Origin of the sequence: Denitromonas halophila (assembly GCF_007625155.1) — a bacterium.
In the GTDB taxonomy this organism is placed as follows: domain Bacteria; phylum Pseudomonadota; class Gammaproteobacteria; order Burkholderiales; family Rhodocyclaceae; genus Nitrogeniibacter; species Nitrogeniibacter halophilus.
Map to the genome: position 1 here is coordinate 1 of NZ_VMNK01000011.1, position 54634 is coordinate 54634.

At 62.5% G+C, this 54634-nt stretch carries 57 protein-coding genes, 3 tRNA genes and 1 riboswitch (1 of these 61 cut by a window edge); of the genes, 40 read left to right on the forward strand and 20 right to left on the reverse strand.

Features of this window, described 5'->3' with window-relative positions; genetic code table 11:
* Nucleotides 1-209: 209 nt before the first annotated feature.
* From FHP91_RS12100 to ompR, 7 genes are all read right to left on the reverse strand, one after another.
* A complete protein-coding gene (locus FHP91_RS12100; RefSeq protein WP_144309854.1) occupies nucleotides 210-995 on the reverse strand; it encodes a peptidylprolyl isomerase in 786 nt (261 codons plus the stop codon).
* A 25-nt stretch (nucleotides 996-1020) separates the two neighbouring features.
* The gene (locus FHP91_RS12105) at nucleotides 1021-1290 is read right to left on the reverse strand and encodes a BolA family protein (protein ID WP_144309855.1); all 270 of its coding nucleotides are present in this window, start codon (nucleotides 1288-1290) and stop codon (nucleotides 1021-1023) included.
* Entirely contained in the window at nucleotides 1287-1586 is a 300-nt protein-coding gene (locus FHP91_RS12110) for a YciI family protein (protein WP_144173771.1), read from the reverse strand. The genes FHP91_RS12105 and FHP91_RS12110 overlap by 4 nt, the downstream gene beginning before the upstream one ends.
* The gene (locus tag FHP91_RS12115) at nucleotides 1586-2197 is read right to left on the reverse strand and encodes a septation protein A (protein ID WP_144173095.1); all 612 of its coding nucleotides are present in this window, start codon (nucleotides 2195-2197) and stop codon (nucleotides 1586-1588) included. The genes FHP91_RS12110 and FHP91_RS12115 overlap by 1 nt, the downstream gene beginning before the upstream one ends.
* 61 nt (nucleotides 2198-2258) lie before the next feature.
* Complete coding sequence (locus FHP91_RS12120; protein WP_281281788.1) at nucleotides 2259-2975, reverse strand: MBL fold metallo-hydrolase; 717 nt, start codon at nucleotides 2973-2975, stop codon at nucleotides 2259-2261.
* 32 nt (nucleotides 2976-3007) lie between these two features.
* Nucleotides 3008-4333 carry an ATP-binding protein gene (locus FHP91_RS12125; protein WP_246116293.1) on the reverse strand — a complete coding sequence of 442 codons (1326 nt, stop codon included), beginning with the start codon at nucleotides 4331-4333 and terminating at the stop codon, nucleotides 3008-3010.
* Between the two features lie 100 nt (nucleotides 4334-4433).
* Nucleotides 4434-5177: an osmolarity response regulator transcription factor OmpR gene (gene ompR, locus FHP91_RS12130; RefSeq protein ID WP_144309856.1), complete on the reverse strand. Its 744-nt coding sequence runs from the start codon at nucleotides 5175-5177 to the stop codon at nucleotides 4434-4436.
* A gap of 197 nt (nucleotides 5178-5374) precedes the next feature.
* Between ompR and FHP91_RS12135 the strand changes: the two genes are divergently transcribed.
* From FHP91_RS12135 to FHP91_RS12165, 7 genes are all read left to right on the forward strand, one after another.
* Nucleotides 5375-5665 carry a hypothetical protein gene (locus tag FHP91_RS12135; RefSeq protein WP_144309857.1) on the forward strand — a complete coding sequence of 97 codons (291 nt, stop codon included), beginning with the start codon at nucleotides 5375-5377 and terminating at the stop codon, nucleotides 5663-5665.
* 121 nt (nucleotides 5666-5786) lie between these two features.
* A complete protein-coding gene (gene tsaB, locus FHP91_RS12140) occupies nucleotides 5787-6476 on the forward strand; it encodes a tRNA (adenosine(37)-N6)-threonylcarbamoyltransferase complex dimerization subunit type 1 TsaB (RefSeq protein WP_144309858.1) in 690 nt (229 codons plus the stop codon).
* Nucleotides 6477-6502: 26 nt separating this feature from the next.
* Complete coding sequence (rimI, locus tag FHP91_RS12145; RefSeq protein WP_246116294.1) at nucleotides 6503-6925, forward strand: ribosomal protein S18-alanine N-acetyltransferase; 423 nt, start codon at nucleotides 6503-6505, stop codon at nucleotides 6923-6925.
* Complete coding sequence (locus FHP91_RS12150; RefSeq protein ID WP_144309860.1) at nucleotides 6922-7767, forward strand: uracil-DNA glycosylase; 846 nt, start codon at nucleotides 6922-6924, stop codon at nucleotides 7765-7767. Before rimI ends, FHP91_RS12150 begins: the two co-directional genes overlap by 4 nt.
* The gene (locus FHP91_RS12155; protein ID WP_144309861.1) at nucleotides 7767-8369 is read left to right on the forward strand and encodes a LemA family protein; all 603 of its coding nucleotides are present in this window, start codon (nucleotides 7767-7769) and stop codon (nucleotides 8367-8369) included. The genes FHP91_RS12150 and FHP91_RS12155 overlap by 1 nt, the downstream gene beginning before the upstream one ends.
* The gene (locus FHP91_RS21620; protein WP_144309862.1) at nucleotides 8369-9283 is read left to right on the forward strand and encodes a TPM domain-containing protein; all 915 of its coding nucleotides are present in this window, start codon (nucleotides 8369-8371) and stop codon (nucleotides 9281-9283) included. The genes FHP91_RS12155 and FHP91_RS21620 overlap by 1 nt, the downstream gene beginning before the upstream one ends.
* Entirely contained in the window at nucleotides 9283-9780 is a 498-nt protein-coding gene (locus tag FHP91_RS12165; RefSeq protein WP_144309863.1) for a TPM domain-containing protein, read from the forward strand. The genes FHP91_RS21620 and FHP91_RS12165 overlap by 1 nt, the downstream gene beginning before the upstream one ends.
* Nucleotides 9781-9820: 40 nt before the next feature.
* Here FHP91_RS12165 and lplT read toward each other — a convergent pair whose 3' ends face one another.
* Complete coding sequence (gene lplT, locus FHP91_RS12170) at nucleotides 9821-11074, reverse strand: lysophospholipid transporter LplT (RefSeq protein WP_144309864.1); 1254 nt, start codon at nucleotides 11072-11074, stop codon at nucleotides 9821-9823.
* A gap of 165 nt (nucleotides 11075-11239) precedes the next feature.
* Here lplT and FHP91_RS12175 point away from each other — a divergent pair, with 165 nt between their 5' ends.
* The 5 genes from FHP91_RS12175 to FHP91_RS12195 all read left to right on the forward strand — a co-directional run bounded on the left by FHP91_RS12175 (nucleotide 11240) and on the right by FHP91_RS12195 (nucleotide 15032).
* Nucleotides 11240-12145: a LysR family transcriptional regulator gene (locus FHP91_RS12175; protein WP_144309865.1), complete on the forward strand. Its 906-nt coding sequence runs from the start codon at nucleotides 11240-11242 to the stop codon at nucleotides 12143-12145.
* 2 nt (nucleotides 12146-12147) lie between these two features.
* Nucleotides 12148-13521, forward strand: a complete 1374-nt coding sequence (radA, locus tag FHP91_RS12180) for a DNA repair protein RadA (RefSeq protein ID WP_144309866.1) — start codon at nucleotides 12148-12150, stop codon at nucleotides 13519-13521.
* Nucleotides 13518-14240 carry a hypothetical protein gene (locus FHP91_RS12185; protein WP_186301535.1) on the forward strand — a complete coding sequence of 241 codons (723 nt, stop codon included), beginning with the start codon at nucleotides 13518-13520 and terminating at the stop codon, nucleotides 14238-14240. Before radA ends, FHP91_RS12185 begins: the two co-directional genes overlap by 4 nt.
* Before the next feature lie 178 nt (nucleotides 14241-14418).
* Entirely contained in the window at nucleotides 14419-14703 is a 285-nt protein-coding gene (locus FHP91_RS12190; RefSeq protein WP_144309867.1) for a nucleotidyltransferase family protein, read from the forward strand.
* A complete protein-coding gene (locus FHP91_RS12195) occupies nucleotides 14664-15032 on the forward strand; it encodes a hypothetical protein (protein WP_222105201.1) in 369 nt (122 codons plus the stop codon). Before FHP91_RS12190 ends, FHP91_RS12195 begins: the two co-directional genes overlap by 40 nt.
* A gap of 109 nt (nucleotides 15033-15141) precedes the next feature.
* Here the strand turns inward: FHP91_RS12195 and FHP91_RS12200 are convergent, their stop codons facing one another.
* Nucleotides 15142-15918, reverse strand: coding sequence for a ferredoxin--NADP reductase (locus FHP91_RS12200; protein WP_144309869.1), 777 nt, complete (start codon nucleotides 15916-15918; stop codon nucleotides 15142-15144).
* A gap of 97 nt (nucleotides 15919-16015) precedes the next feature.
* On the opposite strand from FHP91_RS12200, the gene FHP91_RS12205 reads away from it, so the two are divergent.
* A complete protein-coding gene (locus FHP91_RS12205; protein WP_144309870.1) occupies nucleotides 16016-16942 on the forward strand; it encodes a LysR family transcriptional regulator in 927 nt (308 codons plus the stop codon).
* Nucleotides 16943-17031: 89 nt separating this feature from the next.
* On the forward strand, nucleotides 17032-20076 hold the full coding sequence (locus FHP91_RS12210; protein ID WP_144309871.1) for a diguanylate cyclase: 3045 nt from the start codon (nucleotides 17032-17034) through the stop codon (nucleotides 20074-20076).
* A 12-nt stretch (nucleotides 20077-20088) separates the two neighbouring features.
* Here FHP91_RS12210 and pip read toward each other — a convergent pair whose 3' ends face one another.
* Entirely contained in the window at nucleotides 20089-21045 is a 957-nt protein-coding gene (gene pip / locus FHP91_RS12215; RefSeq protein WP_144309872.1) for a prolyl aminopeptidase, read from the reverse strand.
* Between the two features lie 161 nt (nucleotides 21046-21206).
* Here pip and FHP91_RS12220 point away from each other — a divergent pair, with 161 nt between their 5' ends.
* A complete protein-coding gene (locus FHP91_RS12220; RefSeq protein WP_144309873.1) occupies nucleotides 21207-21407 on the forward strand; it encodes a hypothetical protein in 201 nt (66 codons plus the stop codon).
* 162 nt (nucleotides 21408-21569) lie between these two features.
* On the opposite strand, the gene FHP91_RS12225 is transcribed toward FHP91_RS12220, so the two are convergent.
* From FHP91_RS12225 to FHP91_RS12235, 3 genes are all read right to left on the reverse strand, one after another.
* Nucleotides 21570-22007: a glutamate-ammonia-ligase adenylyltransferase gene (locus FHP91_RS12225; protein WP_144309874.1), complete on the reverse strand. Its 438-nt coding sequence runs from the start codon at nucleotides 22005-22007 to the stop codon at nucleotides 21570-21572.
* Between the two features lie 108 nt (nucleotides 22008-22115).
* Nucleotides 22116-22847 (reverse strand): SDR family NAD(P)-dependent oxidoreductase, encoded by a 732-nt coding sequence (locus FHP91_RS12230; RefSeq protein ID WP_144309875.1) that lies wholly within the window; start codon nucleotides 22845-22847, stop codon nucleotides 22116-22118.
* A 67-nt stretch (nucleotides 22848-22914) separates the two neighbouring features.
* On the reverse strand, nucleotides 22915-23556 hold the full coding sequence (locus FHP91_RS12235; RefSeq protein WP_144309876.1) for a cation transporter: 642 nt from the start codon (nucleotides 23554-23556) through the stop codon (nucleotides 22915-22917).
* 98 nt (nucleotides 23557-23654) lie between these two features.
* Between FHP91_RS12235 and cadR the strand changes: the two genes are divergently transcribed.
* Together cadR and FHP91_RS12245 are read left to right on the forward strand one after the other, a co-directional pair.
* A complete protein-coding gene (cadR, locus tag FHP91_RS12240) occupies nucleotides 23655-24068 on the forward strand; it encodes a Cd(II)/Pb(II)-responsive transcriptional regulator (RefSeq protein ID WP_144309877.1) in 414 nt (137 codons plus the stop codon).
* A gap of 295 nt (nucleotides 24069-24363) precedes the next feature.
* Nucleotides 24364-25140 (forward strand): hypothetical protein, encoded by a 777-nt coding sequence (locus tag FHP91_RS12245; RefSeq protein WP_144309878.1) that lies wholly within the window; start codon nucleotides 24364-24366, stop codon nucleotides 25138-25140.
* A gap of 108 nt (nucleotides 25141-25248) precedes the next feature.
* Here FHP91_RS12245 and FHP91_RS12250 read toward each other — a convergent pair whose 3' ends face one another.
* Entirely contained in the window at nucleotides 25249-26109 is an 861-nt protein-coding gene (locus tag FHP91_RS12250; RefSeq protein WP_144309879.1) for a transglutaminase family protein, read from the reverse strand.
* A gap of 425 nt (nucleotides 26110-26534) precedes the next feature.
* Nucleotides 26535-26972 (reverse strand): helix-turn-helix domain-containing protein, encoded by a 438-nt coding sequence (locus FHP91_RS12255; RefSeq protein WP_144309880.1) that lies wholly within the window; start codon nucleotides 26970-26972, stop codon nucleotides 26535-26537.
* A gap of 82 nt (nucleotides 26973-27054) precedes the next feature.
* Here FHP91_RS12255 and FHP91_RS12260 point away from each other — a divergent pair, with 82 nt between their 5' ends.
* Nucleotides 27055-27543 (forward strand): DUF2938 family protein, encoded by a 489-nt coding sequence (locus tag FHP91_RS12260; RefSeq protein ID WP_144309881.1) that lies wholly within the window; start codon nucleotides 27055-27057, stop codon nucleotides 27541-27543.
* A 139-nt stretch (nucleotides 27544-27682) separates the two neighbouring features.
* On the forward strand, nucleotides 27683-27910 hold the full coding sequence (locus tag FHP91_RS12265; RefSeq protein WP_144309882.1) for a DUF2798 domain-containing protein: 228 nt from the start codon (nucleotides 27683-27685) through the stop codon (nucleotides 27908-27910).
* A gap of 71 nt (nucleotides 27911-27981) precedes the next feature.
* Here FHP91_RS12265 and katG read toward each other — a convergent pair whose 3' ends face one another.
* The 4 genes from katG to gcvT all read right to left on the reverse strand — a co-directional run bounded on the left by katG (nucleotide 27982) and on the right by gcvT (nucleotide 35060).
* Nucleotides 27982-30156 carry a catalase/peroxidase HPI gene (gene katG / locus FHP91_RS12270; RefSeq protein WP_144309883.1) on the reverse strand — a complete coding sequence of 725 codons (2175 nt, stop codon included), beginning with the start codon at nucleotides 30154-30156 and terminating at the stop codon, nucleotides 27982-27984.
* A 398-nt stretch (nucleotides 30157-30554) separates the two neighbouring features.
* Nucleotides 30555-33443, reverse strand: coding sequence for an aminomethyl-transferring glycine dehydrogenase (gene gcvP / locus FHP91_RS12275; RefSeq protein ID WP_144309884.1), 2889 nt, complete (start codon nucleotides 33441-33443; stop codon nucleotides 30555-30557).
* Nucleotides 33444-33536: 93 nt separating this feature from the next.
* Nucleotides 33537-33917 carry a glycine cleavage system protein GcvH gene (gene gcvH / locus FHP91_RS12280; RefSeq protein WP_144309885.1) on the reverse strand — a complete coding sequence of 127 codons (381 nt, stop codon included), beginning with the start codon at nucleotides 33915-33917 and terminating at the stop codon, nucleotides 33537-33539.
* A gap of 60 nt (nucleotides 33918-33977) precedes the next feature.
* The gene (gene gcvT / locus FHP91_RS12285; RefSeq protein ID WP_144309886.1) at nucleotides 33978-35060 is read right to left on the reverse strand and encodes a glycine cleavage system aminomethyltransferase GcvT; all 1083 of its coding nucleotides are present in this window, start codon (nucleotides 35058-35060) and stop codon (nucleotides 33978-33980) included.
* Nucleotides 35061-35223: 163 nt separating this feature from the next.
* Nucleotides 35224-35312, reverse strand: a riboswitch (glycine riboswitch).
* 52 nt (nucleotides 35313-35364) lie between these two features.
* Here gcvT and FHP91_RS12290 point away from each other — a divergent pair.
* From FHP91_RS12290 to pnp, 16 genes are all read left to right on the forward strand, one after another.
* Complete coding sequence (locus FHP91_RS12290) at nucleotides 35365-36252, forward strand: alpha/beta fold hydrolase (protein WP_144309887.1); 888 nt, start codon at nucleotides 35365-35367, stop codon at nucleotides 36250-36252.
* Complete coding sequence (locus FHP91_RS12295; RefSeq protein WP_144309888.1) at nucleotides 36252-37106, forward strand: 3',5'-nucleoside bisphosphate phosphatase; 855 nt, start codon at nucleotides 36252-36254, stop codon at nucleotides 37104-37106. The genes FHP91_RS12290 and FHP91_RS12295 overlap by 1 nt, the downstream gene beginning before the upstream one ends.
* A 9-nt stretch (nucleotides 37107-37115) precedes the next feature.
* Nucleotides 37116-37748, forward strand: coding sequence for an L-threonylcarbamoyladenylate synthase (locus FHP91_RS12300; protein ID WP_144173175.1), 633 nt, complete (start codon nucleotides 37116-37118; stop codon nucleotides 37746-37748).
* 47 nt (nucleotides 37749-37795) lie between these two features.
* Nucleotides 37796-38455 carry a site-2 protease family protein gene (locus FHP91_RS12305; protein WP_144309889.1) on the forward strand — a complete coding sequence of 220 codons (660 nt, stop codon included), beginning with the start codon at nucleotides 37796-37798 and terminating at the stop codon, nucleotides 38453-38455.
* An 8-nt stretch (nucleotides 38456-38463) separates the two neighbouring features.
* The gene (locus FHP91_RS12310) at nucleotides 38464-39666 is read left to right on the forward strand and encodes a tryptophan--tRNA ligase (protein ID WP_144309890.1); all 1203 of its coding nucleotides are present in this window, start codon (nucleotides 38464-38466) and stop codon (nucleotides 39664-39666) included.
* Nucleotides 39667-39683: 17 nt separating this feature from the next.
* Nucleotides 39684-40538, forward strand: coding sequence for a segregation and condensation protein A (locus FHP91_RS12315; protein WP_144309891.1), 855 nt, complete (start codon nucleotides 39684-39686; stop codon nucleotides 40536-40538).
* The gene (scpB, locus tag FHP91_RS12320) at nucleotides 40516-41097 is read left to right on the forward strand and encodes an SMC-Scp complex subunit ScpB (RefSeq protein ID WP_144309892.1); all 582 of its coding nucleotides are present in this window, start codon (nucleotides 40516-40518) and stop codon (nucleotides 41095-41097) included. The genes FHP91_RS12315 and scpB overlap by 23 nt, the downstream gene beginning before the upstream one ends.
* Nucleotides 41098-41150: 53 nt before the next feature.
* Complete coding sequence (locus tag FHP91_RS12325) at nucleotides 41151-41708, forward strand: hypothetical protein (protein ID WP_144309893.1); 558 nt, start codon at nucleotides 41151-41153, stop codon at nucleotides 41706-41708.
* Nucleotides 41709-41926: 218 nt separating this feature from the next.
* The gene (locus FHP91_RS12330) at nucleotides 41927-42694 is read left to right on the forward strand and encodes a pseudouridine synthase (RefSeq protein WP_391527568.1); all 768 of its coding nucleotides are present in this window, start codon (nucleotides 41927-41929) and stop codon (nucleotides 42692-42694) included.
* 128 nt (nucleotides 42695-42822) lie between these two features.
* On the forward strand, nucleotides 42823-43257 hold the full coding sequence (gene rimP, locus FHP91_RS12335) for a ribosome maturation factor RimP (RefSeq protein ID WP_144173190.1): 435 nt from the start codon (nucleotides 42823-42825) through the stop codon (nucleotides 43255-43257).
* A gap of 24 nt (nucleotides 43258-43281) precedes the next feature.
* Entirely contained in the window at nucleotides 43282-44754 is a 1473-nt protein-coding gene (gene nusA / locus FHP91_RS12340; protein WP_144173192.1) for a transcription termination factor NusA, read from the forward strand.
* Between the two features lie 14 nt (nucleotides 44755-44768).
* Nucleotides 44769-47621, forward strand: a complete 2853-nt coding sequence (gene infB, locus FHP91_RS12345) for a translation initiation factor IF-2 (protein ID WP_144309895.1) — start codon at nucleotides 44769-44771, stop codon at nucleotides 47619-47621.
* A 12-nt stretch (nucleotides 47622-47633) separates the two neighbouring features.
* Nucleotides 47634-48020 (forward strand): 30S ribosome-binding factor RbfA, encoded by a 387-nt coding sequence (gene rbfA / locus FHP91_RS12350; RefSeq protein WP_144173196.1) that lies wholly within the window; start codon nucleotides 47634-47636, stop codon nucleotides 48018-48020.
* Nucleotides 48007-48915, forward strand: a complete 909-nt coding sequence (gene truB, locus FHP91_RS12355; RefSeq protein ID WP_144309896.1) for a tRNA pseudouridine(55) synthase TruB — start codon at nucleotides 48007-48009, stop codon at nucleotides 48913-48915. Before rbfA ends, truB begins: the two co-directional genes overlap by 14 nt.
* Before the next feature lie 110 nt (nucleotides 48916-49025).
* Entirely contained in the window at nucleotides 49026-49295 is a 270-nt protein-coding gene (gene rpsO, locus FHP91_RS12360) for a 30S ribosomal protein S15 (RefSeq protein ID WP_144173201.1), read from the forward strand.
* Between the two features lie 168 nt (nucleotides 49296-49463).
* Nucleotides 49464-51563, forward strand: coding sequence for a polyribonucleotide nucleotidyltransferase (gene pnp, locus FHP91_RS12365; RefSeq protein ID WP_144309897.1), 2100 nt, complete (start codon nucleotides 49464-49466; stop codon nucleotides 51561-51563).
* Between the two features lie 91 nt (nucleotides 51564-51654).
* Here pnp and dksA read toward each other — a convergent pair whose 3' ends face one another.
* Nucleotides 51655-52080, reverse strand: coding sequence for an RNA polymerase-binding protein DksA (dksA, locus tag FHP91_RS12370; protein ID WP_144173206.1), 426 nt, complete (start codon nucleotides 52078-52080; stop codon nucleotides 51655-51657).
* Nucleotides 52081-52222: 142 nt separating this feature from the next.
* Here dksA and FHP91_RS12375 point away from each other — a divergent pair.
* The 5 genes from FHP91_RS12375 to FHP91_RS12395 form a co-directional block, all read left to right on the forward strand.
* Nucleotides 52223-52299, forward strand: a tRNA-Pro gene (locus FHP91_RS12375).
* Nucleotides 52300-52324: 25 nt separating this feature from the next.
* Nucleotides 52325-52401 (forward strand) — tRNA-Arg (locus FHP91_RS12380).
* Nucleotides 52402-52441: 40 nt separating this feature from the next.
* A tRNA-His gene (locus FHP91_RS12385) sits at nucleotides 52442-52517 on the forward strand.
* A gap of 116 nt (nucleotides 52518-52633) precedes the next feature.
* A complete protein-coding gene (locus FHP91_RS12390; RefSeq protein ID WP_144309898.1) occupies nucleotides 52634-54040 on the forward strand; it encodes an AAA family ATPase in 1407 nt (468 codons plus the stop codon).
* Between the two features lie 8 nt (nucleotides 54041-54048).
* Nucleotides 54049-54634: the beginning of a VWA domain-containing protein gene (locus FHP91_RS12395; protein ID WP_144309899.1), read on the forward strand. Its footprint extends 998 nt past the window's final position; only the first 586 of its 1584 coding nucleotides appear in the window; the start codon lies at nucleotides 54049-54051; its stop codon lies off the right edge, out of view.

The window sequence follows — 54634 nt, forward strand, 5'->3', positions numbered from 1 at the left end:
ACCGCCTCGGTGCCCCACCAGGCTTCGACGGGCAGGTCGAAGGCAGCGTCGCGCCATTCAAGCGCGAACAGGCGGGTGTCGGAGGTGAAGGGTGAGAACATGTGAGCGCCCTGAGATCAGCGGGCATTCATTTTACATAAAATATGACGTATGAGAAGAGCGCCAAAAAAAAGGGAGCCATGTGGCTCCCTTGTCCTTCGCTTGCGGCCTTACTTGACGTCGGCTGCTGTGCGCAGTTGCAGGATGTGCTGCTCCAGCGTCTGAGCCTGCAGGCGTTGCTTGAGTTGCGGTGAGACCTGATCAAACTCGGGGGCGGCCATCTTGCGGGTGTCGTCCAGTTTGATGATGTGATAGCCGAAGTTGGTCTTGATCGGTGCGGGCGTCATCTTGCCCTTCTCGAGTTTGACCATGGCGTCCGAGAATTGCGGGACGAAGGTGGCGGGGTTGTTCCAGCCCAGATCGCCGCCCTTGTCTTTGGAGCCCGGGTCCTTCGAGTGGGCTTTGGCCAGGTCGTCGAACTTTTCGCCCTTGTTGATCTTGGCGATGATGGCGCGGGCTTCGGCTTCGTCGTCAACCAGGATGTGACGTGCGTGGTACTCGGTGTCGCCCAGGCGGCCCTTGATTTCGTCATAGGCCTTGCGTACATCGGCATCGGTGACCGGGTTCTTGGCCACGAAGTCTTGCAGGTAGGCACGAATCACGACGGCCTTGCGGGCCAGCTCGATCTGGGTGGTGACCTCGGGGGTCTTGTCCAGACCATCTTTCTGGGCAGCCTGGAACAGAATCTCACGGCGGACCAGCTCTTCGCGCACGGCACCGCGCAGTTGTTCGTTGTCCGGCGTGCCTTTGGCGGTTTGTTCGGTGATCAGTGCGTCGGCGTGTCCCTGGGGGATGGCCGTGCCGTTGACGGTGGCGACAGGGCCGGCAGCGAGGGCGACTTGGGCAGCTGCGCCGGCAATCAGCACGACGAGCAGCTTCTTGGAAAACAGATTCATTCAGCAATTTCCTTGTTGGCGGGGATCAGAGTTCTTCGGGTGCGCTGGCGCGAATGGCCAGTGCATGAATGGCGCGCGGCATCAGGTCACCCAGCGCCGTGTAGATGAGTCGGTGGCGAGTCACGGTGTTTTTACCGGTAAACGCTGCCGAGACGATGTCGACACGGTAGTGGCCGCCGCCGTCGCGGGCGCCAGCGTGGCCGGCATGTTGCGCTGATTCATCGTCGATATGCAATGACATCGGCGCGAGGGCGTCGGTGAGGCGTGTTTCGATCTGGGCCAGCGTGTTGCTCACGGCAGCACCTTCTTGAAGGGTTTGGCGGTGGTGCGCGCAAACACGCCTTCGGTGACGTAGGGGTCGGCGGCCATCCAGGCTTCGGCGTCGGCCAGTGAGGCAAATTCGGCGACGATCAGGCTGCCGGAGAAGCCGGCGGGGCCGGGGTCGGGCGAGTCGATGGCGGGACAGGGGCCGGCCAGCAGCAGACGGCCTTCATCCTTGAGTGCATTGAGACGCGCGAGGTGGGCCGCACGCACGGCCAGGCGGGTGTCAAGCGTGCCCGGGGCGTCTTCGCCGATCAGGGCGTAGAACATCATTGTTGGGGTTCCTCTTCAACATGGCGGGACAGGTACATGCCCTGTCCGATGACAAACAGCAGCATTAAACCCATGCCGCCAAACAGCTTGAAATTGACCCAGGTCTCTTCGGTGAAACTGAAAGCGACATACAGGTTCAGCACGCCCATCAGGACAAAGAAGCCCGCCCAGGCGGCATTGAGACGGCTCCAGATGCGGTCGGGCAAGCTCATTTGCGCTTCGAGAACAGACCGGATCAGATTTTTGCCAAACAGCATGGCCGATGCCAGCAGGGAGATGGCGAATAGCCAGTACACCGCGGTGGGTTTCCATTTGATGAACACCGGGTCGTGGAAGACCAGAGTGGCGCCGCCCAGCAGCGTGACCAAGCCCAGCGTCACCCACAGCATGGTGTCGACTTTCCGGCGACGTAGCTTGAGCCATCCGATCTGGCCGAAGGTGGCGAGAATGGTCACTGCGGTGGCGAGCAGGATGGGCGCTTGCTTGATGCCGATCTCGGTGCCGAGCATGGCAGTGGCCAGGTCGGCCGCGGCCATCTCGTTCATGCCGGCGATTTTGTAGGCCGCGAAGAACAGCAGGACGGGGAGAAGGTCAAAAAGTACTTTCATGGGCGGCGATTATATCGGTTTCGGTCTGGCGCCGTCTGGGCGCAGGGGCTTTGCAAAGTATTCAGACGCCCTGAAGATCAATCAGTTCCGTCGTTCGACCGCAGGCTTCGTTGGCAGGAAGTGCGGTGTCGATCTGGCGCGGTGGCGGTAATTTGAGATTGGCCATGGTGTCCAGAAAAGCTTCGCGCGAGGTGTTGGCGAGGCGCGGATTGGTGTCGCGCTCCTGGCCAATGCAGGAGACGCGCTGGCCTTTGTAGTCATGGCCCGGATAGACCAGTGTTTCAGCAGGGAGCGTAAACAGGCGGCCAGTCACGCTGTCGTAGAGGGTGCCAGCGTCGCCGCCCTGGAAGTCGGTGCGACCACAACCGCCGATCAGCAGGGCGTCGCCAGTAAAGATGCGATCGCGCCAGCGGTAGGTCACGCAGCCCGGGGTGTGCCCGGGCGTGGGGATGACTCGAATCAGCTCTTCGCCAAAGGCGATGAGGGTGTTTTCGGTTGCCCGGACGTCGGCACACTCTGCGCCGCCTTCGGCGCTGGTGACCGTGCGCGCGCCGGTGTGCTCCTTGAGCGCGGCGGCGCCGGTGATGTGGTCGGCGTGGACATGGGTTTCGAGCACCCAGCGAAGTTGCAGGCCTTGCTCTTGCAGCAGCGACAGGTAACCGCCGACATGTTCGCGCACCGTGTCGATCAGGACGGCGTCGGCCGTGAGCGCGTCGGCTAGCAGGTAGGTGTAGGTGCAGCTGTCTTCATCGAAGAGCTGGCGAAATACGATGCTCATGAGATCGACCCTCGGATACGCGAACTCTGATTCTAGCCCGAAGTCATGACAGGCGCGTTGGTCCCCGGCAGGGTGAGAGTGGCAATCAGGCCGCCGTCCGGGTGATTGGACAAGTCAAGCCGTCCGTCGTGCGCGCGGGCGAAGCGGTCGACAATGGCCAAGCCCAGGCCGGCGCCTTGCGGGTTGCTGCGCGCTTCGTCGAGCCGGACGAAAGGGCGCTTGAGGGTTTCGAAGGCCGATTCCGGCACGCCGGGGCCTTGGTCGGTGACGGAGATTTTCCAGTGATCGCCCGCTGAGTGCGTGGAGACGGTGATTGTTTGTGCTTTCCCGCCATAGCGCTCTGCGTTGTCGATCAGGTTGCGCAGGGCGCGCCGGAAGGCAATGGGCCGAACACGGATTGCCGCGCCGCTGTCGAGATCGAGCTGGATGTCCAGGCCGCGCAATCGATAGGCTTCGGTGATGTCCGAAATCAGTTGGGCAAGTTTGACGATTTCGGGCGGCTGAGGCTCGCTGCGGCCGTAGTCGACGAACTGGCCGATCACGCGGTCCATTTCTTCGATGTCGCTGACCATGGCCCGCACCTCGTCGTTGGGTGCGCCACTCATCTCGACGCCGAGGCGCAAACGGGCCAGCGGGGTGCGCAGATCGTGCGAAACGCCGGCGAGAATGATCGCGCGGTCGCTCTCGAGCCGGGCCAGATCGCCGGACATCTGGTTGAAGGCGACTGCAACTTCGGCAATTTCGCCTGGGCCGCCAGCTGGCAGCGGCGGCGGATACTTGCCTTGACCGACCGTGCGCGCGGCCTGCGCAATCAGGCGCAGGGGCCGGCCGATACGGAAAACGATCAAATAGGCGCCGAGCAGGGCGATGCCCATGATCACGCCGCCCCAGCCCAGCCATTCGAGTGCGCGGGGCCGTTGAATGCGCTCGCGTGGCAGCATCACCCAGTATTCGTCAGGGTCTTGCGGGTCGAGTCGAAAACTTACCCAGAAACCGGTGAGCCCTTCCCAGCTGCCTGCAAAGCGGGTGCCCGGGCCGAGCTGCCGGCGGATTTCGCTCGTCAGAAGCGTGATCGGGCGGGTGTCCGGCAAGGGCGTCAGTGTGTCGTCGTCCTCGGCCGGATAGACTCGGATGCCTTCGAGCGCGGTGAGATCGATGAGCATTTCGAGGCGACGCGCAGACTCGGCGTTGACCAGGGCGGTGCGGGTCAGATTGACGATGCTGACGACCATCTGAGCCAGGTCACGCGCGCGCGGTTCTTGTTCGAAATGGCGGACGATCTGCGACCAGGCCGCGAAGGCGAGCACCAGCATGACGGCCAGCAAGGCGAAGGTTTGCCATAGCAGTGAGCGGGGCAAAAACCACAGTTGCGACGCCGGGGTTGCGGCCGTGTTCGTGCTGGTCGGCCCCTGTTTTTTCTCGCTCGAGCCGTTTTGAACGCGGGTAATGGTGGGATCCCTAGTTGGCGGACTTGGCGCCGTCCGGCACAAAGACGTAGCCGAAGCCCCACACCGTCTGGATGTAGCGCGGCTTGCCGGCGTCTTCTTCGACCAGTTTTCTCAGTCGGGAGATCTGGACGTCGATGGCGCGATCAAAAACGCCGTATTCGCGCCCGCGCGCCAATTCCATCAGTTTGTCGCGCGACAGGGGCTGGCGGGGATGTTGTACCAGCACCTTGAGCAGGGAAAACTCGCCCGTGGTGAGGGCGATTTCTTCGCCATCTCGCGTCAACGTGCGGGTCGACAAGTCGATGGAGACCGATCCGAAGCTGACGGTTTCGTCGTCCAGTGCGGGGGCGCCCGGCAGTTGCTGGGGCTGGCGGCGCATCACAGCTTGAATGCGGGCCACCAGTTCACGCGGATTGAAGGGTTTGGGCAGGTAATCGTCGGCGCCCATTTCAAGGCCGAGAATGCGGTCGACATCATCGCCCTTGGCGGTGAGCATGATGATGGGCGTGTTGTTTTCGGCCGAGCGCAAACGCCGGCAGATCGACAGCCCGTCTTCGCCCGGCAGCATCAGGTCGAGTACGATCAGATCGTAGTGTTCACGGTGCAGTGCCCGGTCGAGGCCGGCGCTGTCGACGACGGCTTTGACGGCATAACCTTGTTCGGACAAATAGCGCGAGAGCAGATCACGCAGGCGGGCATCATCGTCGACTACCAATACCCGGCAGCGCTGTTTGGAAGCATTGAGTGTTGTCATGGCGTGAATCGTATCGGCACCCGCGATTCGAAACCAGCGTGGTGGCCCACTTGGCGGGGAAACAAGCGTAACCGTTCGTAAGTTCTACCATTGTGCGCAATATTGCCTTACATGTCGCTTGGTTGCTGGATAAAATCCGGCTATCTAGACAGTGTCATTCAATGTGTGCCATGTCTCCCATGCCTGATCATTCATTCATGAACCGGTTGCGCCGGTGCGCGTTGTTTGTTGCCGTGTTGGCAATGAGCGGCATCGCGACGGCTCAGAATGATGATGATGGGATTTATTCCCGTCAAATACTGAATGACCAGAATCGCGCCTGGCGGGCGGACATCCGTGCGTCCGTGAGTCAGTTCGCGCACATTTCTGCCGATGCTGATCGCCCAGAGCGTCGCCAGTTGAGTGATGCAGAGCGCCTCGAAATGCGGCGCGATATCGACGAGGCCATCCGCAAGGCCTACGGCAAGCGCCAGCGTCAGCGTCCCTGATTGCTCGTGAGGGCGGGCGCCCCCGGTTATCGACCACTTTCCGCTTTTGCGCCCCGAAGCATGCCGGTTCGTGCCGATCGATGCTGCCCGCTGCCGACGGCGCGGGTACAATCCGGTCTCGATGAAACTCCTCGGCATTGAATCTTCTTGCGAACGCGTCAGCGTCGCCGTCCTGATCGACGACCAGGTCCACCAGCGGTGGGTCGAGGGCGGCGCGACCCCGTCGGATCAGATCATTCCCGCAGTACTCGAGCTGCTGGCCGAGCACGGATTGTCGCTGTCATCGCTCGACGCCATCGCGCTGGGCGTCGGGCCGGGAGCTTTCACCAGTTTGCGCCTTGGCTGCAGCGTGGCGCAGGGCTTTGCGCTGGCGGCCAATCTGGGCATCGTGCCGATGTGCAGTCTCGACCTGATTGCCGCCGCGCAGACCGCCGCGCGCGTTCTGGTGGCGACCGATGCACGCATGGGTGAAACCTATTTTGCAACCTATGAACGTGGCGACGCCGGCTATGTCGTGGTGAATGAACCCGCGTGTTTGCCCCCTGAGGCGGTGACGCTGCCCGCGCATGGCGAATGGGGCGGTGTCGGCAGCGCGTTCGGCAGCTACCCGGAAAAGCTGCTGCCGAATGAAGCGCGCTTGACGGTGCTGAATGCGGCGGCGGCGCCCGAGGCGGGTACGCTTGTTCGCCTGGCAGCGCAGTCATTGGCGCACACGCCTGCCATGGACGCTGCGTTGGTCGGCCCGCGCTATGTGCGCGACAAGGTTGCCCAAACCGTTGCCGAGCGCCTCGCCCAGGGGGGCAAGGCATGAGCGCGACGGCGTTCTCGTATCGGCCCATGGCCGAGGACGACCTGGACTGGGTGCTGCGGCACGAGCCGGAGCTCTATCCGTTTCCCTGGACGCGGGGCAATTTCGAAGATTCGCTCAGCGCCGGCTACAGTTGCTGGATCATGGTGGAAGGCGAACTGCCCATTGCCTACGCCGTGGTCATGCAAATTGTGGATGAGGCGCACTTGCTCAATTTCAGCGTCGTGCGTTCGGCGCAGGGTCGCGGCGTTGGGGCGGCGCTGCTCGACTTTCTTCGACACGCATTGCGTCAACGTGGCGTAAACCAGTTTTTTCTCGAAGTCCGTCCCTCTAATCTGGCCGCGCGGGCGGTATACGAGAAGGCGGGCTTTGTCAGCATCGGTCGTCGCAAGGGCTATTACCCCGCTGAAAATGGTCGGGAAGACGCGTTGGTGATGCGGGTGGCGCCATGAGTGTGCGCGAGTCGATTCTCCGCGAGATGGGCCTGGGGCCGATCTGGCGTCTGCGCGACGCGCCGGATGCCCAGCTGCCTGAGGTCGAGGCTGACGTGCCTCCCGAACACAGCACGCCCAAGGTCGCGCCCAGCGCTGCACCCGATGCCGCGCCTCGTCGTCTTTCGTCCGAGATGTTGTCGAGGGCGAGAGAAGCCAACGCAGTCGCGGACGCACCCGCCGCATCCGTGCCGGAGGCGTCGCGAGAGAACACGGCACGCGCTGGCGATCTGGATTGGGACGCGCTGACCCAAACCATTCAGACCTGCCGCGACTGCAGCTTGTGCGAGCAGCGCACGAAAGCCGTGCCAGGCGTCGGCGATCGCCAGGCGGACTGGCTGGTTGTGGGCGAAGGCCCGGGCGCAGAAGAAGACGCGCGGGGTGAGCCTTTTGTGGGCAAGGCGGGCAAGCTGCTCGACGCCATGCTCAGCGCGATTGGCCTGGCGCGCGGTGAGAACGTCTATCTCACCAATGCCGTGAAATGCCGTCCGCCCATGAACCGACCGCTCGACGCTTCGGAGCTGGCCGCATGTGCCCCGTATCTTGCCCGTCAGATCGCGCTGATCAAGCCGCGACTGATCGTCGTGCTGGGGCGGCCGGCGGCACAAGCTTTGTTAAATACCGACATTCGTATTGCATCAGCGCGCGGGCGATGTTTTGATTATCACGGTATCCCGGTGGTGGTGACCTACCACCCGGCCTATTTGCTGCGAAACCCCCTGGACAAAGCCAAAGCCTGGGAAGACCTGTGCTTTGCCCGTCGCCAGATGCGGGATCGCTCATCTGGAAATGGAGACGCTTGATGAAATTCGTTCGCCTGTTGACCCTTCTTGCCGTGTCAGCCAGCCTGCTGTCGGGCTGTGGCTACAACCAGATTCAGATCAATGACGAGAAGGTGACTGCGGCCTGGGCCGAAGTGCTTAACCAGTACAAGCGTCGCGCCGACCTGATTCCCAATCTGGTGAATGTGGTCAAGGGCTATGCCGACCATGAAAAGGAAGTTCTCACCCAGGTGACCGAGGCCCGCGCGGGCGTGGGCAGCATCAAGGCCACGCCTGAGCTGCTGAACGATCCGGCCGCCATGGCCAACTTCCAGCAAGCACAGGCCGGTCTCAGTGGTGCGCTGTCGCGCCTGATGGTGGTCGTCGAGCGTTACCCCGACCTGAAAGCCGATGCCAGCTTCCGCGATTTGCAGGCCCAGCTCGAAGGCACCGAAAACCGTGTGACCGTCGCGCGCAACCGCTTCATCGAATCGGTGCAGACCTATAACATCTCGGTGCGGACCTTCCCGAACAACCTCACTGCCATGGTGATGGGCTATTCGCCCAAGGCCAGCTTCACGGTGGAAAACCCCGGCGCCATCGCCCAGCCGCCTGCCGTCCAGTTCGGTAACGGCAAACAGTAATGCAGAGGCGAACGGGCGCTCGCGCGGCGCTCGCACTGTGGCTGTGCCTGCTGTGCTTTGCCATGCTGCCGCGCATTGGTGTGGCGCAGGCCTTGCAAGCGATTCCGGCGCTCGAAGCCCGAGTCACCGACCTTACCGGCTCACTCACCGGCGCCGAACGCGACACGCTCGAGCAGCGCCTGGCTGCGTTTGAGCAGACCAAGGGCAGCCAGATTGCGCTACTGATCGTGCCGACCACGCAGCCCGAAGCCATCGAGCAATACAGCATCCGGGTGGTGGACGCCTGGCAACTGGGGCGCGATGACATTGATGATGGCGTGCTGCTGCTGGTCGCCAAGAACGATCGTAAACTGCGCATTGAAGTCGGCCGCGGGCTGGAGGGCGTGATTCCCGACGCCATCGCCAAACGCATCATTGCCGAACGCATTTCACCGGCCTTCCGCGAAGGTCGATTTGCCGATGGCCTCTCCGATGGTGTCGATGCGATTCTGGCGCGCATTCAGGGCGAACCCTTGCCGCCACCCAGTCGAGCCTCCGTCAGCGTGGACGGTGTGCTCGATTTGCTGGTGCAGACGGTCTTTGTGGCGTTCATTGCCGCGCCGATCCTGCGTTCCATTTTTGGTCGCCTCGTGGGGGCTGGCGTGGGCGCGGTGGGCGGTGGGCTCTGGTGGTTTTTGAGTACCAGCGTGCTGACCCTCGGTGGCGTGGGCGCGCTCATCGCCGCGCTTGCGGTGATTCTTTTGGGCAGTGGTCGCGGCGGCGGACCCTGGACGACTGGCTCCGGCCACGGTGGCGGCTTTGGCAGTCGTGGCGGCGGTTGGTCGTCGGGCGGCGGTGGCTTTAGCGGCGGAGGCGGTGGATTCAGCGGCGGAGGCGGTGGATTCAGCGGCGGCGGCGCCTCGGGAGGCTGGTGATGGATTTGAAACGCATGCTTCGCCATCTGATGATTCCCACCTGGCAGGTGAAGCGTCGCTTCTCCGAGCCCTTGCTGGCAAAGGTCGAGTCGGCGATTCGCGCCTCTGAATCGGCGCATCGGGGTGAGATCGGTTTTGCCATCGAGGGCGGGCTGGACCTGGCCGACCTGTGGCGCGGCGTCAGCCCACGCCAGCGGGCGCTGGACGCGTTTGCGTCGCTGGGAATCTGGGATACCGAGGAAAATACCGGGGTGCTGGTGTACATCCAGTACGCCGATCACGCGGTCGAGATCGTCGCCGACCGCGGTATCACGCGGCATGTCGCGCCCGAACAATGGCAGGCGATCTGCCGGACACTCGAAGCGCGCTTTCGCGAGGACGACTACGCCACCGGTTGCGTGGCAGCGGTGTCAGCCATTGGTGAATTGATCGCCACGCATTTTCCGAAGACCGATGGCAATCCGAACGAACTGTCGAATCGACCGGTGATCTTGTAGCTGACCACCCTGCAAAATCTGGTGTTTCCCTGACGGGGAATCAATGCGTCGTCGAATCGTCCAGGTGCGCCACGTCGTCGGAGATGCGCTGATTGGCGTGGTGGGCTTTTTGCACCAGATACATGGTGCCGGCGATAAACAGACCGAACAGGATGATCACGGTGTTGATCGACACGCCCCACATGATCAGCAGGGCATAGACGCCGGTCATGACCAGAATCGACAGGTTTTCGTTGAAGTTCTGCACCGCGATCGAGTGGCCCGCGCCCATCAGGATGTGACCGCGGTGCTGGAGCAGGGCGTTCATCGGCACAACAAAGAAGCCCGCCAGTCCGCCAATCAGAATGAGCAGCACGATGGCGATGGTCTCGTTGGTGACCAAGGTCATCACCAGCACCATCAAACCCATGCCGATTCCCATCGGGATCACCCGCACCGATTTGCGCAACGTGACAAAGCGGGCCGCGAGTACGGCGCCCACCGCCACACCGATGGCGACCACGCCCTGCAGCATGGTGGCGCTGGACAGATCCATCCCCAGCGCGTGCTCGGCCCACTTGTACACAATGAATTGCAGCGTCGCGCCGGCACCCCAGAACAGTGTGGTGACCGCTAGTGAAATCTGACCGAGTTTGTCGCGCCACAGCAGTTTGAGACAGTGATTGAAGTCGTGCAGCAGGTACATCGGGTTCTTCTTGAGCGCCTTGTGGTCGACGCCGGTGTCAGGAATGAACAGGTTGAAAATGGCCGCGATCAGGTAGATCACACCGACGATCATCAGCGCTGCCTGGAAGGGGCCATTGCCGAACGGCAGCGGCAGGCTTTGGAGAAACAGGCTCACGTCGTCCCGGATCAGCGCGCCACCGATGACCGTGCCGAGGATGATGGCCCCCACGGTGAGCCCTTCAATCCAGCCGTTGGCGACCACCAGCAAGCGATGGGGCAGGTATTCGGTAAGGATGCCGTATTTGGCGGGTGAGTAGGCCGCGGCACCGAGTCCGACCACTGCGTAGGCAAACAGCGGATGCGCGCCGAGCACCATCATCGCGCAGCCGCCGATCTTGATGGTGTTGGCGACGAGCATCACCCGCCACTTGGGCATGGAGTCGGCAAAGGCACCCACAAAGGCGGCCAGGGCGACGTATGAGACGGTGAAGAACAGCTTGAGTAGCGGTTCGTATTCCTGTGGTGCCTGCATGTCGCGGAGCAGGCCGATGGACGCAATCAACAGTGCATTGTCGGCCAGCGCCGAAAAAAACTGTGCCGCCATGATGATATAGAAGCCGCGATTCATCGTTTTATTTTGGCGGGGCGCAGGATTGACGAAGGTCGGTTTATACCATGACCGCGGTGACGGCGTGACCGGGTCAGATCAAGGCTGTGACGAATCGGGCATGGCAGAGCAACAAGGCCGAATCTGTGGTGAAATGCGGATGTCAATAAACGCGGTTTATCAATCATGGCCGATCGTCGCCTGCAAGTTTTCAATGCCGTTGTGAAATACGGCTCCTTCACCCGCGCCGCGGAGCGTCTGTTCATGACGCAGCCAGCGGTGACCTTCCAGATCAAGCAGCTCGAAGAGCACTTCAATACCCGCTTGCTCGAGCGCGGTCACGGCTACGCGACGCTTACGCCGGCCGGCGAAATCGTGCACAACTACGCCGAAAAAATTCTCGGCCTCAATGAAGAAATGGAATCCCGCGTGGCGGAGCTGACCGACGAGTTGTCCGGCACGCTGAATATCGGCACCAGCACCACCATTGCCGCCTACTGGCTGCCGAAAATTCTCGAAGGCTTCAAGCGCCAGTTTCCGCGCGTGATTCCGCGCGTCAGTGTCGGCAACTCCAGCACGGTGGCAGGGCGCGTGGCCAACCGCGATCTCGACCTCGGGCTGATCGAGATCGTCACCGATGATCCGTCGCTGGAGCGACGAGGTGCTGCGCAGGACGAGCTGATGGTCATTTGCAGCCCAAGCTACCCGCTCGCCCGCGAGACCTCGCTGACGGCCTCCCAGTTGCTGCCGCACCCCTTCATTACGCGCGAACCGGGCAACGCCATCCGCGACCTGGCCGACCAATACTTTGAAGCCGCAGGCATCGCGATGGAAGAGATGAGTATTGCCGCCGAGTTGGGCTCGCTGGCCGCGGTCAAACAGCTCGCTGCCGAAGGTTTTGGTTTCGGTATCGCCTCGCATGCTGCCATTCAGCGTGACATTGGTGACGGCCGTATTGCCGCCGTGCCCCTGGTGCCCAAGCTCTACACGCCACTGGAAGTCATCTTCCCCAAAGACAAATTCCGATCGCGCCTGATCACCACTTTTGCCGAATTCGCCGCCGAGCAACTCGCCGCCGGCGCGCAACGCTAAGCATGGCCACCAAAGCAAAATCACGCGCCAGCTTCGTCTGTAACGAGTGCGGCGGCAGTACGCCGCGCTGGCAGGGGCAGTGTCCGCACTGCGGCCAGTGGAACACCATCGTCGAAACCGTCGCCGAATCGAGCAGCGGCCCCAACCGCTTTGCCGCGCTGGCCGGCACCACCAGTGGTTTGCGCGCGCTGTCCGAGATCGAACCGCGCGAAGAGCCGCGCATCGCCACCGGCATTGGCGAGTTCGACCGCGTGCTTGGTGGCGGACTGGTGGCTGGCGGCGTAGTGCTGATCGGCGGCGATCCCGGTATTGGCAAGTCCACCTTGCTGCTACAAGCGCTGGCGGTGCTCGCGCCGCATCACAAGGTTATTTACGTCAGCGGCGAAGAATCCGCCGACCAGGTCGCCCTGCGCGCGCAGCGTCTGCAGCTGCCCACCGAAGGCCTGCAACTGCTACCCGAGATCGGCCTCGAAGCCATACTCGGCACGCTCGCCGCTGCCCGGCCGCGCATTGCCGTCATCGACTCCATCCAGACACTGTATTCGGACGCCTACAGCTCCGCCCCCGGCTCGGTCACCCAGGTGCGCGAATGCGCTGCCCAGCTCACCCGTTTTGCCAAGCAAAGCGGCACCAGCCTCATTCTGGTGGGCCATGTCACCAAGGACGGCAGCCTCGCCGGCCCGCGCGTGCTCGAACACATGGTCGACACCGTGCTCTATTTCGAGGGCGACACCCACTCCAGCTTCCGCCTGGTGCGCGCCTTCAAGAACCGCTTTGGCGCGGTGAATGAACTCGGCGTGTTCGCCATGACCGACCGCGGCTTGCGTCCGGTCTCCAACCCCTCGGCCATCTTCCTGTCGCAGCACAGCCAGCCGGTGCCGGGTGCCTGCGTGCTGGTCACGCAAGAAGGCACGCGTCCGCTGCTGGTCGAAGTGCAAGCTCTGGTCGACAACAGCCACGCCCCCAGCCCGCGCCGCCTCAGCGTCGGCCTGGAGCAGAACCGCCTCGCCATGCTCCTCGCCGTCGCCCACCGCCATGCCGGCATCCAGTGCGCCGATCAGGATGTTTTCGTCAATGCCGTTGGCGGCGTCAAAATTACCGAACCCGCAGCCGACCTCGCCGTACTGCTGGCCATCGTCTCCTCACTCAAGAACAAACCGCTGCCCGCGCAGCTCGCCGTCTTCGGCGAAGTCGGCCTCGCCGGCGAAATCCGCCCCGCGCCACGTGGCCAAGAGCGCCTCAAGGAAGCCGCCAAGCTCGGCTTCACCCACGCCATCGTGCCCAAGGCCAATGCGCCGAAAGGCGGCGTGAAGGGGATCGAGGTGATTGCCGTGGATCGGGTGGAGGAGGCGATTTCGCGGGTGAACGGACTATGACATTGATTGAATCCGATATTTTCTCTGAACGAATGAGGGCAGCTGTTTCATTCGCGTGGGGGATGTTTTCTCGGAAAGTTGGTAGCGGAATGCTGCCGATAAACAAAGAAGCTTCTATGCAGTTGCAGTACGCTTACGTGCTTCAACAACTGCTCCCTCTGATTGCGTTTCACGATGAAGAATGCTACGAAATTGAGTTGGAAACAGGCGTAAAGGTAAACGGGAGGGGGCGAGAAATTGATCTGTTGTTCAGTGGTTCTTTCCAAGGCCGTGAGCACAAGATCGCGGTGGAAATGAAGTGTTATCGAACGTTGGCTTCTTCGGGAGGGAAGCGCGGCGCGACCGATATTTTCATGAAGGACGTCTATTTTGACTTGTACCTTCTAGAGCGCTACGTCGCATCAGGTGTGGCCTCGGCAGGTGTTTCCCTAGTCATGAATGATATGGACCGGCTAATTCATCCAACTGCCAAAGATGCAAAGTGCTGGCATTACGACATATCTCAGGGTGCAATTTTTGGTCCCGATCGATTTGATACGCCTATTGGGGGAAAGGAAGTAGATTTTTCCTTGGATAAGAGGTACGCGCTGAACTGGCGCCGCTTCGGTGCTTTTTGGTTTCTTGAGGCGGAGGGCACGAGTTGCGAAGACCGCCTGATTGCGGAGCGAGCGAAGCCCGGATGTAGGCCTGCAGGGCCTGAGTCCGGGGACAACGGCTGAATGAGGCACCGCTCCCGGATTCCGCTGCGCTGCATCCGGGCTTGTATGATATCGGTGCTCCCTTGCTCTCAGCGTGCGAGGGAGCCGAGGTGGAGGGACGATCCGGGCTATCTGCCGTGTGAGCGCACGGACAGACGTGTGCATACTGGGTTCGACGATAACGTGTGGGGATTACCCTGTGGACAGGCAACGAGCCATCGCGCTGCCGGAGAGGTGCAAGCCTGAACTGGCACACCGGTTCGGTGTGACGCGGTTGGGGCTGTTTGGCTCGACAGCTCGGGGTAAGGCGACCGAGCGTAGCGACGTGGACGGGCTGGTCGCTTTCGACGGACCGGCAACGTCACAGCGTTATTTTGGCGCCCGGTTCTATCTTGAAAATCTGCTGGGTCTGCCGGTCGACCTTGTCACCGAGACGGTGCTGGCGTGCTTGAGCAAACAGATGAAGGTATCGACTCGGTCATGAAGCCCGGTAGTGTGAAAATCGTCGACCGGGTGTCGGCCATCGAGGCGATCAAACGGCTCAATGAGGACGATCTGCTGTTCCTCAACCGCTTGATCGTCGAACGCCTGAAGCTCATTTCGCAGGCGAAAAGCACGATGCTGATGGGCAGCTTTACGGTGGGGGACCGCGTAGGGTTTCAAGCGGCGGATGGTCAGGGGCTGGAGGGGATCGTCCTGCGTTTGAACAAGAAAACGGTCAGCATCGTGACCGATGATGGCCACCAATGGAATGTGGCGCCCGGCTTGTTGCATCTGATCGCAACGGTGGGGGCGAAACAAAGGGGGCGTTAGGCGGTAGCCCGGATGCAGGCCTGCAAGGCCGGAATCCGGGGGCGGTGCTTGAATGGGGCTCCGCTCCCGGATTTTGTTGCGCTCTATCCGGGCTACGCGTCAGGCGCGATCACTTCTCCACGAACGCCCGTTCAATCACGTAGTCGCCGGTCTCGCCGGTGCGCGGCGAGATCTCGAAGCCCAGGTTGTCGAGCATCTTGCTGCAGTCGTCGAGCATGGCGGGGCTGCCGCAGATCATGGCGCGGTCGAGCGCTGGGTCGATCTGGGGCAGGCCGGTGTCGGCGAAGAGCTTTCCGGAGGGGATGACCTCGGTGATGCGACCGGTGTTGCGGAAGGCTTCGCGGGTGACGGTGGGGTAGTACACCAGTTGCTCGCGCACCGCGTCGCCGATGAATTCGTTGTCCGGCAGCGTTTTCTCGATGAAGTCGCTGTAGGCCAGTTCAGAGGTCCAGCGCACGCCGTGAAGCAGCACCACTTTTTCGAAGCGCTCGTAGGTTTCCGGGTCCTGGATCACGCTCATGAACGGGGCCAGGCCGGTGCCGGTGGACAGCAGGTACAGGTTGCGCCCCGGGCGCAGGTCGCGCAGCACCAGGGTGCCGGTGGGCTTGCGGCTGACCACGATGGGGTCGCCCGGCTGCAGGTGTTGCAGGCGCGAGGTAAGCGGGCCGTCGGGCACTTTGATGCTGAAGAACTCGAGGTGCTCTTCATAGTTGGGGCTGGCGATGCTGTAGGCGCGGATCAGCGGGCGCGACTCGGTCTCGAGCCCGATCATGACGAACTGGCCGTTCTCGAAGCGCAGGCCGCGGTCGCGGGTGGTGCGGAAGCTGAACAGGTTCTCGTTCCAGTGATGGACGCTGAGGACGCGTTCGGTGGCCAGGTTGCTCATGTTCGTGCTCCAGACAAGTGGGGTTGATGTGACTTTACGGTGGTGTTTATGTTCGATAAAGCGAATAATTTGGATAGATATGTTCGATTGAGTCGATATGAAAATCACCCTCCGTCAGTTGCAGGTGTTCCTCGAGGTGGCCCGGGCCGACAGCGTCTCGCGCGCGGCCGAGCGGCTGTCGATGTCGCAGTCGGCGGTCAGCTCGGCGCTCGGTGAGTTGGAGCGGCAGTTCGATACCTTGCTGTTCGACCGTGTCGGCCGCGTGTTGCGGCTGAATACGATGGGCGAGCAACTATTGCCACAAGTGGCCGATCTGCTCGATCGCAGCCAGGCGATTGAAGATGTGCTGGCAGGCCGACAGGGCTATGGCCGGCTACGTATCGGGGCGACGCTGACCATCGGGAACTATCTTGCGACGCTGCTGGTGGCGCGTTTCTTACAGAACCACCCGGACAGCCGGGTGGATCTGAAGGTGCACAACACCGCCTCGATCATCGAGCGACTGGCCGCGTTTGAACTGGATCTGGGCTTGATCGAAGGCACCTGCAGCCATCCTGACCTTGAGGTCGAAACCTGGGTGGCGGATGAACTGGCGGTGTTTTGCGCGCCGACGCACCCGCTGGCGGGGCGTGGCGATCTGAGCCTGGATGAGCTGCGGGATGTGGAGTGGATCGTGCGTGAGGCGGGTAGCGGCACGCGGGCGACCTTTGAGCAGGCCTTTCGTCGCGCCCCGCATTCGCCGCGGGTGCGCTTGTCGCTGGAGCACACGGAGGCGATCAAACGTGCCGTTGAGTTCGGTTTGGGTGTGGGCTGTTTGTCTCGACTGGCCCTGCGCGACGCCTTTCGTCGGGGCTCGCTGGTGCCGCTGGCGGTGCCGGATCTGGACTTGATGCGCAGCTTCCTGTTTGTGTGGCATCGGCAGAAATATCAGAGTGCGGGCATGCGCGAATTTCTGGCCCTGTGCCGCGCCATGACGGTGAACGCCGGGCGTAGCGACGCGATCGACATCCCCTTTGTGCCATAGCGCATTGTCGTTTCATCCGTGGCTGGGCTGCGAGTGCGCCCTGTTTTGGTTATAGAATCGACTCGGGAGCGCACTGCCAGGGAGGGTCAGTGATCGAGTCTCAGTGGATCCGACAGCCGGTGTTGGCCATGGTCTATGCGTTGGCCGGCGTCTTGGCGAGCGTGTTCCCCGGGCCGGTGGCCGGCGAGCTCACCATTGCCATCCCCGCGGTTGTGGCCTTGCTCGGCTGGCTGGCCTGCGGCCCCTGGGCACTCATTGGCGTGTCCGTTGGCGCGCTTTTTTTTGGCATGATCAGCGACCCGTTGCTCGGCTCGCTGCCTCGCCCTGACGCCTTTGTGGGTGCGCTGTTCGGGGTGGTAGGTGCCAATGTTCAGGCCCTGCTCGGCGCGGTATTGACCCGACGTTTCGTGCCCCGCTGGAAACAGCTCGCCCATGTATTCGATGCTTTGCGCCTGTTCTTTTTTGCCGGCGCACTGGCCGCCTTGCCGTGGGCGGCGCTTCGCCTTCTTCTGCGCTATTTGGGCGATTTCCCGCTTTTTGTGAGTCCCGCCGCGGCATTTGGCGCGGCTTGGTTGTCGCAAGTGCTTGCGGTGATCGCCGTGTTGCCGATCGCGCTCAGCCTGAGCTGGCGCGGTGATTCGCCGTTGCGCACGCGGGTGGCGTCACTGGTGATTCCGGCCGGCGCGGTGCTGCTCGCGGTGTTGGCCTTGTATCGCGTGGCCTTTGATGTTGAGCACCAGCGGCAAGCCGCGCGATTCGAGGCTGTGGGGGCCGCGATCAGCCACCGGATTCAGGATCGCGTGGGCGAGGTCATGGCTGCGCTCGACGGGGTGGATCGTTTTTTCGAAGTGGACGCGACACCGACACGGCGCACTTTCCATCGCTTGGCCGACGCCGCCGTGCAGCGCGCGCCGGGACTGGTGGCCTTGCAATGGGTGCCGCAAGTGGCGGGTCGGGACAGGCGGACTTACGAGACCTTGGCCGAGGCCGACGGGTTGGCGGGTTTTGTCTTTCGTGAGTATGAAGCGGGGGGCAGTGTGACGCCGGCGCGTGCGCGCGAGGTGCATTACCCGGTGTTTTTCTCGGTGCCCCGGCAGCTCAGTCCCTATCGTCTTGGCGTGGATCTGGCCTCGATTCCGACGCTTGAGCATGCCATCTCGAAAGCACCCGAGGACGGGCTGCGCGTGCTTGGCCCCTTGCCCATGCCGGTTTCAAGCAATGTGCGGGTGGCGGAAGAAGTCATGTTGCTGATGTCGCCCGTTTTCCAGGACACCGGCGCGGCGGGTGGCCCGGTGTTTCGGGGCTTGATCGTGGGTGTGCTGCGTTTGATGCCTTTGATGACATCGGTTATGGCCGATTTTGATCTGACCGGTCTGTTTGTGTCCTTGTCGGACGCCAGCGACGGCGCGGGCAACAGCCGTTTGTATCCTGCCGCACTGCGACCGGTCAACGATGGGTTTGTCATGACCGAGACCCTTCCCGTCGGCGACCGGGTATGGCAACTGCGCATGGCCTCCGATGGCAGATTCGAAGCGGCCGATGGCCTGCCTTTGCTGTGGATCGCGATGATCGGCAGCGCGATATTTTTTGCACTGCTGCATGGGTTTTTGCTGACGGTCAGTGGCCAGCGCACCGAAGTGGCTCGCCAGATTGGTGAAGCCACGGCCAGACTCACGCGAGAGGTCGAAGAGCGGCGGCGCATTGAAGCCATCTTGCGTCAGAGCGATGCCCGAATGAGCGGGGTTTTTCAGGCGGTGGTCGATGGCATCGTGATTATCGACGAGTCTGGCGTGATCGATTCGGCCAATCCGGCGGTCACCGGGATTTTCGGCTGGACGCCGCTGGAGCTCGTCGGCCGGAATGTCAGCATGTTGATGCCGGAACCTTTTCAGAGCGCGCACGACGGCTATCTCGATACCTATCGGCGCACCGGGCGCAAAAATACCATTGGCTTTCATCGCACGGTTGAAGGCTTGAGGAAGGATGGCCGCCGGTTTCCTGTCGAACTCACCGTGTCCGAGCTGATGCTCGCCGATCGCAAGGTGTTTGTCGGCTTGTTGCGCGACATCACCGATCGCGTCGCATCGGCGGAGCAGGCGCGGCAGTTCAATGAGCAGCTTCAGGATATGGTCGGCGCGCTCGAGCGTCGCGACGGCGAATTGACCGAGCTGAACCGGATCAATGAGCAGTTGATGGCCTGCAATGACCGGAATGAGGCGGCCGACGTGGTGCGCCTGGCGATGGCGCGCATCTTTTCGGGTACCTCGGGGCGCATCGTGGCGCATGTGCCTGGCCAGCGCGATGGTCATTTGGCGGACTGGGTGAGCTGGGGCGATGCGGCCGATCTGGCCACTCTGGTGCATCCCAACGAGTGCTGGGCTGTCCGGCAGGGCCGCAGCTACGAAGTGGTGGCGACCGAAGCCTTGGTGAAGTGCACCCATCTCGATCCAGCCCTCGGGCCGTACATGTGCGTTCCGCTCATGGTTCAGGGGCGTGCCCACGCTTTGGTCACGCTGGCGTTTGGAAGCATGAGCGAGCTGCAGCGACGCAACATCCGGCGTCTGCTGGGTGCGGTGGCCGAAAGTGTGAACCTGGCGCTGTCAAACCTTAATTTGCGTGAGATCTTGCGCGATCAGGTGGTGCGCGACCCGCTCACCCAGCTCTACAACCGGCGCTACATGGAAGAGGCCTTGTCGCGCGAGGTCAAACGGGCGCGGCGCAATGGCAGTTTGCTCGCTTGTACGGTGATCGACCTCGACCACTTCAAGGCCATCAATGACGCCTACGGCCACGACGTGGGCGACGAAGTGCTGCGGCGCATGGCCGACGCGCTCAATCGCTGGTTCCGAAGTAGCGATACGGTGTGCCGCTATGGCGGCGAAGAGTTTGTGGTGATCATGCCCGAGCAGTCGGGCGACACAATCAGCGAACGCTTGCTGGCACTGCAGGAGCACTTTGCCGACGAGGTGTTCCACGCCGGCTCGCGACGCTTTACGCGCTGCACCTTCTCGGCGGGCGTGGCGGTCGACTCCGGGGACGACATCGATGCCATCGCATTGCTCAAACTGGCCGACAACGCGCTGTACGCCGCCAAGGCCGCCGGCCGGAACCGGGTCATTGTGTCGGGCGCCTGACGTACTGCGTTGTCAGCTCAGGCTCGCGTAGCGATCCGTTGCGCGAATGAGCTGATCCAGAATGCCCGGCTCCGAATAGGCATGACCGGCGCCTTCAATGAGGTGAAAGTCGGCCGCCGGCCAGGCCTTGTGCAGCGCCCACGCATAGCGTAGCGGGCAGGGCATGTCGTATCGGCCGTGCACGATGGTGCCGGGGATGCCGTGCAGTATGTGCGCGTCGCGCAGCAACTGGCCATCTTCTAGCCACGCCAGGTGCGAGAAGTAGTGGTTTTCGATACGCGCGAAGGCGAGCGCAAAGTGGTCTTCGCCAAAGCCAGCGGCAAAGTCCGCATCGGGCAGCAGTTTGATCGTGCTGCCCTCCCAGGTGCTCCACGCGCGTGCGGCGGCAATCTGCGCCACGGGGTCATGCCCGGTCAGCCGCTTGCGATAGGCCGCCATCAGGTCGTCACGCTCCGGTTCGGGAATTGGTGCGATAAACGCCTCCCATTTGTCCGGATACATCTCGGAGACGCCGAACTGGTAGTACCAGTCCAGCTCCGCCCGGGTCACCGTGTAGACGCCGCGTAACACCAACTCGCTGACGCGATCCGGATGGGTCTCGGCATACGCCAGCGCCAGCGACGAGCCCCACGATCCGCCGAACACAAGCCATTTTTCGACGCCCGCCAATTCGCGCAAACCTTCGATGTCCGCCACCAGATGCCAGGTGGTGTTCGCCTCAAGGCAGGCATGCGGCGTCGACTGCCCGCAACCGCGCTGATCGAACAGCAGCACGTCGTAGCGTGCGGGATCGAACAGCCGGCGATGATCCGCCGATATCCCTCCGCCTGGGCCCCCGTGCAGAAACACCGCCGGTTTCGCGCCCGGCGTGCCCACGCGCTCGTAGTAGATGCGGTGCCCATCGCCCACGTCGAGGTGGCCGGTGGCATAGGGGTCGATGGCGGGGTAGAGGGTGCGCAGCGAAGTCATGGCGGGACGAGGGCGTGGGTGATGGCGACATTATGTCGCGAGTGTCTGTCGCACCACCAGATAGGCCTGCAAACCGACGCAATCGGCGCTAAAAATAAAGATGAAGGATCACTTTGCAAGAGGGGCGCCGGCCACGACGGCGCCCCAGAAAGGAGACTGTCATGAGCTTCATCGATTCACCGATCGGCCGCTGCGAGAAGGTGCGCGAAATGGTCTTGTTCGACGAGACACAGCAGGAATGCGCTTACGAGCACGGCTGCCCACCGGGGCGGGACTGCCCGCTTGAAGGCTGCTTTGCGCGAGTCAGCGGTATGTCTGACGCCCATGCCGAAGCGCTGGCCGGGGAGAAAATCCGCGGGTAAGCCGCCCGCGTCACGAGGGCAGACGGCATGTCGGCGCGGTAAAAGTGAACTAACGGCGGAATTCGTCAGGCGTTTGCCAAGCGCGAGGGTAGGGCGGATAAGCGAAGCGCATCCGCCATCGGTGCCGCGTCGGGCGGACGCCCCGCGCTTATCGGCCCTGCATCAATTCGCCGGTACGTCGATCCCCCGCGCCCCCAGCCAATGGCGGTCGATCTCCCATGCCACGGTCTTGACGCCCGGCTGCTTCATCACGATGTCGCGCGCCTCGAATTGCAGGCCGGCCAGTTCCTTTTGCGCCGCGATGAAGGCGGCGTCGTTGGTGTCGAGCACGTTGATGTCGGGGTAAAGCACCTTGATGACGCGGGTCACCGACACGTCGCGGCTGCGTGGGGTGCTCATCACGGCTATACCGTCCTCAACCCGCAGCACGTGGAAGGGGTAGGGGTAGGCCTTGAGCGCTGCGCTGCCATCGGCCGCAATCGCTGCGTTGAGCGCGCGCGCCTGGCTGTCGGGGCGCTGGATGAACCAATCGACCGCCCAGGCTACGACGATCGCGAGGACGATCAACTGCCAGGTGCGGAGTTTGAAGCGTGTTGTCATGGGGCGTTTTCCTGCTTACTCGGGTGGCTGGTTGGCGCGTGTATGGACCTGTTGTGTCGATGTGCGTTCATCCCGTGGCGAGGGGAGTGAGCGCCGGCTTACGTTGCGCTACCACGGCTCGGCCGATGGCCGCACATCCTGTTCAAACGTCCAGGCGCTGCGCGGCTGCTGGTGGAGCTGCCAGTAAACCTCGGCCAGAGCGTCCGGTTTGACGACGCCACCCTTGCCCTTGCTGGCGTAGAGCGCCGGCATGAGTTGGGCGGTGTTCGCGTTTTCAATCAAGCCGTCGACCACTACATGCGCGACATGAATGCCTTGCGGCCCCAACTCTCGTGCCATGCTCTGCGCCAGCGCGCGCAAGGCGTGCTTGCCGCCGGCAAAGGCCGCAAAACCAATGCCGCCGCGCAGGCTGGCCGAGGCGCCGGTGAACAGAATCGTGCCGCGCTGGCGGCTCAGCATGCGCTTGGCCACTTCGCGCCCGACCAGAAAACCGGCAAAGGCGCACATCTCCCACACCTTGCGATAGACCTGCGCCGTGGTCTCGGCAATACCAAAGCGCACGTTGCCGCCCACGTTAAAAACGGTCACCGCAATGGGCCCCAGAGTGGCCTCCACGTGTTCGATGAGCTCAATCACCTGCTGCTCGTCGCGCGCGTCTGAGTGTATTGCGGTGGCATCTGCGCCGAGCGCCTGAATGTCGTGCATCAGTGATTCCATGTCGCCCCGACGACGAGTCGCCACAATCTGGTAGCCCTCGCGCGCAAAGCGCTTGGCTATCGCCGCGCCGAGATGGTCACCCGCGCCGACGATGAGCGCGATGGGTCGGGTATTGCTTGCCATGCTCAGTCTCCTGTCACCGCATGCGTGTCGTGCGGTACGCCTGTCATATCGCAGACCTTACGCCGTTTCAGTTTGCGATGCCGGCGGTCAGCTTCTCCTGGTCAATCTCCGTGCGTGCCTGGCGCACCACGCTGGTGGACGCGGTCAGTGCCAATCCGGCCACCACGGCGGCTACCAGCAAATCGGGCCAGGCCGAGCCGGTGCCGAACACGCCGAAGGCCGCGAGCACAATGGCGACGTTCACGATCGCGTCATTGCGGCTGCACAGCCACACCGAGCGCATGTTCGCGTCGCCATCGCGGTAGGCATAGAGCATCAGTGCCACCGATACATTTGCGGCCAGCGCCACCACCCCGATCACGCCCATGGTGATTGCTTCGGGCGGTATACCTGCCATAGCCGCCCACAGCGTCTTGCCCAGCACGAACAGGCCGTAGGCACCCATGGTGAGTCCCTTCACCAACGCTGCCCGTGCGCGCCACAGCAGACCCATCGACAACACCGCCAGTGACAGCCCGTAGTTGGCCGCGTCGCCGGCAAAGTCCACTGCATCGGCCAGCAGCGATACCGACCCCGAGCGCACTCCGCCAATGATCTCGACCACGAACATCAGCGCGTTGATCACCAGCGCAATCCACAAAGCCCGCCGGTAGCGCGGCCCCACCACCGGCGCCTGCGATGCACATCCACCATTGCAACAGCCCGCCATCACACTCACTCCAATGCTTCAATATGCCTATTTGAAACCCTGAAGCCACTCCAGGGTCAACCGGCCACTCCCCACCAGCCAATCGACGAGGTGATCCCATGCGCATTGGCGCACTCGCCCAGACCTGCGGTGTAGATGCAGACACCGTCCGCTACTACGAAAAGCAGGGTCTGTTGCCGCCGCCGCAAAGGCAAAGCAATGGCTACCGCGCCTTCGACGCCCGGCATGTTGAACGCCTCGCCTTTATCCGCCACTGCCGCACCCTCGATATGTCGCTGGCCGAGATCAAACGTCTGCTTGATGCTGGCACTCACCCCGAGGCCGACTGTGGCGATATCAACACCTTGATTGACAACCACCTGACCAAACTCCGCCATCGCATCGTCAGCATGCAAGTGCTCGAGCAGCAGTTGATGGCGCTGCGCAGTCGTTGCGGCGAACAGCGCGCGGTGGAGGCCTGCGGGATTTTGAATGAGCTGGTAGCGGTGAGCCGGGGCGGAGTAGAACGATGAGGCGCGTTTTGATATAGCGCGGAAGCGAGGCTTCGTGGCGATCCCGCCCGGCTGTTTGCGTGAAGGGTAGCCAGTAGATCGATGTCGCATGGCCGTCGGCGCTGAACCACAGATCGGCTTCGACCGGATCGGCACGCGCTGCCCCCCCTGAAGCCAGGATGATGGCGTGGATCTTGCGTTTTTCCCGGAGTGCGCCCGACTACGGCGTTGCCGCCGGCATAGGCGGCAGAAAGTGCCGGTTGGGCGGCAGAAACGGGCGGATCACTATCGCCGCATTCAACGAGGAGAAACGAAAATGGCTATCGATCCGGTGGGGAGTGCCCCGATCTCGTCTGCGCGTCTGATGTCCAGGCAGCGCCCGGGCGACGATTTCTTTAGCAGCTTCGAAGCGGCCTATGCGGCCTATGAGGGGGTGAGCAGCGCCGTGTCGGGCGCCGGGCCTGCAACAAAGAGCGATACGTTGCTGGCCGATCTGATGGGGGCGTCGCACATGGCCTTGTCGGTGAGGCGTGGCATCGATGCGGGCGATCAGGCTGTGTATGCCGGCATTCTGGCGCGGGCCTACGCGGGCGGCGGCATGGACGATCCGGCAGGTTTTCTGCAGTCGCTCACCCGGGAGGAGTTGGCGGTGGTGCAGCACATGCACTGTCTGGCCGACCCGATCGACCCTGCGGGCCTGAGCCGGGAGGGCGCGTACAACCTGCTGCTGCCGGAGGGCTATGCCGTCGATTTCGATCATAACGGCATCCAGGAGGTCGGCCTCGCGAAGTCGATCGCCTTCCCTCCGCTGGATGCGCCTCAGGGCTTCAAGGACGCCTGGTTTGCCGCCACCGAGGGGATGGACGAGGGCGAGGTGATGAGCTACGGCTTGATGATGCACAACATGCTGTATTCGATACCGGTCGGCGGCGGCGATCCGGTGCCGATCGCCGCGTCGGACCGTCTGGCGAGCTATCGCGATGGTGTCGCGGCGTATTTGAAATCGATCGAGTCTTTCCGCAGCCAACTCGCCGAGGGGCAGTACGAGCGTGACTTGGCGTTTTTTAGCCGCTTGCAGCGCATCCTTGGCTGAGTTCGGGAGTGTGCAGGTTCGACATGTTGTTCGTCGGGGCGCGAGCGATTGACGGCCTGTCTCCCATTGTTTCCGTCTGCCGCTGGCGTCGCCTGACGCCCTGATCGGTCAGCTCACCCGGACCTCGACCTCCATCCCGGCAAAAGCGTCAGCCGCACCCACATAGCTGCCCGACACCGGCATCAATAGCGTGATGTCGCGGGCAACGGCGACCGGAACCAGATTGAATCCACCGATGCTGCGATTGGTCGGGTCGAAGTTGATCCAGCCTGCGCCGGGCACGTAGACCTCAGCCCATGCGTGGGTAGATCCGGCGCCCGAGGAGCCCGTTGCGGTGCTCTGCGGGTCGTACAGATAGCCCGACACGATCCGGGCGCCGATGTCCAGGCTGCGCACGGCTTCGGCGAACAGGATGGCGAAGTCGCGGCACGAACCCCTGCCGCGATCGAGCGAGTCGATCGGTGTCTGGGTGCCCTCGCTTTCGCGCACCTCGTACTGCAAGGCTTCAGACACGCCGTGGCTGATCGCCTTCAGCAATTCCAGCGTGTCGGGTGCGGGGCCCCGCACGAATGATCGGGCCCATTTCTGGAGGCGCCCCATCGGATCAAGGTATTGCTGGATGGCGAGTGCGCCCAGATCGGCGCGATCATCGTTCGAATAGAAGAAGGGGTAGGTGAGCGCAGTTGCCGCAATGTTGAAGATCGGCCAAGGGTTGCTGGTGAGCGTCAGTTCGATGTTGCTCTCAATCCGTAATGTGTCGGTCTTGCCCGTGAATGACGCTGTTGCGACCGCATTGCCCGAGACATCGTGAGCCCACGCTATCGTCGCGTCGGGAGATACCCTCACGGTGTGCGACATGAGTTGCAGCTCACGGCTTTCTCTGGGGCGCAGCATCAGCCGGTGCGGGTTCAGACTGACCGCATTGTGATAGCGATAGATCGTTGTATGACTGATTTGAATTCGGGTCACGGTGGTGCGGTGCTCCTTGTGTGCAACCAGACTAACACTTTGAGGTCCGTCGTCAGAGCGGAACGAAGCGCAGTTCGGGACCGCGGTCAGTCGGTCGGCGGGTCCCGGAAGCGACCTCGCGGGATCTTTCTTCCGCGTCACACTCGCGGTATCGAATCGATGCGGCGGGCCGGGCGGACAGTGCCGCCGACGATTAGGTGGACGGAGGTGAGTGACGTTCGGCGCAATGCGGTTGGTGAGCCCGGTGCTGCACAGGCTGTGGATGCCGGTCGCATCGAGGTCGACCCGGTTGGCGGCGGCGGTGCCGGCGGAGGCGATGCGCTCAAGGGGTTCGTCGGGGAAGCGGTCGCCTGCTCTTCACATCGCTTGGGTGGCGTAACACCAAACCCAAAAGTGTCGTGGGTCGTGGCGGCGTTGGGTCCTGGCTATGGGCGGCTGCGCCGTGGTGCGTTGCGGGCGGGCGTGGCATGCGCGTCAAACATGCCCAGCGCGGCGGCCTTGAGCAGCTTCTGGAAGCTGGGGCACTCGGCATGGCTTGGTGCGGGGCAGGCGGCGGCATGGCGCAGGCCGTTGCTGACAGCGCGCAGGCGTTTGATGAGCGTGTCGATTTCATCGGCCTTGGCCGAGAGCAATTCTCGGTCAATGTTGGGCTCACCATCGGGCGAGAGCATGGTGCGCACTTCGTCGAGCGACAGGCCGGCGGCCTGGCCCAGGGCGATGAGCGCGAGCTGGTCGACCACGCCGGGTGAAAAGCGACGGCGGAGTCCGTCTCGGCCGACCGAGCGGATCAACCCTTTCTTTTCGTAATAGCGCAGTGTCGAGGCGGCCACGCCCGTCTGTTTGGCGACTTCGGCAATGTCCATTCAAGACCCCTTGACTTGAAGTTGACTTCAACTTTTAGAGTGCGCTCTACAAGCCTGTCAGTCAACGATCAAGGAGGGTCTCATGGCACTGCTTCAAGACATATTCAAGGTGGTTTTCATCGGTGTTGGCGCGACCGTGGTGATGGACCTGTGGCTCGCGCTGTTGCGCCGCTTTGGCATCCAGGGGCTGAACTTTGCCCTGTTGGGCCGTTGGGCTGGGCATCTGGGCCGCGGCACGTTGGTGCATCCGGCCATTGCCAAGGCGGCGCCCATTGCGGGCGAGCGTGCACTGGGGTGGGCGGTGCACTACGCCGTGGGCGTGGTGTTTGCCGCGGTGCTGGTGGCGGCCTTCGGCATGGCGTGGCTGCTGCGCCCAACCCTGTTGCCGGCGTTGCTGTTTGGCGCGGCGACGGTGGTGGCGCCGCTGTTTGTGATGCAGCCGGCCATGGGCGCGGGGTTTGCCGCGTCAAAAACCCCTGCGCCGCTTAAGAACTGCGCGCGCAGCGTGGTGAACCATGCGGTGTTTGGCCTGGGTTTGTACCTGTCCGCCGTGCTCGTGGTCGCGGGCTGAGCCGGTGTTCTTCTGGATCTTTTCGGAGTTTTAAGATGAGATTGTTTTTCTTTGTTCGATACCGCGGCTACGGTCGTTCCATGTGCATTGCCAGGAGGCTGCGCGCTGACGGTGCGCACCTGGGGCAGGAGGTGTACGCATGATCCCCGCCAAATTTGCGCCGGCCCTGTTCAGTTTGATTCTGTCGGGTTTGATGTCTCTCATGGTCTCGGGCATTGCGACCTTCCGTGCCACGGGCTTTTCGCCGGACTTTGCCGGTCTGTGGGCGAGTGCCTGGCTCACGGCGTGGTTGTTTGCCTTCCCGGCGGTGATGCTGGTGTCGCCACTGGCGCGGCGAATGGTGGGTGCGCTGGTGGCGAAGCCCTGAGACGCGGCGCCGGCATGAAAAACCCCACGCGCCCGTGACGGGCGGCGTGGGGTCGTTGCTTCAAGGGTGGCTCAGGCCAGGTCGAAGCGGTCGGCGTTCATCACCTTGGTCCAGGCGGCGACGAAGTCATGCACGAATTTCTCCCTGTTATCGTCCTGGGCATACACCTCGGCGTAGGCGCGCAGGATGGAATTGGAGCCGAAGACGAGGTCAACCCGGGTAGCCGTCCATTTGATGGCGCCACTCTTGCGGTCGCGAATCTCATACTGATTCTTGCCCGCGGGTTTCCAGGTGTTGGCCATGTCGGTGAGATTGACGAAGAAGTCGTTCGTCAGCGCGCCGACGCGGTCGGTGAAGACGCCGTGTTTGCCGCCGCCGTGGTTGGTGCCGAGCACGCGCATGCCGCCGAGCAGGGCGGTCATTTCAACGGCGGTGAGGCCCATGAGCTGGCTGCGGTCGAGCAGCAGCTCTTCGGCGCTGACGACGTAGTCGCTCTTGAGCCAGTTGCGGTAGCCGTCGTGCAGCGGTTCGAGCACATCGAAGGAGTCGGCGTCGGTCTGCGCGTCGGTGGCGTCACCGCGGCCCGGGGAGAAGGGTACGTTGATGCTCACGCCGGCAGCCTTGGCGGCTTGCTCGATGCCCACGTTGCCGGCGAGCACGATCACGTCGGCCACGCTGGCGCCGGTGGCGGCGGCGATGGGTTCGAGCACGGCCAGCACCTTGGCCAGGCGCTCGGGCTCGTTGCCGGCCCAGTCCTTTTGCGGGGCGAGGCGGATGCGTGCGCCGTTGGCACCGCCGCGCATGTCGGAGCCGCGGTAGGTGCGGGCGCTGTCCCAGGCGGTGCTGACCATCTCGCTGATGCTCAGGCCGCTGGCGGCGATCTTGGCTTTGACTGCAGCCACGTCATAGTTGCTGTTGCCGGCCGGCACCGGGTCTTGCCAGATGAGATCTTCGGCCGGCACTTCGGGGCCGATGTAGCGCGCCTTGGGGCCCATGTCGCGGTGAGTGAGCTTGAACCAGGCGCGGGCGAAGACTTCGTTGAAGTAGGCCGGGTCCTTGTGGAAGCGCTCGGAGATGGCGCGGTAGGCCGGGTCCATCTTCATGGCCATGTCGGCGTCGGTCATGATGACGCGGCTGTGCTGTGCGGGGTTCTCCGCGTCCGGCGGGGTGTCGGCCTCGGCGAGGTCGACCGGCTCCCACTGCCAGGCGCCGGCGGGGCTCTTTTTCAGCTCCCACTCGTGCTTGAGCAGCATGTCGAAGTAGCCGTTGTCCCACTGTGTCGGATGGGTCGTCCACGCGCCTTCAAGGCCGCTGGTGACCGCGTCGCGGCCGACGCCGCGAGTGCTGTGATTCATCCAGCCGAAGCCTTGTTCTTCGACGTCGGCGCCTTCCGGCGCGGGGCCGAGCTTGGCCGCGTCGCCATTGCCGTGGGCCTTGCCGACGGTGTGGCCGCCAGCGGTGAGGGCGACGGTTTCTTCATCGTTCATGGCCATGCGGGCGAAGGTGACACGCACGTCGTGTGCGGTCTTGAGCGGGTCGGGCTTGCCGTCGACGCCTTCGGGGTTCACGTAGATGAGACCCATCATCACCGCGGCCAGCGGGTTTTCGAGGTCGCGCTCGCCCGAGTAGCGGCTGTTGGGGTTATCGCTGGGGGCGAGCCATTCCTTCTCGGCGCCCCAGTAGGTGTCCATTTCGGGGTGCCAGATGTCTTCGCGGCCAAAGCCGAAACCGAAGGTCTTGAACCCCATTGACTCGTAGGCCACGTTGCCGGCGAGCAGGATGAGGTCGGCCCAGCTGATCTTGTTGCCGTACTTTTTCTTGATCGGCCAGAGCAGGCGGCGGGCCTTGTCGAGGTTGCCGTTGTCAGGCCATGAGTTGAGCGGGGCGAAGCGCTGATTGCCGGTGCCACCGCCCCCACGGCCGTCCGCCGTGCGGTAGGAGCCGGCGGAGTGCCAGGCCATACGGATCATCAGGCCGCCGTAGTGGCCCCAGTCGGCCGGCCACCAGTCCTGGCTGTCGGTCATCAGGGCGGTGACGTCGCGCTTGAGCGCGTCGAAGTCGAGCTTTTTGACTTCGTCGCGGTAGTTGAAGCCGGCGCCGAGTGGGTTGGTCTTGGTGTCGTGCTGGTGGAGGATGTCAAGGTTCAGCGCATTCGGCCACCAGGCCGTGTTGGACGCCCCGGCGGCTGTTTGGCCGCCGTGCATGACCGGGCATTTGCCGGTTGTCGTCGTGTTGTTTGCACTCATGTTCATCTCCTGTCGCGCGTTGTTGTTAGAGGTGCTCGGATGGCGTGCATGCTCGCAAACCATGGCATTCAGTCATGCCTTCAGCTTAGGCTCCTGCGTCGAGGATAAATAGCAATATGTCCTATTGGGTTTGGCTATGGCGGGATAGCAGCCAATAGAAACGTCCCCTGGTGCGGGGGGCGCTATTAGCGACCGTACTGCGGATGGATTCAGGGGTGTAGGTTGGGTTGAGCAACGCGAAGCCCAGCATACGATGTCCCGAGACGCGCGGATGTTGTGTTGGGCTTCGCTGCGCTCAACCCAAGCTACGCACGGGTGCGTACGTCAATCTTTCGACACGGCGCGCCTAATGAAAAACGCCCCGAAGGGCGTTTTTCATGGGTAATGCGCTGTGGGTATCAGCTCTCGTAGGCATCCATCGGCACGCAGGCGCAGAACAGGTTGCGGTCGCCATACACATCGTCGATGCGATTGACGCTGGGCCAGAACTTGTTGTCGCCGACCCAGGGCAGCGGGAAGGCGGCCACCTGGCGGGTGTAGGGGCGGTCCCAGTCGCCGATGAGGTCGGCCTGGCTGTGTGGGGCGTGCTTGAGCGGGTTGTTTTCCGCATCCCACTGGCCGGCTTCGATCTTGGCGATTTCGGCGCGGATGCTGATCATCGCGTCGATGAAGCGGTCCAGCTCGGCCTGGCTTTCGGACTCGGTCGGCTCGATCATGATCGTGCCGGCCACCGGGAAGCTCATGGTCGGGGCGTGGAAGCCGTAGTCCATCAGCCGCTTGGCGATGTCCACCTCGCTCACGCCGCAGGCGGCCTTGATCTGGCGGATGTCGATGATGCACTCATGCGCCACGCGACCGTTTTCGCCGCTATACACCACCGGGTAGTGGCCCTTGAGGCGGGTGGCAATGTAGTTGGCGTTGAGGATGGCGATCTCGGTGGCGCGCTTGAGGCCGTCGCCGCCCATCATGGCGATGTACATCCAGCTGATCGGCAAAATGCTGGCCGAGCCGTAGGGCGCGGCGCTGACGGCGCCCTGGCCGGCGTGCGGGCCGTCGATGGGCTGCACTACATGGTTGGCCATGAAGGGCGCCAGGTGCGCGGCCAGGCCGATGGGGCCCATGCCGGGGCCGCCGCCGCCGTGCGGGATGCAGAAGGTCTTGTGCAGGTTCATGTGGCTGACATCGGCGCCGATGGTGGCGGGCGAGGTCAGGCCGACCTGGGCGTTCATGTTGGCGCCGTCCATGTACACCTGGCCGCCGTGGGCGTGAATGGTGTCGCAGATTTCGCGGATCGCCGCTTCGAATACGCCGTGGGTCGAGGGGTAGGTGATCATCAGGCAGGCGAGGTTGGCGCTGTGCTGCTCGGCCTTGGCTTTCAGGTCGGTCACATCGACGTTGCCGTTCTCGTCACACTCGACGGCCACTACCTTCATGTTGCACATCTGGGCCGTGGCGGGGTTGGTGCCGTGGGCCGACTTGGGGATCAGGCAGATGTCGCGGTGATGGTCGCCACGGCTGTCGTGGTAGCGGCTGATCGCCAACAGGCCGGCGTACTCGCCTTGCGCACCGGAGTTGGGTTGCATGGAGATGGCGGCAAAGCCGGTGATGGCGCGCAGGTAGGCGTCGAGCGAGCCGATCATCTCCAGATAGCCCTGCGCCTGATCGATGGGGGCGAAGGGGTGGATGTTGGCGAACTCGGGCCAGGTGACCGGGATCATCTCGGCGGTGGCGTTGAGTTTCATGGTGCAGGAGCCGAGCGAGATCATCGAGTGATCGAGCGCGAGGTCCTTGTTCTGCAGGCGCTTGAGGTAGCGCAGCATTTCGTGTTCGGTGTGATGGCTGTTGAACACCGGGTGCGAGAGGATGGCGTCGGTGCGGCGCAGGGCGTCGGGCAGGGCGCCGGCGCGCTCGGCCACGGCAGCGTCGAGCGCGGCCACGGCGACCGTCTGGCCGGTGATGAGCTGCAGCAAGGCGGCAACGTCGTCGGCGGTGTGGGTTTCGTCAAAGGCGAGGCCGACGGTGTTGGCGTCGACACGGCGCAGGTTGTAGCCGGCAGCCACGGCGGCCGAGAGCACGTTGGCGGTGGCCTCGCCGGTGGTGACGGTGAGGGTGTCGAAGAAGCTGCGGTTGGCCGGGGCCATGCCGGCGCGGGTCAGCCCCTCGGCCATGATGGCGGCGAGGCGGTGGATGCGCCCGGCGATGGTGCGCAGGCCGTCGGGGCCGTGATACACGGCGTAGAAGCCGGCCATGTTGGCCAGCAGCACCTGCGAGGTGCAGATGTTGGAGTTGGCCTTTTCGCGGCGAATGTGCTGCTCGCGGGTTTGCAGGGCCATGCGCAGCGCGGTCTTGCCGCGGGCATCGACCGACACGCCGATGATGCGGCCGGGCACCGAGCGCTTGTGCGCGTCGCGGGTGGCAAAGAACGCGGCGTGCGGGCCACCGAAGCCCATCGGCACACCGAGGCGCTGGGCCGAGCCGAGGGCGATGTCGGCGCCCATCTCGCCGGGCGACTTGACCAGCACCTGGGCCATCAGGTCGCAGGCCACGGCCACCACGGCGCCCTTGGCCTTGAGGGCGGTGATGAGATCGGTCAGGTCGGCCACTTCGCCGTTCTGGCCGGGGTTCTGCAGCAGCGCGCCGAAGACGTCGGCCTGGGCTGCGTCGGCCGCGTTGCCGAACACCAGCTCGAAGCCGAACAGCGCAGCGCGGGTGCGCACCACGTCGACCGTCTGCGGCCAGGTGGCGTTGTCGACGAAGAAGGCGTTGCTCTTGCTGCGCGACACACGGCGGGCCATGGCCATGGCTTCGGCCGCGGCGGTGGCTTCGTCGAGCAGCGAGGCGTTGGCCAGCTCCATGCCGGTGAGGTCGATGACCATCTGCTGGTAGTTGAGCAGGGCTTCGAGGCGGCCCTGGGCGATCTCGGCCTGGTAGGGCGTGTAGGCGGTGTACCAGCCCGGGTTCTCGAGCACGTTGCGCAGGATGACGTTGGGCGTGAGCGTGCCGTAGTAACCCATGCCGATCAGCGATTTCTTGATCACGTTCTTGCCGGCAATGGCCTTGAGCTCGGCCAATGCAACATGTTCCGGCTTGGCGCTGGCCAGCGGCAGCGGCGCGGCCAGGCGGATGGCCGGCGGCACGGTCTGGCCGATGAGCGCGTCAACGCTGGCGGCGCCGACGGCGTCGAGCATGGACTGGGTTTCAGCCTCGCTCGGGCCGATGTGGCGGTGAATGAAGGCGTCGCGCTGCTCGAGCGTGGACAGGGGGGCAGAGAACGGTGTGATCGACATGGGGCTGGCTTCGCTGTTTTGGGGGGCGCAGGAGTCCATCAGGACAGCGGGCGTGGCAACGCGCTGGCGTGCCACACCCGGGGAGTGCCGGACTTAGTCGGCAGCGACTTCGGCGTAGGCGGCGGCGTCGAGCAGGGCGTCGACATCTGCAGCGTTGGCGGGCTTGAGCTTGAACAGCCAGTTGGCGTAGGCGTCGGCGTTCACGGATTCGGGCGCGTCGAGTGCGGCGTCGTTGGCGGCGATGATCTCGCCAGCTACGGGTGCGTAGATGTCGGAGGCGGCCTTGACCGACTCGACCACGGCACACTCTTCGCCCGCAGCAACCACACGACCGGCTTCGGGCAGGTCGAGGAAGACGATGTCACCGAGAGCTTCCTGGGCGTGGTCGGTGATGCCGATGGTGACGGTGCCGTCATCTTCGCGGCGAATCCATTCGTGGCTCTTGGTGTACTTCAGCTCGGCGGGGATGTTCATGGGAATGCGCTCCGGAGAGTTGGATGGGGTCGTGGCCCCCGCAGGGGCCGGGAAAACAAATCAGATGAGGGCCTGGCCGTTGCGGACAAAGGGCAGCTTGACGGTGCGCGCCTTGAGGCGCTTGCCGCGGATGTCGACTTCGACCGTGCTGCCCTCCGCCACGTCGAGCGGCAGGCGGGCAAAGGCAATGGCTTGCTGCAGGGTGGGCGAGAAGGTGCCGCTGGTGGTTTCGCCTTCGCCGGTGTCGGTGAACACCGTCTGGTGGGCGCGCAGCACGCCACGTTCGAGCAGCACCAGACCGACCATCTTCTGGCTGGAGGGGTGGCTTTCGAGCGCCGCGCGGCCGATGAAGTTGCGGTCGATGTCTTTCATGTCGACGGTCCAGCTCAGACCGGCGTTGAGCGGCGAGGTGGCGTCGTCCATGTCCTGTCCGTAGAGGTTCATGCCGGCTTCTAGGCGCAGGGTGTCGCGGGCGCCCAGGCCGCAGGGCGCGACGCCGGCGGCGGCAAGTGCATTCCAGACGTCGGCGGCCTGGCTGGCGGGCAGGGTGATCTCAAAGCCGTCTTCGCCGGTGTAGCCTGTGCGGGCGATCAGCATGTCGCCGACCTGAGCGGCGAAAAAGGGCTTGAGTCCGGCGCTGGCCGACTCGGAACCCGGAATGGCATGCCAGGTCTTGGTGCGGGCATTGGGGCCCTGGACGGCGATCATGGCCAGGTCGCGATGGGCGTCGAGCGTGACATTGGCGCCGGTGCGTGCGATCTGCTTGCGCATCCAGGCCACGTCCTTGTCGGCGGTGCCGGCGTTGACCACGATGCGGAAGTGGTCGGCAGCAAAGTAATAGACGATGAGGTCGTCGATGACGCCGCCTTCGTCATTGAGCATGCAGCTATAGAGCGCCTTGCCCGGCACGGTGAGCTTGGCCACGTCGTTGGCCAGCAGGGTGCGCAGGAAGGCGGTGGCGTCGGCGCCGGTGAGATCGAGTGCGAGCATGTGCGAGACATCGAACATGCCGGCATCGCTGCGCACGGCGTGGTGTTCTTCGATCTGGGAGCCGTAGTTGACCGGCATGTCCCAGCCAGCGAAATCGACCATGCGGGCGCCAGCGGCGACGTGAACAGCGTGAAGCGGGGTGACTCGGGCCATGACGGAACTCCTCTTTACCACAGTGTAGGCGACAAAAAAGGGACGGCACACAAGGTGTGGCGTCCCCATCTGTCCGTTCTACCTGAGAGATTCCGCGCGTCTGGCGGGTGCCCCTTCGGTGGATGTGCTGGCCAGTCGGCCCACATCGCTCTCCAGATTCTTGAATTGTCGGCGGTCCATGTTGCCTGAGCGATTCCGGGGGGTTACGCCTTCGGCGGCTCGGCTGACCGAGCACTCTCCCGCACGACGGCGCAACGTTATCACCCGACCGAAAGCGGTGCAAGGCTTTGCTATGATGCCGCCCATGAAACCCAGTCGATTCACTCGCCCAACGCTGCGTGGCCTGCGCATGCATTGCACCCATTGGGGGCGTGATGATGCGCCCTTGTTGATCATGTTGCATGGTTGGGGCGATGCGGGGGCGAGCTTCCAGTTTGTGGTCGATGCATTGAAGGGCGACTGGCATGTGGTGGCGCCCGACTGGCGGGGCTTTGGTGGCAGCGAGTGGGCGTTGGGCGGTTACTGGTTTCCCGATTATCTGGCCGATCTGGATGCGCTGGTGAGCGAATTCTCACCCGAGGCGCCGGTGCATCTGGTGGGGCATAGCATGGGCGGCAACATCGCGTGTTTGTACGCGGGCATCCGCCCGCGGCGGGTGGCGAGCGTGGTGGCGATTGACGCGTTTGGCTTGGCCGACCGGCCGTCCGACGAGGCGCCCGGGCGTTACGAAAAGTGGCTGAACGGGCTTGCGGTCACCTCGCCATGGCGCCTGTACGACAGTTTTGATGCGCTGGCCGAGCGGTTGCGTCGGCGCAATCCACGTCTGGATGCGGGCAAGGCGAGGTTCCTGGCGGGCGTACTGGGGCGGACCTGTGACGATGGCCAAGTGAGCCTGGCGGCCGATCCGGCGCATCAGCGCGTCAATCCGGTGTTGTATCGTCGCGCCGAGGCGGAAGCCTGCTGGCGGCGGGCGAAGGCGCCGGTGATGTGGATCGAGCCGGAAGACGAGACGCTGCGTCAGGAATTGGGTGTGGATGCGGCGCAGATTGCCAACGCAAAAGCCTGTTTTTCAGATTTTAGGGAGCATTTGATCCCGAACGCGGGTCATAACCTGCATCACGATGTGCCCGAGCAGGTCGCGCAATTGATTGAAAGCTTTGTGCTTGCGGCGCAGAACAGGAGCCCTGTCTGATGCATGCGATACCCAAGAACCCCGATCTGCATTGCCATTCCACGGTCTCGGACGGCTGGTTGTCACCGACCGATGTGGTGCGCCGCGCCGCAGCCAATGGCGTCGATTTTCTCGCGCTGACCGATCACGACGAAACCGGTGGTCTGGCCGAGGCGCAGATCGCCGCGGCGGAGGCCGGTATCCGGCTGGTGCCGGGGGTCGAGGTGTCGGTGTCCTGGGGGGGCGAGACGATTCATGTCGTGGGCTTGGGGGTCGATGCAGACAATCCGGCGCTCGAGACTGGGCTGTCTGGGTTGCGAGCCGGGCGACACATCCGCGCCCGGCAAATGAGTGACGCGTTGGCGGCGCTGGGCATTCGCGGCGTGCTCGATGGCGCGCTGAGCTTTGCGCGCAACCCCGCGCTGGTGAGTCGCGCACACTTTGCAAGGCATTTGGTGGCGATCGGCTTGATGCCTAATGTGGATGCGGTGTTCAAGCATTATCTGGTGCGCGGAAAACCCGGGTTTGTCGAAACCCGATGGGCCGAGCTGGCCGATGCCGTACAGTGGATTCGGGCCGCCGGCGGCGTGCCGGTGGTGGCGCATCCCGGGCGGTATCGGCTCTCGGATATCGAGATGGAGCGTCTGCTGGCGCGCTTTGTCGATGCCGGCGGGCAGGGCATCGAGGTGGTGTCGGGGTCGCATTCGGACGCGAAAGTGAGTAAATTCGCCCGCTATGCACGGCGGTTCAATCTGCTGGCATCGCGCGCGTCGGATTTTCACGGCGAGCAGGAAAGCCGGGTCGATCTCGGGCGCTGCGCACCTTTGCCAGACGGCGTGGTGCCGGTCTGGTCGAGCTTGATTGATCGTTTTTAATGGAATGTCATGGCTCAGTTTTTTACCGTACACCCTGAACAACCACAGCCGCGCCTGATGCACCAGGCCGCGGAGATCATGCGTCGTGGCGGCCTGGTGGCCTTCCCGACCGATTCGGCCTACGCGCTTGGTGGGCACACGGGTGACGCCGGTTTGCTCGACCGCATTCGTCGTATCCGGAATGTGGACGAGCGCCATCACTTCACGCTGCTGTGCCGCGATCTGTCCGAGATTGGCACCTATGCACGTGTCGACAACGCGCAATACCGTCTGCTCAAAGCCACCACGCCGGGCCCCTACACCTTCATTCTTGAGGCGACCAAAGAACTGCCGCGTCGCCTGCTGCACCCCAAGCGCAAGACCATCGGTCTGCGTGTGCCGGAGCATCCCGTGGTGGCTGCGTTGCTCGAAGCGCTGGGCGAACCGATTCTGTCGTCGACGCTGATTTTGCCCGGAGACGATCTGCCGATGACCGATGCCGAGGACATCCGCGACCGCCTCAGTAAAGTGGTCGATCTGGTGATCGACAGCGGTGGCTGTCCGGGCGACCCGACCTCGGTGATTGACCTGAGCAGCGGCTCGCCTGAACTGGTGCGTGCCGGACGCGGCGACCTGTCACCATTTGGCCTGGATGCCGGCTGAGGCGGTGCGCTCTGTTACAATCGCCCGTTTTCTGACGCCGTGAGCGCATGCAAGAGTTGATTTCCACCGTGGCCATCTGGGCACTGCCCGTGATTCTGGCCATCACCTTGCACGAAGCCGCGCACGGTTATGTCGCGCGCTATTTTGGCGACCCGACGGCGGATCTCGCCGGCCGTATCAGCCTGAACCCCTTGCGTCATATCGACCCGGTCGGAACCATCCTCGTGCCGGGCGCGATTCTATTGATGAGCACCCTGGCAGGTGCCGGTGGCATGCTGTTTGGCTGGGCCAAGCCGGTGCCGGTGAGCTTCGGCCGCCTGCGCAATCCCAAGGCCGACATGTTGTGGGTGGCTGCGGCCGGGCCGGGCGCCAACCTGCTCATGGCACTGGCTTGGGCGGCCTTGCTGAAAGTAGCGATCGTCGCCCCGGCCTCGGCCTACACCTTGCCGATGGCACAGATGGCCGACGCCGGCATCCAGATCAACCTGATTCTGATGTTGCTCAACCTGCTGCCGATCCCGCCACTCGACGGCGGGCGAATTGCCGTGAGCCTGCTGCCGGCCAACCTGGCATGGAAGTTTGCCCGGCTTGAGCCGTACGGCTTTCCAATCCTTATCGTGTTGCTGATCTCCGGTGTGCTGGGGCGAATTCTTGGCCCCTTGATCGGTGTTTTCAGTTACTTTCTTGCTGTCATTTTTGGATTCTGAGTTCTCACATGTACGCAGAGCGCGTTCTTTCAGGTATGCGGCCGACCGGCCGACTTCATCTCGGCCACTATCACGGTGTGTTGAAAAACTGGGTCAAGCTGCAGTCCGAGTATCCCTGTCTGTTTTTCGTGGCCGACTGGCATGCCCTGACCACCAACTACGACAGCCCGTTGGTGATTGAAGAAAGTGTGTGGGATATGGTGATCGACTGGCTGGCCGCAGGCGTCGATCCGACCCAGGCCACCATCTTCATCCAGTCGCGCGTGCCTGAGCATGCAGAACTGCATTTGCTGTTGTCGATGATGTGCCCGTTGGGCTGGCTGGAGCGTGTGCCGACCTATAAAGATCAACAGGAAAAGCTGTCGGACAAGGATTTGTCCACCTACGGATTCCTCGGTTACCCCTTGCTGCAGTCGGCCGACATCCTGATTTACCGGGCTGACAAGGTGCCCGTGGGTGAAGATCAGGTCCCGCACGTTGAGCTGACCCGCGAGATCGCGCGCCGCTTCAATCACCTCTATGGCCGCGAGCCGGGCTTCGAAGACAAGGCACGCGAAGCGATTAAAAAGCTTGGGCGCAAACGCGCCAATCTCTACGACGAGCTGCGGACCCGCTTCCTGCAAGAAGGCGACACCGAGGCGCAAGACCAGGCCGAAGCCTTGATCGATGACTCGCAAAGCCTGAGCCATGGCGACCGCGAGCGTTTGTACGGCTTCCTCGACGGCGGCGGCAAGATGATTCTGGCCGAGCCGGGCGCCTTGCTGACCGAAGCCGCGCGTATGCCGGGGCTGGACGGGCAGAAGATGTCCAAGTCTTACGGCAACACCATCTTTTTGCGTGAAGACACCGAGTCGGTCACCAAAAAGATTCGCACCATGCAGACCGACCCGGCGCGTGTTCGGCGCACCGATCCGGGTGATCCGGAAAAATGTCCGGTCTGGCAGTTTCACAAGATCTACACTGACGCCGGCACGCACGATTGGGTGCAGAAAGGTTGCACGAGCGCGGGCATTGGTTGCCTCGACTGCAAGCAGCCGGTGCTCGAAGCGATCCAGAAAGAACAGGACGTCATGCGTGAGCGTGCTCAGCCGTACCTGGATGATCCGTCCCTGGTGCGCAATATTGTTGCGGATGGCAACGAGCGCGCACGCAAACTGGCGCAGGAAACCATGCGCGATGTTCGCGACGCCATGGGTCTGGGGTATAGCTAAGTTGCCGGGGTGGCCCGATGATTGACTCGGTGTTGCCCGTCGAAACGGCTGAACTACCACTCGCGCCGGAGGATACGCCGGCGCAGCGCGCCGCTGTTGCTCGCCTGTATGGTGAGCCCATGCTCAAACTGCCGGCCGATTTGTATATTCCGCCGGAGGCGCTCGAGGTGTTTCTCGACGCCTTCGAGGGGCCGCTGGATTTGCTGTTGTATCTGTTCCGAAAAGCGAATATCGACGTCCTCGACATCCCGATGGCGCCGCTGACCGCCCAGTATCTGAAGTATGTTGAGGCGATGCGCCGGCACAATCTGGAGCTGGCCGCGGATTATTTGCTGATTGCCGCGATGCTGCTCGAGATCAAATCGCGCATGTTGTTGCCAAAATCACCACGGGTGGTCGAAGAAGAAGACGATCCGCGTGCAGAATTGGTGCGGCGACTGCTAGACTACGAACAGATGAAGCTGGCTGCCCTGAAACTGGACGCCACGCCGCGGGTCGGCCGGGATATTGAATGGGTCGGCATTTTTGTCGCGGAGAAAGTCGTCGAGCGCTTGCCGGACGTTGGCTTGCACGACTTGCAACTGGCCTGGCTGCGGATCACGCGTCAAGCCAAACTGACCCAGCATCACCACATTCGCAAGGAAAGTCTTTCGGTGCGCGAGCACATGAGCCGCATCCTGCGTTGTCTGCACGGTGGTGAGTTTGTGGTTTTCGATACCTTGTTTGATCCGACCAAAGGCGCTGCGCATCTGGTGGTGAGTTTTTTGGCGATGCTCGAACTGGTCAAGGAAAGGCTGGTTCAGATCACGCAAACTGCCGGGTTTTCGCCGATATACGTGAAGCTGAACGATGCAGGAACCGAGCACGCCTGAGGAGTACACCCGGATTCTTGAAGCGGCTTTGCTGTCGGCAAGCGAACCGAGATCGGTCTCGGCCTTGCGACAGCTGTTTGCGGAGGACCCGGGCAGCGACATGGTGCGTCGTCTGCTTGAAGCCTTGCGCGAGCAGTGGCAGGGGCGTGGCGTTGAGCTGGTGCAGATTGCCTCGGGCTGGCGCTTCCAGACCCGGCCGGAGATTCAGGTCTTCCTGGATCGCTTGAAAGACGAAAAGCCGCCGAAGTACTCACGGGCGGTGCTCGAGACGCTGGCCATCATTGCCTATCGCCAGCCAGTGACTCGGGGTGATATCGAAGATATTCGCGGTGTTGCGGTATCCACCAACGTTATCAAAACGCTTGAATCGCGTGGCTGGATTGATGCGGTGGGCTATCGGGACACCCCCGGTCGTCCCGCGCTTCTGGCGACGACCCGTCGATTTCTCGACGAGCTTGGGCTGCGAAGCCTGACGGAGTTGCCTCCGTTGACTGAAATTGAAAGGATGATGGATCTTGTCGAACTCCCAGAAACCCAACCCGCAACCGACGCAGAATAACGACTCGAGCAGTGCCGGCGATGCGCCCAAAGAGGGGCGCCGCAGGCGGCCTCGTGGTGAATCGCGTGCGGCGGGAGACGGGCAGCAAGCGCCGCAGGCGCAAGGTGGTGGTGATCGGCCCGAAGCGGACGGCAACCGGCCGCCGCGCGGCAAATCGCGCAATCGTTCTGGCGGTGGTCGTGGCCCGCGTGGCGACAAGAGCGCAGGAAATTCCGGCGAAGCTCAACAAGCCCCGCAAAGCGGTGGTGAGCGGCCTGAAGCGGACGGCAACCGGCCGCCGCGTGGCAAGTCGCGCAACCGTTCTGGCGGTGGCCGTGGCCCGCGTGGCGACAAGAGCGCGGGAAATTCCGGTGATGGTCAGCAAGCCCCGCGCGGAGGCGGTGATCGGCCCGAACCCGACGGTAATCGGCCGCCGCGAGGCAACTCACGCAATCGTTCCGGTAGTGGCCGTGGGCCGCGAGGCGACAAGGGGCAGGGCAATGCTGGCAACGGCCAGGAAGCCAATGGCAACCGGGCGCCGCGTGGCAATCAAGCTCAGAATGCGGGCGGCGGTGGTCGGGCTCGCCAGCGCTCCGGTGGCGCGCCGGCGAGCGGTGATGGCGCCGAGGTGAACGGTAATGTTGCGCCTCGCGGCGGTCCGCGTCAGCGGCCGTCCGGCGCCGGGGGTGGTCGCGGTGGTAGCGGTAGTCAGCACCGGTCAGGCCCGCAGGGCGAAGCCAACGGGAACGTTGTCGGAGCAGGCCATCAAGGCAAGCCGCGCGCAGCGGCTGGTCGGGGTGGGCAGAGCGCGAAAGGTCAGGGCGGGCGTCGTGTGCCCGAGCAGTTTGCCGTGCCTGAGCGATTGAACAAGGCGCTGGCCTCGATCGGCGTGGCTTCGCGGCGCGAGATTGAAGAAATGATCATCGCGGGGCGTATCTCGGTTAACGAAGAGCCTGCCGCCATTGGCCAGAAAGTGACGCCCATGGATCGTATTCGGGTCAATGGCAAGCTTGTGCAACTGCGTTTCGAAACCAAGGTGCCTCGGGTGCTGATGTATCACAAGCCCGAAGGCGAGATCGTCTCGCGGGACGACCCCGAAGGGCGAACGACGGTTTTCGAGCAATTGCCCAAGTTGCGCCACGGTCGCTGGGTTGCCGTGGGTCGCCTGGATTTCAATACCTCGGGTTTGCTGTTGTTTACCGATGATGGCGCCTTGGCCAATCGGCTGATGCACCCGCGCTACGAAATGGAGCGTGAATACGCGGTGCGGCTGCTCGGAACCTTGACCGATGAGCAGATCGCCTTGCTCAAGAACGGTATTGAGCTGGGCGACGGTACGGCGCGCTTCACCAGTGTGGTGGATCGCGGCGGCGAAGGCTCAAATCATTGGTATCACGTGGTCTTGTCCGAAGGGCGGAACCGCGAGGTGCGCCGCATGTTCGAAGCGCTTCAATTGACCGTCAGTCGATTGATGCGTGTGCGCTATGGCCCCGTGCTGATGCCCTCGCGTTTGAAGCGGGGTCAGGTCGAAAACCTGGAAGAGGCGCTGGTGTGCCAGCTGGCCGGCATTGAAGCACCCAAAGCGGTGCCGAGCAAAGGGCGCCGTTCGCGACGCTGAAATTGCTTGAGGGCATGTAAGTGGTTATAATCGGAGAGTTTTGGTGGCTCCATGCCGCCAAAACACCGATTTCCAGTTGAAACGATGGGGATGGGCGTAAGCCCATTTTTTTATTTTTGGGCGCGAAAATGGATCTGGCAGGCTTTGTTGAACAGGTGGTTACGGGTTTGGGCTACGAGTTGGTTGACGTGGAAATGTCGCCTCGTGCCCGGCTGTTGCGCGTACTCATCGATGTGCCGCGAGGCATCACGGTGGACGATTGCGCCACCGTCAGCAATCAACTGACCCGGGTCTTTGAGGTCGAGAATATCGACTACGACCGTCTGGAAGTGTCTTCGCCCGGCCTGGATCGCCCGCTCAAGAAGGCGGCCGATTTCGAGCGCTTTGCGGGTGAGACCATCCAGTTGCGCACGCATCTGCCATTGAACAACGGGAATCAACGAAATTTTTCAGGCGTGCTGAAGGGCTTTGCCGACGGGAAGGTGTTGCTGGCGCAAGATGCTGGTGTGCTGGAAATCCCGCTCGAGGAAGTCGAGAAAGCACGTCTGGTGCCCCAATTTTGAGCTTCGGTCTGGAGGTTTGATTACATGAGCCGCGAAATTCTGCTGCTTGTCGACGCACTGGCGCGTGAAAAGAATGTTTCGAAGGACATCGTGTTCGCTGCGCTGGAGTTGGCGCTCGCCTCTGCCACCAAGAAACGCATTCACGATGATGCCGATGTGCGCGTGACGATCGACCGTGAGACGGGCGATTACGAGTCCTTCCGTCGCTGGGAGGTTCTGCCCGATGCAGAGGTAGAGAACGATGAGGCCCAAATGGGTCTGATCGATGCACGTGAAGAGGTCTCCGACATTGAAGTCGGCGAGTTCATCGAAGAGCCGCTGGAGCCGATCGACTTCGGCCGGATCGGCGCGCAGGCGGCCAAGCAGGTCATTCTGCAGAAGATCCGCGACGCCGAGCGCGAGCAAGTGCTCAACGATTTCCTTGAGCGCAAGGAATTCCTGGTCAGCGGCACGATCAAGCGGATGGAGCGCGGCAACGCGATCATCGAGGTCGGTCGTCTGGAGGCCTTGTTGCCGCGTGATCAGATGATCCAGAAGGAAAACCTGCGCATCGGTGATCGCGTCAAGGCCTACTTGCTGCGCATCGATCGCAATGCGCGCGGGCCGCAGCTGATCCTGTCGCGCACCGCGCCGGAATTCCTGATGAAGCTGTTCGAACTCGAAGTGCCTGAGATCGAAGACGGCTTGCTGGAAACCAAGGCGTGTGCGCGTGACCCCGGGCTGCGTGCAAAAATCGCCGTTCAGGCGCACGATCAGCGGATCGATCCGATTGGTACGTGCGTCGGTTTGCGCGGTTCGCGTGTGACTGCAGTGCGTAACGAAATCGGCGGCGAGCAGATTGACATCATCGTCTGGTCGCCGGATCCGGCCCAGTTTGTGATTGCCGCGTTGCAACCGGCCGAAGTGAGTTCCATCGTCGTTGACGAAGAAACCCACGCCATGGATGTGGTGGTCGACGAAAACAATCTGGCGATCGCCATTGGCCGTAGTGGTCAGAACGTCAAGCTGGCGTCTGAACTCACTGGCTGGTCGATCAATCTGATGAGCGAGGAAGAGTCAGCGCAGCGTGCGGATGTCGAGCGCGGTGGCTTGCGCACCTTGTTCATGGAGCGTCTGGACGTGGACGAAGAAGTGGCTGACATTCTGATCGATGAAGGCTTTACTTCCTTGGAAGAGATCGCCTACGTGCCGCTGTCCGAGATGCTTGAAATTGAAGCGTTTGATGAAGATACGGTCAACGAATTGCGCAACCGTGCACGAAACGTTTTGCTGACCGAAGCGATTGTGACTGAAGAGAAGCTGGAAACCGTTTCCGAAGACTTGATCGGCCTGGATGGCATGGACAAGGATCTGGCGGCGGCTCTGGCAAGCCATGGGGTGCGGACACGCGATGAACTCGCGGATCTGGCGACCGACGAACTGGTGGAGATGACCGGGATCGATGAGTCCCGTGCTGTTGCGCTGATTACCGTCGCGCGCGCGCACTGGTTCGAGTAAGGCAAGGGGGGAAGATGGAACAAATTACAGTGACACAGTTTGCCGGCGAGTTGAAAATGCCGGCAGCCTTGCTGCTCGAGCAGTTGAATAAGGCCGGTGTGAGTATTGCGGATGCAAATGGTCAGCTGACCGAGCAAGACAAGACCAAGCTGCTGGACTACCTGCGGCGTTCGCATGGCGAAGACAAGACCAAATCCAAGATCACGCTGACCCGCAAGGAAACCAGCGAAATCAAGGCAACGGACTCGACCGGTCGCGCACGCACGGTTCAAGTGGAAGTGCGTAAAAAGCGTGTTTTCGTGAAGCGTGATGAACTCGTGGCCGAAGCCGAGGCCCGCAAGGACACCGAGGCGGAAGTGGCGGCGGAAGTCGACGCTGATGCTGTTGCTGGTACCGAACCCCCCGTGCTTGAAGCCGAACCGACGCAAGTTGTCGAGCCGGTGGCTGCTGAGCCTGTCGTTGAAGTCGTCGAGCCCGTGGTTGAAGTGCCTGAGCCGGTCGTTGCCGCTCAAGAGGCGCCCGCCGCAGTCGAGGCAGAAAAGGCCCCTGAGCCTGCTGCGTCTAAGGCGCCGGTGAGTGAAACGCCCGCTGCGGTCAAGAGCGAACCGGTTAAAGGCAAAACGGCCAAGGCGGACGAACCGGCTGATAAGGCTGCGCCCGCCACGACAACCAAGCGTCGTGTTCGCCGCGTTCAGATTTCTGAGCTGCTCGACCCCGCCGAAATCCAGGCTCGGGAGAATGAGTCTCGCCGGCATTCCGATCTGCTTGCACGACAAGTGGCTGATCGCCAGGCACGCGAAGAGCGTGAAGTGGCGGCGCGTGCTGCTGCCGAGCGTGCCAAACTCGAAGCTGCCGAAGGTGCAAAGGCCAAAGCCAAAGGTGCGGATGCTCATACGCTGCATAAACCGCAGAAAGAAGAGGCCGGTCGCAAGGACGCCAACGCTGGCGAGGGCGCAAAGCGCCGCACGCTGAAAACACGTGGCGCCGATACGCCGGCAGGTACGACCAGCAACTGGCGTGGTGGCAAGCGCAGCGGCGGTGGTCGTAATTCCCGCAATCAGCGTGATCAGCAGCAGACCAGTACCAACTTCAAGGCGCCGGTGGATCCGGTGGTGCACGACGTGCATGTCCCAGAGACGATTTCCGTTGCCGATCTCGCGCACAAGATGGCGATCAAGGCGACGGAGGTTATCAAGGCGCTGATGAAGATGGGTTCGATGGTGACCATCAACCAGGTGCTTGATCAGGAAACGGCAATGATCATCGTCGAGGAAATGGGCCACAAGGCGCATGCCGCGAAGCTCGATGATCCTGACGCCTTTCTGGAAGAGTCCGAAGATCACAAAGACGTCCCGCTGGAGCCGCGCGCACCAGTGGTGACCGTCATGGGTCACGTCGATCACGGTAAAACCTCCTTGCTTGACCGGATTCGTGTTGCCAAGGTCGCCTCGGGCGAAGCTGGTGGTATTACCCAGCACATCGGCGCCTACCACGTCGAAACTGATCGCGGCATGATTACCTTCCTGGATACCCCGGGTCACGAGGCCTTTACGGCCATGCGTGCGCGTGGTGCCAAGGCAACCGACATCGTGGTTCTGGTGGTCGCAGCCGATGACGGCGTGATGCCGCAAACCAAGGAAGCAATCCACCACGCGCAAGCCGCTGGCGTGCCGCTGGTGGTTGCGGTCAACAAGATCGACAAGCCCGAAGCCAACCCCGAGCGCGTCAAGCAAGAACTGGTGTCCGAGGGCGTGATGCCGGAAGAGTACGGCGGCGAGGTGATGTTCGTCTCGGTGTCGGCCAAGACCGGCGCTGGCATTGATGACCTGCTCGAAGCGATTCTGCTCCAGGCCGAAGTGCTTGAACTGAATGCGCAATACGAGGCGCCCGCCAAGGGCCTGATCGTTGAAGCGCGCCTGGACAAAGGCCGTGGCGCGGTGGCGTCGCTGCTGGTGCAGTCGGGTACCTTGCGCAAAGGTGATGTGATGCTTGTCGGTGCGACCTTTGGTCGTATTCGCGCCATGCTGGATGAGAACGGTAAGCCGGTCGAATCGGCAGGTCCGTCGATTCCGGTGGAGATTCTCGGTCTGTCGGATGTGCCGGCCGCCGGCGACGAAGCCATTGTGCTCGCCGATGAGCGCAAGGCACGCGAAATTGCATTGTTTCGTCAAGGCAAGTTCCGCGACGTCAAGCTGGCCAAACAACAGGCGTCCAAGCTTGAAAACATGCTTGAGCAGATGTCCGAAGGCGAAGTCAAAACGCTGCCGCTCATCATCAAGGCAGATGTTCAAGGCTCGCAAGAAGCGCTGGTGCACGCCTTGCAGAAGTTGTCGACCGACGAAGTGCGCGTCAAGGTTATTCACGGTGCGGTCGGTGCCATTACCGAATCCGATGTGAACCTGGCACAGGCGTCCGGTGGCGTGATCATCGGCTTCAATACTCGTGCTGATGCCAAGGCGCGCAATCTGGCCGAGAATTTCGGTGTGGATCTGCGTTACTACAACATCATTTACGACGCTGTCGATGAAGTGAAGTCGGCGTTGTCGGGTATGTTGGCGCCGGAGAAGCGCGAAGAAGTGATCGGTATGGTCGAAGTCCGTCAGGTCTTCACCGTGTCGAAGGTCGGTACCATCGCGGGTTGCTATGTGCTCGAAGGTGTCGTCAAGCGCGGTTCCAAAGTGCGTCTGCTCCGCAACAACGTGGTGGTTCACACCGGCGAACTGGAGTCGCTCAAGCGCTTCAAGGACGATGTGAAAGAAGTGAAGTCGGCGTTCGAGTGCGGTCTGTCGCTCAAGAACTTCAACGATCTTCAGGAAGGTGACCACCTGGAAATCTTCGAAGTGCGCGAAGTCGCGCGTTCGCTGTAATCCGGAGTTCGAATGGCGAAGGATTATTCACGGGCAATGCGGGTTGGCGAGCAAATGCGTCGCGAGCTGGCCGAGTTGCTGCGAATGGAGGTGAAAGATCCGAGGATCGGCTTCATCTCCCTGACCGAAGTGCATGTGACGCCCGATTTCGCGCATGCCAAGGTCTACTTCACATCGATGACCGGCGCCGAAGGCGTGGATGAAATCCTTGCCGGTTTGCGCCGTGCATCGGGTTTCCTGCGTCGCGAGCTTGCGCGCCGGATCCGGATTCACTCCTCGCCCGAGTTGCATTTTATTTATGACGCTTCCGTTGAACGTGGTGCGCAGTTGTCGGCGTTGATCGACAAGGCGGTGCACGAAGATGAAGCGCGTTCCAAGTCGTCGGATGAAGAAGACTGAACGGCCACCCCGTCGGCGCGATCCGGTCGATGGGGTGTTGTTGCTGGATAAGCCGCAGGGCATCAGTTCCAACGCCGCATTGCAGCGCGCCAGGAACGCGCTGGGTGCTGCAAAAGCCGGACATACCGGCACGCTGGACCCGATGGCAACCGGCTTGCTGCCACTGGCCTTTGGCGAGTCGACAAAGTTCTCGCAGGCCTTGCTCGATGCCGACAAAGGCTACGAGGCGACGGTGAAACTCGGCATGACGACGACCACGGGCGATGCTGAAGGTGAGGTCGTTGCGTCTCAAGATGTGGTGTTCAGCGCGGAGCAAATCATCGCGGCAGCGATGGCGTTCGTCGGTGAGATGGAGCAGTTGCCACCGATGTATTCGGCGCTCAAGCATGCTGGCAAGCCGCTATATGCCTACGCTCGCGAAGGCATCGACATTGAGCGAAAGCGTCGGCGTATCGTGATTTATTCGCTTGATTGCGAGCCGACGGCGCCCGATGTGTTTGTGATGCGTGTGCGTTGCAGCAAAGGGACTTATATTCGCACTTTGGCGGAAGATATCGGCGCCTGCCTGGGGTGTGGCGCACATTTGACGGCCTTGCGGCGTACTTCGATTGGTGCATTTTCTATCGAAAACGCGGTGTCGCTGGATGCCGTGGAGGCGGAGAGTATTGAGTCCGCTCGTGCGATGCTGCAGCCAATTGATTGCCTGATCGGTGAGCTTCCGTGTTTGCCGTTGGACGCGGCGCAGGCGCGCCAGCTTTGCCATGGGCAGACGGTCGCACTGGAGCACCGTGTGGCGGGGTCTTACCGGGTCTATCAATCAGCACGCTTTCTGGGCCTCGGCGAGGTCGATGAAGGTGGTGTTCTATCGTCGCGGCGCTTGGTCGTCACGGCGTGATCGTGTATCTTCGACGATCAAAACCGTCGTAGAAACTTGAACTTACGGTGGGGCATCGTTATAATCCCCGCTTTTCCGAAAACCAGAATTCAACCAAAGAGTAACGTTACATGGCTCTCGATACAGCACAGACAGCGCAGATTGTTGGTGATTTCCAGCGCGCACCGGGCGATACGGGGTCTCCTGAAGTTCAGGTGGCACTGCTGACTGCCCGCATCAATGGCCTGACCGGCCACTTCAAAGCGAACGCAAAGGATCATCACTCCCGCCGCGGTCTGCTCAAGATGGTGAGCTTGCGTCGTAAGCTGCTTGATTACCTGAAGCGCACGAATGCCGATGCATACCGTGCTCTGATTGAGCGCCTCGGTCTGCGTAAGTAAGCGGATGGTGCCCATGGCGACTGCGTCAGCAGCGTCTGCCAGCCGCATTGAAAGCCGGTGTGAGCCTTGCGGCCGCGCCGGCTTTTGTCATTGTCTCTCCCGATTTCACTCAAAGCGCAAAGAAACCCGGCAGTTGTCGCCTGCTGCCTAACTTGAAAGGAAAGTGCCTTGCCTAACGCAATCAAGAAATCATTCGCGTACGGTGCTCATACCGTCACGCTCGAAACGGGCGAAGTCGCTCGTCAAGCCGGCGGTGCAGTCATCGTCAATATCGATGACACCGTGGTGCTCGCCACTGTTGTCGCCGCCAAGTCGGCCCGTCCGGGTCAGGACTTTTTCCCGCTGACCGTCGACTATCAGGAAAAGACCTATTCTGCCGGCAAGATCCCCGGTGGCTTTTTCAAGCGCGAGGGTCGCCCCTCCGAGAAAGAGATCCTGACCTGCCGTCTGGTTGATCGTCCGATCCGTCCGCTGTTCCCGGAAGGCTTCTACAACGAAGTTCAGGTCATCCTGACCGTGCTCTCGCTGAATCCGGAAGTTGATCCGGACATCCCGGCAATGATCGGCGCGTCCGCCGCGCTGGCGATTTCCGGCGTGCCCTTCAATGGCCCGATCGGCGCCTGCCGCGTCGGCTACATCGACGGTCAGTACATTCTGAACCCGACCACGACACAGTTGGTCGAGAGTAAGCTGAATCTCGTGGTCGCCGGCACCCAAGCCGCCGTGCTGATGGTTGAATCCGAGGCCCAGCAGCTGTCCGAAGAAGTCATGCTCGGTGCTGTGGTGTTTGGTCACGAGCAGATGGCAGCGGCCATCAATGCCATCAATGAACTGGTTGAAGTCGCTGGTAAGCCCGCCTGGGACTGGCAGGCGCCGCCGGCCAACGAGGCCCTGATCGCACGCTTGAACGAAGCCGTGCAAGCCGACATTGACGCCGCATTCAACGTGACCGACAAGCAGGCACGGACCGCTCAGATCAACGACGTTCGCAAGAAAGCCATCGCGCTGGTGTGCGACGGTAGCGACGACGCGCCGACCGAGAACGAAGTCAAAGATCTGCTGCACAACATGGAAGCGTCCGTGGTTCGCGGTCGCATCCTGAGTGGCGCGCCGCGTATCGACGGCCGCGACACCCGCACCGTTCGCCCGATCGACATTCGCACTGGCGTGCTGCCCCGTGCCCACGGTTCGGCACTGTTCACCCGGGGTGAAACCCAGGCGCTGGTCGTCGCCACGCTGGGTACCAGCCGTGACGAGCAGATCATCGACGCGCTGGCCGGTGAGTACCGCGACCGCTTCCTGCTGCACTACAACTTCCCGCCGTTCGCTACCGGCGAAACCGGCCGCGTCGGTACGCCGAAGCGCCGCGAAATTGGCCACGGCCGACTCGCCAAGCGCGCGCTGGCTGCCGTGCTGCCGACGGCTGAAGACTTTGCCTACACCGTGCGTGTGGTGTCGGAAATCACCGAATCCAACGGCTCCAGCTCGATGGCGTCGGTGTGCGGTGGTTCGCTGGCCATGATGGACGCCGGCGTGCCGTTGAGCGACCACGTGGCAGGTATCGCCATGGGCCTGATCAAGGACGGCAACCGCTTCGCTGTGCTGACCGACATCCTTGGTGACGAAGATCACCTCGGCGACATGGACTTCAAGGTCGCCGGTACCGAGAACGGCGTGACTGCACTGCAGATGGACATCAAGATCCAGGGCATCACCAAGGAAATCATGCAGGTCGCGTTGGCCCAGGCCAAGGAAGGCCGGGATCACATACTGAACCTGATGAAGCAGTCGCTTGATTCGCACCGCGGTGAAGTTTCTGAATTCGCGCCGCGCATGATCACCATGAAGATCAATCCGGAAAAGATCCGCGACGTGATCGGCAAGGGCGGTTCGGTGATTCGCGCGCTGCAGGAAGAGACCGGCACGGTCATCGAGATTCAGGACGACGGCAATATCACGATTTCGTCGGTCAGCGTCGAAGGCGCAAAAGCCGCTCAGGCCAAGATCGAAGCCATTACGGTGGAAGTCGAAGTCGGCAAGGTCTACGAAGGCGCCGTGGTGCGCATTCTGGACTTCGGTGCCATTGTGAATGTGCTGCCGGGTCGCGATGGTCTGCTGCACGTGTCGCAGATCGCCAACGAGCGGGTCGAGAAGGTGACCGACTACGTCAACGAAGGCGATGTGGTGAAAGTCAAAGTGCTGGAGACGGACGACCGTGGTCGTATCCGTTTGAGCATGAAGGCCGTCCAGAACGAAACCGCCGAGTAATCGACGGTCGGACATGAAAAGAGGCACCCGCGGGTGCCTCTTTTTTTATCTGCGGCCGCTTGAACGGCGATGCGAAAAACGCCCGAAAGGCTTATTTGGCCACTTGGCGCTCGCGCATTTCCTCAAGGGTCTTGCAGTCGATGCACATGGTCGCCGTCGGGCGCGCTTCCAGGCGCTTTAGGCCGATTTCGACGCCACAGCTATCGCAATAGCCATATTCACCGGATTCGATGCGGCCCAGGGCCTCGTCGATCTTTTTGATGAGTTTGCGCTCACGGTCCCGGTTGCGCAGTTCGAGCGCAATATCGGACTCCTGACTGGCGCGGTCATTGGGGTCGGCGAACACGGTCGCTTCGTCCTGCATGGTGTGAACCGTCCGTTCGATATCGTCCATCAGCTCGGACTTCACACTACTGAGGATTTCGCGAAAATGCGCCTGCTGTTTCTCGCTCATATATTCTTCACCTTTGGTGGGAACATAAGGCGGGAACTGTTTGTGCAGTGTGTCGTCAGCCATGCCGTCGTACTCGTGGATGTGTGAAGGCGATTTAATAGCAGAAAGCAGCAGGGGCCGCAAGTAAAGCGCGTTTGCCGGTGAAAACGGTACAAAAAAATGTGTTTGACGCCTTTCCAGAGTCTGTGTAATATTCGCGCCTTCTCGGGGTGTAGCGCAGTCCGGTAGCGCGCTTGCTTTGGGAGCAAGATGTCGGGGGTTCGAATCCCTCCACCCCGACCAGGCTCACCCCGATTGCCCGGCGAATCTGCCCGTAGCTCAATTGGATAGAGCACCGGCCTTCTAAGCCGGGGGTTGCAGGTTCGATCCCTGCCGGGCAGACCAGGTTATTCAACCGGTGCGAAAGCGCCGGTGACAGAAAGTGGCGGCATTAGCTCAGTTGGTAGAGCATTGGATTGTGATTCCAAGGGTCACCGGTTCGAAACCGGTATGTCGCCCCAAAAACAAAAAGGCCTCCGCGAATGCGGGGGCCTTTTTCTTTGCTGCTTGCGTGTCGGTGTTTTTCTGGTTGCCGTGCGTCAAGACAGAAGGCGGGTCCGGTGTTTATCATCGGTGAATGATCTCCGCGTCTACGCACTCCCAATTGACCCTGCGTCTGAAGCGCATTCTCGATCAGCTCTCGGAGGGGTTGGTCGAGCGCGACACCTTGGCACGACGCGTTCTGCTGGCTGCACTTGCCGGTGAGCATTCGCTGCTGATCGGCCCGCCGGGCACGGCCAAGAGCGCCCTGGCCAGACGTTTGCACCTGGCGTTTTCGGACGGCCGGTATTTTGAGCGTTTGCTCACCCGGTTCTCCGTGCCCGAGGAGCTGTTCGGCCCCTTGTCGATCAGCGCACTGGAGCAGGATCGCTATGAGCGGCATGTTGCCGGCTTTTTGCCCGATGCCAGCATTGCCTTCATCGATGAAGTGTTCAAGGCCAACAGCGCCATTCTTAACGCCTTGCTGACGCTCTTGAACGAGCGTGAGTTCGACAACGGTGCGGGGCGGATTCGCTGTCCGCTGGTGTCGGTGGTCGGCGCCACCAATGCGGTGCCGGACGATGAAGTGGCCGAGGCGTTTTTTGATCGATTCCTGATGCGCTTGCCGGTCGAGCCAGTCAGTACGGGGAGGTTCGCCCAGTTGCTCGCCTCGCCTACCGATACCGGGATGGCACCGTTCGCCGAGCGCTTGTCGCGCGAGGATCTCGCGTGGCTGGCTTCAGTTACCGCCGAGGTGCGCGTTCCCGATACCGTCATCGCCTTGCTGGGGCAGCTTCGCAGTGCGCTGGATGAGATGACGGTGAGTGTGTCGGACCGGCGCTGGGTCAAAGTGGTGTACTTGCTCAAGACCGCCGCGGCGACTGAGGCGCGTGCTGACGTGTCGATGTGGGACCTGTCGTTGCTGCCCGCGTGTCTCGGTGCCGATCGTGAATCGCAACATCAGATCGCGACCTGGCTGCTCGATCGTCTGGGGATTCGGATGGCCATCTCGCCGCCTCGCCTCACCCGCGTGGTCGAGGCCTTCGAGGCACAGTTGGCGGCTGAACTCAAGGCCAATGACCTGGACTATGACGCCGACGGCCGCCTGCGCTTCTCGGCCGGCGATCTGGCGCATGAGGTGGGTGACGCCAAGGGCGGGGCGGGCGCATTGCGGATGACGTATCAGCGCAAGCGCCGTTACGGCGAGGTGCACATCGAGGCGCGCACTGCGCAGGTCGATGCGCTGATTGCGCGTATCGCGCGCTATGCGGCGGAGGTGCAGGCCCAGGCCGAGGATCTCGCGCAATACGCCACCGCGAGCTTGTGGATGGATCCCGCCTTCGCCGATGCCGCCCGGAATCGCCTTGACGGCACCGTGCTGGCGATTGCCGCACTTCGCGAGCGTGCGATGACGGCCCGTGCCGGCTTCGAGGCGCTGCCGCGACTGGCCGACGGACAAGGGACTGCCCCCGACCCCGTCGTTCACGACGCCTGGGACGATTGAGGTCTCCGATGCCGGCGGCCGAGGTGGTCTCACCGCTGATGTTCTCCGCGCTGGAAGACAAGCTCGCCGCGCTGGAAACGCTGCCGCGCAGTCTGTGGCTGGGCGGCTTGACGCATTCGCTGGGTGAGCTCGAATCCCGCCTGTCGGCGCTTGATGAGTTACGGACGCAACTCGCCCAGGGCACGCTGCCCGATGCGCCGGCATGGCGTTGGCCGGGCGATCCGTTGGCCGCGCCGCTGGTGGCGGTATTCGAACAGCTCGCACTGGCGCGCCACTGTCAGCGTGAAGCGGCGCTGGCCGACACCGTGCTGATGAGTGCGCTGTTTCATCTCGATCTCATTGTCGATTATCAGGATCGCGGCGCGAGCGCATCCGAGGCCGCCCAGATGGCCATCGACGCGTTTTCCGCCGACTGGCAAGATCGCTGCGGTGTGATGGACGAGTTGGCGGCGGCGCTCGGGCAGGTGCCCGACCTCGCCGATAACGATCGCTGGGACCTGCTGGCCGGTTTGCTGCGCAGCACCAGTTGGCAGGCCGTCGTGCAGGCGCGACGTTTGATTGAACAACTGCCTGAACTCGCCAAGGTGATTCGGG

What these genes read in the sequence shown, in the direction of transcription:
- FHP91_RS12255 (WP_144309880.1), bottom strand. Translation starts at nt 26,972, where the DNA reads ATGGACATTGCCGAAGTCGCCAAACAGACGGGCGTGGCCGCCTCGACA.
- gcvP (WP_144309884.1), bottom strand. Translation starts at nt 33,443, where the DNA reads ATGTCGATCACACCGTTCTCTGCCCCCCTGTCCACGCTCGAGCAGCGC.
- gcvT (WP_144309886.1), bottom strand. Translation starts at nt 35,060, where the DNA reads ATGGCCCGAGTCACCCCGCTTCACGCTGTTCACGTCGCCGCTGGCGCC.
- FHP91_RS12305 (WP_144309889.1), top strand. Translation starts at nt 37,796, where the DNA reads ATGCAAGAGTTGATTTCCACCGTGGCCATCTGGGCACTGCCCGTGATT.
- FHP91_RS21620 (WP_144309862.1), top strand. Translation starts at nt 8,369, where the DNA reads ATGCAGAGGCGAACGGGCGCTCGCGCGGCGCTCGCACTGTGGCTGTGC.
- tsaB (WP_144309858.1), top strand. Translation starts at nt 5,787, where the DNA reads ATGAAACTCCTCGGCATTGAATCTTCTTGCGAACGCGTCAGCGTCGCC.
- FHP91_RS12300 (WP_144173175.1), top strand. Translation starts at nt 37,116, where the DNA reads ATGGCTCAGTTTTTTACCGTACACCCTGAACAACCACAGCCGCGCCTG.
- cadR (WP_144309877.1), top strand. Translation starts at nt 23,655, where the DNA reads ATGCGCATTGGCGCACTCGCCCAGACCTGCGGTGTAGATGCAGACACC.
- pip (WP_144309872.1), bottom strand. Translation starts at nt 21,045, where the DNA reads ATGACTTCGCTGCGCACCCTCTACCCCGCCATCGACCCCTATGCCACC.
- FHP91_RS12200 (WP_144309869.1), bottom strand. Translation starts at nt 15,918, where the DNA reads ATGAGCAACCTGGCCACCGAACGCGTCCTCAGCGTCCATCACTGGAAC.
- FHP91_RS12150 (WP_144309860.1), top strand. Translation starts at nt 6,922, where the DNA reads ATGAGTGTGCGCGAGTCGATTCTCCGCGAGATGGGCCTGGGGCCGATC.
- FHP91_RS12205 (WP_144309870.1), top strand. Translation starts at nt 16,016, where the DNA reads ATGAAAATCACCCTCCGTCAGTTGCAGGTGTTCCTCGAGGTGGCCCGG.
- rimP (WP_144173190.1), top strand. Translation starts at nt 42,823, where the DNA reads ATGGATCTGGCAGGCTTTGTTGAACAGGTGGTTACGGGTTTGGGCTAC.
- FHP91_RS12315 (WP_144309891.1), top strand. Translation starts at nt 39,684, where the DNA reads ATGATTGACTCGGTGTTGCCCGTCGAAACGGCTGAACTACCACTCGCG.
- gcvH (WP_144309885.1), bottom strand. Translation starts at nt 33,917, where the DNA reads ATGAACATCCCCGCCGAGCTGAAGTACACCAAGAGCCACGAATGGATT.
- FHP91_RS12390 (WP_144309898.1), top strand. Translation starts at nt 52,634, where the DNA reads ATGATCTCCGCGTCTACGCACTCCCAATTGACCCTGCGTCTGAAGCGC.
- rbfA (WP_144173196.1), top strand. Translation starts at nt 47,634, where the DNA reads ATGGCGAAGGATTATTCACGGGCAATGCGGGTTGGCGAGCAAATGCGT.
- rpsO (WP_144173201.1), top strand. Translation starts at nt 49,026, where the DNA reads ATGGCTCTCGATACAGCACAGACAGCGCAGATTGTTGGTGATTTCCAG.
- FHP91_RS12265 (WP_144309882.1), top strand. Translation starts at nt 27,683, where the DNA reads ATGATCCCCGCCAAATTTGCGCCGGCCCTGTTCAGTTTGATTCTGTCG.
- FHP91_RS12225 (WP_144309874.1), bottom strand. Translation starts at nt 22,007, where the DNA reads ATGACAACACGCTTCAAACTCCGCACCTGGCAGTTGATCGTCCTCGCG.
- rimI (WP_246116294.1), top strand. Translation starts at nt 6,503, where the DNA reads ATGGCCGAGGACGACCTGGACTGGGTGCTGCGGCACGAGCCGGAGCTC.
- FHP91_RS12260 (WP_144309881.1), top strand. Translation starts at nt 27,055, where the DNA reads ATGGCACTGCTTCAAGACATATTCAAGGTGGTTTTCATCGGTGTTGGC.
- FHP91_RS12245 (WP_144309878.1), top strand. Translation starts at nt 24,364, where the DNA reads ATGGCTATCGATCCGGTGGGGAGTGCCCCGATCTCGTCTGCGCGTCTG.
- katG (WP_144309883.1), bottom strand. Translation starts at nt 30,156, where the DNA reads ATGAGTGCAAACAACACGACGACAACCGGCAAATGCCCGGTCATGCAC.
- lplT (WP_144309864.1), bottom strand. Translation starts at nt 11,074, where the DNA reads ATGAATCGCGGCTTCTATATCATCATGGCGGCACAGTTTTTTTCGGCG.
- FHP91_RS12185 (WP_186301535.1), top strand. Translation starts at nt 13,518, where the DNA reads ATGACATTGATTGAATCCGATATTTTCTCTGAACGAATGAGGGCAGCT.
- infB (WP_144309895.1), top strand. Translation starts at nt 44,769, where the DNA reads ATGGAACAAATTACAGTGACACAGTTTGCCGGCGAGTTGAAAATGCCG.
- FHP91_RS12235 (WP_144309876.1), bottom strand. Translation starts at nt 23,556, where the DNA reads ATGGCGGGCTGTTGCAATGGTGGATGTGCATCGCAGGCGCCGGTGGTG.
- FHP91_RS12155 (WP_144309861.1), top strand. Translation starts at nt 7,767, where the DNA reads ATGAAATTCGTTCGCCTGTTGACCCTTCTTGCCGTGTCAGCCAGCCTG.
- truB (WP_144309896.1), top strand. Translation starts at nt 48,007, where the DNA reads ATGAAGAAGACTGAACGGCCACCCCGTCGGCGCGATCCGGTCGATGGG.
- FHP91_RS12310 (WP_144309890.1), top strand. Translation starts at nt 38,464, where the DNA reads ATGTACGCAGAGCGCGTTCTTTCAGGTATGCGGCCGACCGGCCGACTT.
- FHP91_RS12115 (WP_144173095.1), bottom strand. Translation starts at nt 2,197, where the DNA reads ATGAAAGTACTTTTTGACCTTCTCCCCGTCCTGCTGTTCTTCGCGGCC.
- FHP91_RS12220 (WP_144309873.1), top strand. Translation starts at nt 21,207, where the DNA reads ATGAGCTTCATCGATTCACCGATCGGCCGCTGCGAGAAGGTGCGCGAA.
- FHP91_RS12290 (WP_144309887.1), top strand. Translation starts at nt 35,365, where the DNA reads ATGAAACCCAGTCGATTCACTCGCCCAACGCTGCGTGGCCTGCGCATG.
- dksA (WP_144173206.1), bottom strand. Translation starts at nt 52,080, where the DNA reads ATGGCTGACGACACACTGCACAAACAGTTCCCGCCTTATGTTCCCACC.
- FHP91_RS12135 (WP_144309857.1), top strand. Translation starts at nt 5,375, where the DNA reads ATGAACCGGTTGCGCCGGTGCGCGTTGTTTGTTGCCGTGTTGGCAATG.
- radA (WP_144309866.1), top strand. Translation starts at nt 12,148, where the DNA reads ATGGCCACCAAAGCAAAATCACGCGCCAGCTTCGTCTGTAACGAGTGC.
- FHP91_RS12295 (WP_144309888.1), top strand. Translation starts at nt 36,252, where the DNA reads ATGCATGCGATACCCAAGAACCCCGATCTGCATTGCCATTCCACGGTC.
- ompR (WP_144309856.1), bottom strand. Translation starts at nt 5,177, where the DNA reads ATGACAACACTCAATGCTTCCAAACAGCGCTGCCGGGTATTGGTAGTC.
- FHP91_RS12100 (WP_144309854.1), bottom strand. Translation starts at nt 995, where the DNA reads ATGAATCTGTTTTCCAAGAAGCTGCTCGTCGTGCTGATTGCCGGCGCA.
- FHP91_RS12165 (WP_144309863.1), top strand. Translation starts at nt 9,283, where the DNA reads ATGGATTTGAAACGCATGCTTCGCCATCTGATGATTCCCACCTGGCAG.
- FHP91_RS12120 (WP_281281788.1), bottom strand. Translation starts at nt 2,975, where the DNA reads ATGAGCATCGTATTTCGCCAGCTCTTCGATGAAGACAGCTGCACCTAC.
- nusA (WP_144173192.1), top strand. Translation starts at nt 43,282, where the DNA reads ATGAGCCGCGAAATTCTGCTGCTTGTCGACGCACTGGCGCGTGAAAAG.
- FHP91_RS12175 (WP_144309865.1), top strand. Translation starts at nt 11,240, where the DNA reads ATGGCCGATCGTCGCCTGCAAGTTTTCAATGCCGTTGTGAAATACGGC.
- FHP91_RS12230 (WP_144309875.1), bottom strand. Translation starts at nt 22,847, where the DNA reads ATGGCAAGCAATACCCGACCCATCGCGCTCATCGTCGGCGCGGGTGAC.
- FHP91_RS12110 (WP_144173771.1), bottom strand. Translation starts at nt 1,586, where the DNA reads ATGTTCTACGCCCTGATCGGCGAAGACGCCCCGGGCACGCTTGACACC.
- scpB (WP_144309892.1), top strand. Translation starts at nt 40,516, where the DNA reads ATGCAGGAACCGAGCACGCCTGAGGAGTACACCCGGATTCTTGAAGCG.